This window comes from Lentzea xinjiangensis, from assembly GCF_900110955.1.
GTDB lineage: Bacteria > Actinomycetota > Actinomycetes > Mycobacteriales > Pseudonocardiaceae > Lentzea > Lentzea xinjiangensis.
Genome location: NZ_FOFR01000011.1, coordinates 56721 through 112169 on the forward strand (window position 1 = coordinate 56721; position 55449 = coordinate 112169).

Sequence of the window (55449 nt, forward strand, 5' to 3'; positions counted from 1 at the left end):
CACCGGCGACGTCGGCGAGTGGGTCGACGGCACGCACGTGAAGATCACCGACCGGATGAAGGACATCATCATCACCGCGGGCGGCAAGAACATCGCGCCCTCGGAGATCGAGAACGCGCTGAAGACCTCGCCGTACGTCAAGGAAGCCGTGGTGATCGGCGACCAGCGCCCCTACCTCGTGGCGCTGATCGGCATCGAGTACGAGACGGTCGGGCACTGGGCGCAGCAGCGCAGGATCCCCTACACCACCTACCGGGACCTGTCGGAGAAGCCGGAGGTCCGCGAGCTGGTGCAGACGATCGTGACGGAGGTGAACGAGAGGTTCGCCACCGTCGAGCAGATCAAGAAGTTCCGGATGTTCCCCAAGGAGCTCGACCACACCGACGGCGAGCTGACGGCCACGCAGAAGGTGAAGAGATCCGCGCTGGGCAAGATGTTCGACGATCTCGTGGAGAGCATGTATGGATGAGTTTCTCCAGTCGTTGGTCCGAGGCCTCGGCACCGGGTCGATCTACTCGCTGCTCGCGCTCGGCTTCGTGATCATCTACAAGTCGACGCAGGTGATCAGCTTCGCGCAGCCGGCGTTCATGCTGGCGGGCGCGGTGCTGGTCTCGTACCTCTCGCCCGCGGTGTCGTTCTTCGGGGCGGTGCTGGTCGCCGCCGCGCTGATCGCGGTGCTGGCGCTGGGCGTGGAACGCACCGTGCTGCGGCCGATGGTCGGCAAACCGGTGTTCGTGGTCGCGATCATCACCATCGGCGTGGACGTCGTGGTGCGGGTGGTGACCAACGCGTTCATCGGCCTGGACGTGCGCCAGGTCGGCGATCCGTGGGGCCTCACGACGATGTCGTTCCTGGGCGTCGAGGTGCAGCAGCGGTACCTGGTGATGATCGGGACCACCGCTGTCGTCACGGTCGCGTTGTTCGCGTTCTTCCGCTACTCGCGGATCGGGCTCGCCATGCGGGCCGTCGCCCACGACCAGGAGGTCGCGCTGGCGCAGGGGATCTCGGTCGGTTCGGTGTTCGCGCTGTCGTGGGCGCTGGCGGGCGGGCTCGCCGCGCTGGCCGGTGTGTTCGTGGCGACCGGCGCGGGCGTCGACCAGCAGCTGTGGATCGTGGCGCTGAAGGCGTTGCCCGCGATCATCCTCGGCGGGCTGGAGTCGCTGGGCGGCGCGGTGGCAGGCGGGCTCGCGGTCGGCGTCGTCGAGTCGCTCTTCGGCACGTACCAGGGTGATTTCGCGCCGTGGCTCGGACCGAACTTCGGGCTGGTCGCGCCCTACGCGTTGATGCTGCTCGTGTTGCTGGTCAGACCGTACGGGTTGTTCGGCAAACGAGAGGTGGAACGGCTGTGAAGGCACTCAAGGGCCGGCCTGAGCTGTACACCTCCTACGCGCAGGACATGGCGTTCCTGAACACGCGTCCCAAACGCGCGTGGACGGGCGGTCTTGTCGTCTTCGCCCTGGTGGTCCCGTTCCTGATCACGGACGACCTGCTGCAACTGCTCGCGACCGGGTTCGTGGCCGCGATCGGCGCCATCGGGCTCAACATCGTCACGGGGTACGCGGGCCAGGTCTCGCTGGGCCACGCGTTCTTCCTCGCGATCGGCGCGTACACGGGCGCCGCCCTGAGCGGTTCCCAGACCGGGCGGGTGATCGGGTTCGGCATCACGTCGCTGCCCGTCTGGCTGCTGGCCTCGGGACTGGTGGCCGCGTTCTTCGGCGTCCTGGTGGCGCCGGTGGCGGTGCGGCTGCGCGGTCTCTACCTCGCGATCGTCACGCTCGGGCTGGTCTTCCTGGGCGAGCACGTGTTCCGGGAGTGGACCTCGCTCACCGGCGGTCCCGGCATCGGGCGGCCCGCTGCGGTCCCCGAGCTCTTCGGCGTGCGGCTGGACAGGGACAACGCGCTGTTCACCGCGGCCCAGCAGCTCTACCTCGTCATGTTCGTGCTGCTGGTCATCTTCGGCGTGCTGGCGCGCAACCTGGTGCGCTCGCGGGTGGGGCGGGCCTTCGCCGCGGTGCGGGACCGCGACCTGGCCGCGTCGGTGATCGGCGTGGACCTGACGAGGTACAAGGTACTGGCGTTCGCGGTGTCCTCGTTCTACGCGGGGGTGGCGGGCGCGTTGCTGTTCGTGGTGAACGGGTTCTTCGACCCCGGCTCGTTCAGCCTGCTGTTGTCGGTCCAGTACATCGCGATGGTGCTCATCGGCGGCGCGGGCACCATCTCCGGAGCGGTCATGGGCGCGCTCTTCATCACGCTGCTGCCACGCATCACCAGGGAACTGCCCGCGGTGCTGCCGTTCGTCAGTGGTGACGCGACCGGTGTGATCACGGTCTTCCAGCTGGAAGCCGTGCTCTACGGCGTGCTCATCATCGTGTTCCTCATCGTCGAGCCACGCGGGTTGTTCGGCATCTGGGTCCGCGTCCGCAACTACTGGCGCACCTGGCCGTTCTCGTACTGAGGAGAGAATCCCCATGTCCGGTAAGAGATTTGCCACTGTGAGAGTCGGCGCCGCCATCTTCGCGGGTGCGCTGGCGCTCGCCTCGTGTCGCGGCGGGGACGGCGCCGCGCCCCAGGAGGGCGCGGGCGGCATCAAGGTCGACGCGGGCGTCACCTCCGAGGCCTGCCCGCAAGCCGTCGACAAGTCCAAGGGCTGCATCTACCTCGGCACCATCTCCGACCTCACCGAGGGCCCGTTCAAGACGCTGGCCGTGCCGATCACCGAGGCGCAGAAGGCGTTCTGGAAGCGCGTGAACGACCGCGGCGGCATCGGCGGCTACGAGGTCGACGTCACCAAGTACGTCAAGGACAACAAGTACAACCCGCAGATCCACAACCAGGTCTACCAGGAGATCAAGGGCAACGTCCTGGCGCTGACGCAGACGCTCGGCTCACCGACCACCGCCGCGATCCTGCCGGACCTCGAGAACACCCAGATGGTGTCGGTGCCCGCGTCGTGGACGTCGTTGTGGGGCTTCGAGGAGGTCGTGCTGGAGTCCGGCGCGAACTACTGCGTCGAGTCGATGAACACCGTCGACTACGCCGTCGACGAGCTCGGCGCGAAGTCCGTGATGGCCGTGCACCTCGCCGGTGACTACGGCGACGACGCCGCCGCCGGAGCGAAGATCGCGGCGGAGAAGCGCGGCCTCGCGTTCGAGAACGTGACGACGCAGACCGGCCAGGACAACCAGGGCGGCGCGATCGACGCCGTGGTGTCCAAGAAGCCCGACCTGGTCGTGCTGACGACGGGCCCGACCGACGCGGCGGTGATCATCGGTCAGGCCGCCGCCCGCGGCTACAAGGGCAGGTTCATCGGCACCTCGCCGACGTGGAACCCCGGTCTGCTGAAGTCGCCGGCCGCTCCCGCGATCAAGGCGCTGTACCTGCAGTCGGCGCCGTGGAAGGCGTGGAACACCGAGTCGGTCGGTCACACCGCGCTGCGCGCCGCGTTGCCCGGTGTGACGCCGAACGACGGCTACACCGCCGGCTGGGTGTGGGCGTACCCGCTGAAGGCCGCCCTGGAGAAGGCCGCCGCCAACAAGGACCTGACCCGCGCCGGCGTGTTGAACGCCGTGCGCCAGCTCACCTCCGTGGACTACGAAGGCATGCTCCCCTCCGGCGCGGGCAACTTCTCCGCCTCGCCACAGGACGCGACGTTCCGCCAGACGCTCATCTACAAGCCCGACGACGCCGCTCCCACCGGGGTGTCACTGGTGGAGGAGTTCTTCACCGGTCCGACGGCGAAGGACTTCAAGTTCGAGAAGCCCTGCTACCAATGAACCGAACGGGTGACACTCGACGCTGACCCCGGCGATCCGTGACTAGTCTCGCTGGTGAGCCGGCCGTGGAAGGTGGTAGCGGTGTTGTCGTGCGTCGAGGTTCGCCGAGCCACCGGAGGTCTCCGGTTGTTCGTCCGTCCCCCGGCCGCGCTGCGGTGGAGCGCGCGGCTGGGGTACGAGCGGGTGACCGAGCTGCTGGTCGCGATTCGTCAGGCCGAGGCCTGCGCGGTGCCGGACGTGGCACTGCGCTACGTGCCGGACCAGCGCACGGGTGAGGCGGTCCTGGCGTGCGGGACGGGGTCCGTGCTCCTCGACGCCGAAGAGGTGTCCGCGTTGCACAACACCCTTCGCGCGCACATGCCCGACCGGATGCGGCCGCTGCCCGTCTAGTCACCGGCCGCGTCCGGTCTGCTCGATCCTGTTCAGCGCTGGTCGACCGGCGCCGGTGAGCTCGCCTCGGGCACGAGGACCGCGGGCGCGCCGGAGCCGTCGGCCGGCACCGACCACACGTCGTTCGAGCCGTCGTCGCGCTGGAGGGAGTACGCGACGGTCCGGTCGTCGATCCAGGCGGGCTGGTCGTCGACGCTGCGGGTCTCGGCGAGCGGGGTGACCGCGCGGGTGGCGAGGTCGAGCACGGAGACCCGCCAGCCCTTCTGCGGATCGCCGTCGACCGCGGCCTTGTAGGCGATGCGGGTGCCGTCGGGGGACAGCGACGGGCACTCGACGTTGTCCGAGTCCGTGAGCGGGCGGACGGTCCTCGCGGCGAAGTCGCCCTCGAGCAGGTAGCGGTGGCCGCCAGTGGACATGGTGGCGTAGAAGCGGTTGTCGTCGGCGGTGAACGTGACACCCCAGTAGTTGACGTCGACCGGCCGTTGCGGCATGCCCTCGACGGTGAACTCCTCCAGCGACTGCACGAGCGCGCCGGTCTTGGTGTCGAGGATGCCCGTGCTCGTGGAGAAACCGTTGGCGGCGTAGGAGTGCCCGTCGACGAACAGGGTCCACGCCACCATCCGGCCGCTCGCGGACACCCGCGTGCGGTTCGGGAAGCCGGTCAGCGGAACGGTCTTCAGCTCCTTCAGGCCGCGGTCCAGCACGGCCAGCTCGCCCGCTTTGAGCGCGCCGACCGGGCGCAGGCACGAGATGGTGCCCGCGGCGGAGTACACGCGGTCGCACCGCTGTTCGGTCACCTCGCGCGGACCGGCGGGATCGGTGCGCGACACGGTGGAGAGCGTGCCGTTGGTCAGCACCATCAGCCGTGGACCGCTACCTGCCGCAACGGAGTGCGCTGCCTCTTCGGGTGGTGCGCCGGACAGCACGGTGTAGCCCACGGCGACGCCACCGAGCAGCACGGCGGCGATGAGCGTGATCAGCAGTCGGTTGTTCATGAGCGGCGACGTCCCAGGAGTGCGGCGGTGGCGATCAGGGCCAGGACGACCGCGCCCGCGGCGGTCCTGGTGGCGGCCTCGGGGCTCGCGAACTGCCAGGCGAGGCCGAACAGCACGGACGAGCCGAGGTAGGCGAGCGCCTGCCCGCTCTGGATCAGCGCGATGCCGGTGGTGCGCAGGCGCTCCGGCAGCACCGGGCCGGCGAGAGCCATCAGCACGCCGTCGGTGGCCGCGTAGAAGACGCCGTAGAGCAGCACGACCGCGACCAGCAGCGGCCAGCCGCCGACCGGGCCGTGGATCAGCAGGTAGACGAGCAGCAGCGCGACGTAGCCGCCCAGCATGACCTTCAGCCTGCCGACCCGGTCGGCCAGCGCGCCCAGCGGTGCGGCGAGCAGCAGGTAGACGAGGCTCGTGCCGACGGCGAGCAGCGGGAACCAGCCGAACGCGAGCCCCTCCCGCTTCTGCAGCAGCAGGTACACGAACCCGTCGCCGATCGTCACCAGGCCGAGCAGTGCCGCGGCGAGCACGAGCCGGCGGACCGCCGGGTCGCCGAGCAGCGCGAGTTTCAGCGGTTCCTTGCGCTGCAGCGGTTCCGGCCGGTCGCGCACGTAGAGCACGAGGACCAGCACGCCGAACGCGGCGATGCAGGAGCTGGTCACGAACACGGCGTCGAACGACTGCGCGGAGGCCGCGAGGACGGCCATCGCGACGAGCGGCCCGGCGAACGCGCCGATGCCGTCCATCGCCCGGTGCACGCCGAACGCGCGCCCCAGGTCCCCGCTGGGGGTGGACAACGTGATCAGCGCGTCCCGGGGCGCGGTGCGCAGACCCTTGCCCGCGCGGTCCGCGGTGATCACGAGGCCCAGCGCGGTCATCGAGTTGCCCGCGGCCAGCAGGCCGAGCTTGGCCACCGCGGAGAGCCCGTAACCGAAGCCCGCCACGGCCTTGCGCCGGTTGGTCCGGTCGGCGAGGTAGCCGCCGGCGAGTCGCAGGAGGGTGGTGGCGCCGGTGTAGACGCCGTCGATCAGCCCGTACGCGGCCGGGCTGAGCTGGAGGCCGATGACCAGGTACAGCGGCAGGACGGCCGCCACCATCTCCGACGACACGTCGGTGATGAGGCTGACCGCGCCGAGCGCGAAGACGTTGCCGCTCAGCCCTTTCCAGTTCGCTGACTTGGGTCGGTCGATCGTGGACAGGTACAACGTCGGCCTCCAGCCCTGGCGGGCGCGTCAGTGACAGGCGGTGGTGCCGCTGTCGGTGTAGGTCTTGCCCGCCTCCGGCACGAACTGCCAGTCGAAGCTGTCGCTGTGCAGCGTCAGCTTCAGCACGCCGCGCGTGCCGGTGTTGCGCGCCTCGCTGTTGGGCTTGATCGTGCCGAAGCCGTAGGCGCCGGCGCCGCCCATGCCCGCGACGAACGTGCGGATGCCGCGGGCGGTGTCGAGCCCGCCGCTGGGGTTCTGCGGGGCGAACCGCTCGTACTGGTGGTTGTGGCCGAAGATCACCACGTCGGCGTTGTTGTCGTACAGCGCCTGGAACAGCGGCCGGGTGGCCGTCGAGGGCGCGTGGTTGGCCCCGCTGGTGAACAGCGGGTGGTGCCAGTACGCCGCGGTGCACGGCTTCGTGTTCGCCGCCAGGTCCTGGCGCAGCCACTGCTCCTGCGCGCTGCCCGCCGACGTGCTGATGTTGGAGTTCAGCGACACCACGTGCCAGTTGCCGATGTCGTAGGAGTAGTAACCCCGTCCCGACGGACCGGCCTGCGCCCCGAAGTAGTTGTAGTACCCGGTGGCGCCGCTGGTGTGGTAGTCGTGGTTGCCCGGCGACGGACGCGTGCGCGCCTTGTGCCTGCCCCAGGTGGGCTCGTAGTAGGAGCTGAACTGCGAGGCGGTGCCGTCCGGGTAGACGTTGTCGCCGGTGGTGAAGACCGTGCCCTGGATGTTGTCCAGCAACGCGGCCGTCGCGGTGTCACCGGAGCCGGAGTCGGCGATGTCGCCGGCGCCGACGAGGACCGGGTCGCCGGGTGGCGGCGTCGTTCCGCTGGTGACCACGAGCTGCGGGGCGGTGGACGAGCCGCTTTCCCGCGAGTCGTAGTCGGCGCCGTCCGTGCTGCTGGACGTGATGGCGATGCCGAACGTGCCGTTGCCCGTGACGAGGCCGGTGACGTCGACCTCGTACCAGGCGTTGCGCACGACGGACCCGAGGGAGCCGAGCGTGGCGCCGTCGATCGCGGGCTGGTTGTTCCAGGTGACCGCGGTCTCGGTCCAGCCGGTGTCGGCCATCGCCCGGAACGTGCCACCGTTCGGGCTTTCCGCACCGGCGACGTCGTCGGTGTGGATGCGCAGCTTGGCGTTGCTGACGGCACCGCTGGTCCCGGACACGGTGAACTTGAGGAACGTCCGCTTGATCGGCGAGTTGTCGGTGCCGAGCTGGCCGGAGGTGCCGTGGTTCGTGCCGGTGGCGGAGCTGTCGACGTAGGTGTCGGCGGTGGGGGTGAACGTGGTGGTGGCCGCGTGGGCGGTGGTGGAGGCGGTGAGTGTGGCCGCCGTGACGATGACGGTGGAGAGCACGGCTATGGGAGCCCTGCGACGTGACATGCCGGCGCGCTTCCTGTTGACGGACATGGGCCGTCGGGAACGTTAGAGCCGGATCGATCGATGCCCGATGATCGGGCGAAGGCGGTTCGGTGAACTGCGGGCAAATGACGTTATTGCCCCGCAACGGTATTTCCGCGGCGGACCGGTGCTCTGTACCGGTATGGCAGTGGAGGTCCACGCCCCCCGCTGGCTCGCGGCGGTGCCGGGAGCCGAGCTCGTGGCCGGGCTGGACGAGGTGGGTGCGCGCGCGGCCGAGGGGCACCGCGTGACGGCGCTGATCGACCTCGTGCCGGCCACCGTGCCGCGGTTGCGGGCCCTCGCCACCGAGGCGGTGGGGGAGGGCGCGCGCAAGGTCCGGGTGCGGCCGCGCGGCGTGGACCGGGTCGGCCTCGTCCACGCGGCGGTGGAGCTCCAGCGGGTCGCCGACGACGACGCCGTCGAGGTCCAGTTCGACGTCACCTCCGCCGCGCTGCTGCGGGCCAACCCCGGGGCGTTCGTGCGGGCCGACCCGCTCGTGGTGAAGGCCGACGGGACGGTCGTGCCGATCTGCGCCGGGCTGGAGCGCTACGCGCTGGGCAGGCTCGGGTCGATGGACGACCTGGTGCGCGCGTGGGACCCCGGACCGGTCCGCGAGCTGTGCGAGGCGGCCCTGACCAGCGCGCTGGCCGACACCGGGCCGCTCGTGCCCTGGTACGAGCACCTCATCCGGACAGCAGCCGGGACGCGGACCGGGTGTTGATCACGCGGTCCGGTGGGACACCGCACTCCTCGGCCCGCGCGCAGCCGTAGTTCAGCCAGTCGAGCTGGCCGGGTGCGTGCGCGTCGCTGTCGATCGAGAACGTGCAGCCCGCGTCGACGGCGAGGGACAGCAGCCGGCGCGGCGGGTCGAGCCGCTCGGGCCGCGAGTTGATCTCGACGGCGGTGTTGCCCGCGGCGCAGGCCTCGAAGACCCGTTCCGCGTCGAACTGCGACTCCGGGCGGCCCTTGCCCACGACCAGGCGCCCGGTGCAGTGGCCGAGGACGTCGACGTGCGGGTTCGCCACCGCGGTGAGCATCCGCTCGGTCATCTCCGCCCCGGGCATCCTCAGTTTCGAGTGGACGCTCGCGACCACGACGTCCAGCCGTTCCAGCAGGTCTTCGTCCTGGTCGAGCGAGCCGTCGTCGAGGATGTCGACCTCGATCCCGGTGAGCACCAGGAACGGCGCCAGTTCGGCGTTCAGCTCGGCGACGACCTCGAGCTGCTTCTCGAGGCGGTCCCTGCTCAGTCCATTCGCGACGGTCAGGCGCGGGGAGTGGTCGGTCAGGACCATGTACTCGTGGCCGAGGTCCCTGGCCGCCTCGGCCATGTCCCTGATCGGGCTGCCGCCGTCGGACCAGTCGGAGTGGACGTGGCAGTCGCCCTTGAGCTTCGCGCGCAGCTCCTCGCCGCCGGTGATCTCGACGTGGCGCAGCTTCGCGAGGTAGGACGGTTCCCGGTTCGCGAGCGCGTCCACGACCACGCCGGCCGTCGACTTCCCGACGCCCTTCAGGTCGGTGAGCGTGCCGAGCCGCGCCCGCTTCTCGACGTCGGCGGGGTCGAGCTCCGCCAGGACGGCGGCCGCGTTGCGGAACGCCTGGACGCGGTAGGTCGGCTCACCCGCCCGCTCCAGGTGGAAGGCCACCTGCTTCAACGCCTTGACCGGATCCATACCTCTTCCTACCCCATCCGCCGCCCGCACGCCTTCCGCTGCTCCTGGCCGGTTGAGACCCAGCGGACACCGCGGTGAATTTCACCCGACCTTCGGAGGTGTCGACGGGGGCGGCGGCTGCGGAAGCGTTCAACCGCTGGCCGACGACGGAGGGGTGCGTGGTGAGGAAGCGTTGGGGCGCGGCGGCTTTGGCCGTTCCGCTGTTCATGTCACCGGTGGGAACGGCCCAGGCGGCGGGGCCGTTGGACGAGTACTACGGCCAGGCGGTCGCCTGGGCCGAGTGCTCGGAGGGGTGGGTCACCCCGTCGACGGGGTCGAGTGCGCCACGGTCATCGTGCCGATGGACTACCGCAACCCCGGCAACGGCAACCTGGAGATCGCCATCTCGCGCAAGAAGGCGACCGATCCCGCGCGCCGCAGAGGCGTGCTGATGACCAACCCCGGCGGCCCCGGCGGTTCCGGTCTGGGCGCGGTGCACTGGTTCAACGCCCAGACCGACGTGCTGCGCGTCTACGACGTCATCGGGATGGACCCGCGCGGTGTCGGCCGCTCCACGCAGCTGCGGTGCGTCGCGACGCGGTCCGACGACGAGTTCCCGTCGCGCCCAACGGACTCGCAGCTCTCGAACTGGTCGGAGTACGCCCGTGCCGTCGAGGAGAACTGCCAGCGCGGCGGCGGCGAGATGCGCCGGTTCGTCTCGACGATGAACACCGCCCGCGACATGGACGTCATCCGCGGTGCCCTGGGGGAGAAGAAGATCTCCTACGTCGGCTACTCCTACGGCACGCAGCTCGGCGCCGTCTACGGCTCGATGTTCCCCGCGCGCCTCGACCGCAGCGTGCTGGACTCCGCCCTGGACCCGCTGAAGACGTGGCACGAGCAGGACGTCGACGTGGTGGATGCGATCACCGACAACCTCCGCAAGTGGACGGAGTGGACCGCCGCCCGCAACGGCACCTACGGCCTCGGCTCCACCGCCGCGGCCGTGCGCGGTGAGCTGGACGCCATCGCGGCGAAGCTGGCCGCGGGCCCGTACGGCGGCTACGCCGACGTCACGTCGTTCGACTACGCGGTCGGTGCCACCCGCTACCGCCGTTCGTGGGCGGCGTTCTCCCGGCACATCGCCTCGATCAAGGCCGGTGCCGCCGACCCCGGTGAGGCGTCCGCGATCGTCGCCGCGCTGAGGAGGGGTGACATCGAACCGACCTCCGCCGGCACCTACCAGGCCGTCGTGTGCGAGTGGGACTGGTTCACCGACGTCAACACCTACTACAACGACATGAAGCGCTGGCGCGACACCAACCCCTACGGCGGCACCGTCGACTACATGGCGCCGACCAACTGCACGTTCCGCGCGTTCACCCGCCCGGAGACGATCCCGGCGATCACCCGCGAGTACCCGGCGGGGATCGTGGTGAACTCCGACGGCGACACCCAGACGCCGCTGGCCAACGGGAGGGTCATGGCTGGGCACCTCAACCAGCCGCTGATCAGCGTGTCGAACGACGGCCAGCACGGGCACTACGCGTTGCGCCGCAACGCCTGCGTCGACGCCCTGGTCAACAAGTACCTGGTGGCGGGGATCCTGCCGGCCTCACGGGTGACGTGCGCGGGAACGGACATCGCGGAGACCGTGCCGCCGGGTGCCGCGGCCGCGTTGTCGGGGTCGTCCTCGCGGCCGCTGAGCGACGTCCTCGCCGAGATCGCGGCGGAGACCAAGCCGTTCTGACGTCCCGGCCGGTGCGGCGGCACGTGCCCGCCGCACCGGGCCAGGCGGGAGGCACGACCCGGCCGAGTCGTTTGCCCACGCCTTCCTCCCGGTAGCGCGCGATGGTCCCGGTGAGCTGCTCGGACGCGCGCTCGACGGCCGCCGGGCCTGGTCGCGCTCGCTGGTGACGGCGCTGAGGACCAGCCCCGTCCGCGCCACCGTGCCGTTGAACGCCTGCAGCACGATCATCGTGGTCAGCAGGCCGCTCGACGCGAAGTGCCCGCCGGCCGTCGACAGCACCGCCGCCACAGAGATGATCACGGCGTACGGCGCGGCGACCGCGTGCCGGAACCGCAGCGCCGCCCAGATCAGCATCGGGAACACGAGGAACGGCAACCGCGACTCGCTGACCGTCACCAGGGACGCGAGCACCGCGGTGGTGGCCGAGGGCGAGGACCAGACCGGCCTGCGCGGTCGCGTAGTACGCGAGCGCGACAACGGCGGCGGTGGCACGGAATGCGGCGTTCAACGGCACATGCTCCCCTCGGACGCACCCAGCCGCCAGGCTTCGCACCCGGCGTACCCACCTCCGATTCGTTCCGCGGGTAGCGCACCGGCGCCGACCGGGCCGGACCGCGGTCCGGCTCGCCGGCGCGGGCCGGCTCCGCCACGCTGACCTCGCGGCTCGCGACCGGCCCGGCGCGACCGCGAGCGGTGAGCTGTCCGGAGTTGAGTTGACCTCGGCTGGCGGTTGCGCCAGGGGGCAGACAACTAGTACCCGTTGGTAACAAGCCGGGACGAGGGGACGCATGAGGACCACATTCACGACCTGCCCGCTGTGCGAGGCGACGTGCGGGCTGGAGCTGACGGTCGAGGGCGACCGCGTCACGAAGGTGCGCGGCGACCGCGAGGACGTCTTCAGCAAGGGCTTCCTGTGCCCCAAGGGCGCCTCGCTCGGCTCGCTCGACGCCGACCGGGACCGGCTCACCACCCCGCTGGTCAACCACGGCGGCGAGTTCCGGGAAGTGACCTGGGACGAGGCCTTCCGGTACGTCGACGAACGCCTGCGGGACTTCCCCGACCGCGACTCGATCGCGCTGTACCTCGGCAACCCCGTGGTCCACTCGCTCGCGGGCGGCCTCTACGCCGGAGCACTGCGCAAGGCGCTGGGCAGCCGCAACGTCTTCACCGCGAGCACCGTCGACCAGATGCCCAAGCAGGTCCAGTGCGGCCACATGTACGGCAGCGTCTTCTCGATCCCGGTGCCCGACATCGACCGCACCGACTTCATGCTGGTGCTGGGCGCGGACCCGTTCTCGTCCAACGGCAGCCTGTGGACGGTTCCGGACGCGCCCGGCCGGTTCAGGGACCTGCGCGGGCGCGGCGGCTCGTTCGTCGTCGTGGACCCGCGCCGCAGCCGCACCGCGCAGGCCGCCGACCAGCACGTCGTGATCCGGCCGGGCACGGACGTGTTCCTGCTGCTCGCGCTGATCCACGAGCTGTTCGCGCAGGACCTCGTCAACCTCCGCGATCTCGCCGGGCACGTCACCGACCACCGGGTGATCCGCGAGCACGTCGTGCCGTTCAGCCCCGAGGCCGTGAGCGAGCGCACCGGCGTCGACGCGCGGACGATCCGCGAGCTGGCCAGGAGACTGGCCGCGGCCGACCGCGCCGCCGTCTACGGCCGCATCGGCACGACCACCGTCGAGTTCGGCACGGTGGCGTCGTGGGCGGTCGACACGCTCAACGTCCTCACCGGCAACCTGGACCGGCCGGGTGGGGTGATGTGGCCGCTGCCCGCGCACGGCCGGCGTGGTCCCGGCCGGGGCGAGGGCTTCGGCGTCGGCCGCTGGCGCAGCCGGGTCAAGGGCCATCCCGAGGTGATGGGGGAGTTCCCCGCGGTCACGCTGGCCGACGAGATCGAGACGCCCGGCGAGGGACAGGTCAGGGCACTGATCACGATCGGCGGCAACCCCGCGCTGTCGCTGCCGAACTCGGCCAGGGTGAGCGCCGCCCTGGCCGGGCTGGACTTCATGGTCAGCGTCGACCCCTACCTGAACGAGACCACGAGGCACGCGGACGTCGTCCTGCCGGCGCCGCCGCCGTCCCGGCGCGCCCACTACGACCTCGCGTTCTTCAACAACTCCGTGCGCAACGTCGTGAAGTACTCGCGCGCGCCGATCCCGCTGGAGCCGGGCAGGCTCGACGAGACGGACATCTTCTTCCGGCTCACCACGATCCTCGGCGGAATGGGCCCTTCCGCCGATCTCGACGCGCTGGCGGCGCAGCAGCTCGCGGACCTGCGGCGCAAGCTCGGCGCCGATTTCGAGCCGGAGGGCGAGACGCGCGAGGAGCGGTTGCTGGACCTGAAACTGCGCACCGGCGCGTACGGGGTGTCGCTGCGGCAGTTGCTCGACCACCCGCACGGTGTCGACCTCGGCCCGCTCACCCCGCGGCTGCCGGAGGTCCTGCGCACGCCGTCGGGGAAGGTCGAGCTGACGCCGCAGCCGATCGTGGACGACCTGCCGCGCGTGCGGGAGGCGCTCGGCGCAGGGGAGACCGGCGCAGGGGAGACCGGCGCAGGGGAGACCGGCCTGCTCCTCGTCGGCCGCCGGCACCTGCGCACCAACAACTCCTGGATGCACAACGTGCCCGCGCTCGTGAAGGGCAAGCCGTTGTGCACGCTGCTCGTCAACCCCGCCGACGCCACCCGGATCGGCCTCGCCGACGGCGCCACCGCCCGGGTCACCTCGCGCGTCGGCGAGGTCGAGGTGCTGGTCGAGGTGACCGGCGACATCGCACCCGGCGTGGTGTCGATGCCGCACGGCTGGGGTCACGACCAGCCGGGCACGCGGCTCACCGTCGCCCGCGAGCACGCCGGCGCGAACGTCAACCTCCTCACCGACGACCTCCGCATCGACCCGCTCTCGGGCACGGCCGTGTTGAACGGCACCCGCGTGCGGGTCGTGCCCGCCTGATCCGCCGACGCGCAGAAGCCGAACGAGGAGCCGCCATGACCGCAGTCGCCAGCCCGAACGCGGTGCGAGCCGTCCGCCGGACAGCAGACCTGCCGTTCCTCGCCGAGCAGGCGTACGGCGACGCGGTGGCGTGGCGGTTCAAACAGGACGGTGAGTGGCGCACGCGGTCCTACGCCGAGGTCGCCGAGCTGGTGCTGGACCTCGCGTCCGGGTTCGTCCACGCCGGACTCCGGGCCGGGGAGCGGGTCTGCGTGCTCGCGAACACCCGTCCGGAGTGGACGGCGGTCGAGCTGGCCGTGCTCGCGGCGGGCGGGATCGTCGTGCCGATCTACCCGTCCAGCACGCCGGAGGAGATCGCGTGGGTGGCAGGCGACTCGGGCGCCGCGATCGTGGTGGCGGAGGACGAGTCGCAGTGCGCCAAGGTCGACGCCGTCCGCGGCGGGCTCCCGGAGCTGCGCGCCGTGTTCACGATCGACCCCGCCGGCGACCGCCAGGCGGTCGCCGGGCTGCGCGACGCCGGCCGCACCTCGCCGCTGGCCGCGGAGCTCGACGCCCGCCGTGCCGCGATCAGGCCCGGCGACCCGAGCCTGATCATCTACACCTCGGGCACCACCGGCCCGCCCAAGGGCTGCGTCCTGACCAACACCAACCTGGTCGCGTTGTGCCGTCTCGCCGAAGAGACCCGCATCGACGCGATGACCGGCACCGTGTACCTGTTCCTGCCGCTGGCCCACGTCTTCGCGCAGATCGTCATGTTCTCCACGATGTACCGCGGCGGCGAGCTGGCTTACTTCGGCGGGGACATGGCGGCGATCGTGCCGGAGCTCGCCGAGGTGCGGCCGACGTTCCTGCCCTCGGTGCCGCGCGTCTTCGAGAAGATCTACACGCTTGTCACCTCGGCCGTGCCGCGGGAGCAGCTCGACCAGGCCGTCGCGCTCGGACTGGAGGTGCGGCGCAGGCGAGCCGCGGGCGAGCCCGTCCCACCGGAGATGGCCGCCGCGTTCGAGGCGGCCGACGTGGTGTTCGCCAAGGTGCGCGCGGTGTTCGGCGGCCGGCTCGCGCAGGCGCTGTCCGGTGCCGCGCCGATCTCCCGCGACGTCCTGCGGTTCTTCCACGCGGCCGGGGTTCCGGTGCTGGAGGGGTACGGCATGACCGAGTCCACCGCCGTCGGCACGCTCAACACGCTGGACAGCTTCAAGCTCGGCTCGGTCGGTGCGACCGGCCTGGCGGGCCTGGAGATGAAGGTGGCGGAGGACGGCGAGCTGCTCATGCGCGGCCCGCACGTCTTCGCGGGCTACTGGCGCAACGACGAGGCGACGGCGGCCGCGATCCGGGACGGCTGGCTGCACACCGGCGACCTGGGCGAGATCGACGCGGATGGTTTCGTGACGATCACCGGGCGCAAGAAGGACATCATCATCACCGCGGGTGGCAAGAACATCGCGCCGGCCAACGTGGAGAACGTCCTGCGGCAGTCCCGCTGGATCTCGCACGCGGTGCTGTTCGGCGACCGCAAGCCGTACTGCGTGGCCCTGATCACACTCGACGCGGACGAGATCGTGCCGTGGGCGACGGCACGTGGTTTGCCCTCCGATGTCGAATCTTTGGTGGGTCACCCGGAAGTGAGAGCGTTGGTGCAGCAAGTTGTCGACGAAGCGAACTCGCACTTCGCCAGTGTTTCCCAGGTGAAGAAGTTCGTGCTGCTCACCCGCGATCTGTCCCAGGAGGAAGGTGAGCTGACGCCGACGTTGAAGGTCAAGCGGGCGGTGGTGCACCGTGTTCACGCTGAGTTGTACGAAGGGCTCTACGAGTAACCCGTACGTACGAGAAATCCAAAAACAGGTACATCCACCCTGGCGATTTCCTTCCGCTCAGGGCAGAGTGGGACACCAAGCGGCACCAGGCCCCCTCCCCCCTCGGGCCCGCCGCTTCGCGGCCCCGGCTCACGGCGTACTCCCCCCCAGACGCCCTCGCCGGGGCCGCCTTGTCTCACCTGCGAGGCGGTGTCGTCGTCCCGCGCACGACGAGCTGCGTCTCCGCCACCACCTGCGGCGCCTCGGTGTGGTCCGAGTCGAGCCAGTCCAGCAGCAGGTTCACGGCCGTGCGCCCCGCCTGCGCCACGGGCATCGCCACCGTGGTCAACGCGGGTGAGCACAGCGAGGCGTACATGAGGTCGTCGAACCCGGTCACGGACACGTCGAGGGGCACCGAGATGCCGCGGTCGCGCAGCCGTGCCAGCACGCCGAGCGCCATGATGTCGTTGTAGGCGACGATCGCCGTCGGGCCGGCCGCCACGGCCAGGTCCGCCGCCTGCAGCCCGCCCTCGTAGCGCGGCGCGAACGGTCCCAGGTCGACCAGGTCCACACCGTTCTCGGCGACCGCCGTCATCAGTCCACGGCGACGCTCCTGGTTGGACCACGACGTGCGAGGCCCGTTCAGGTAAGCGATCCGCCGGTGTCCCAATGCGACGAGGTGGTCGACGATCGCGCGCATGCCACCGGCGGAGTCCATCACCGCGGCGGGCACGCCGGGCAGGCGGCGGTTCAGCAGCACCAGCGACGTCGCCCCGGCCACCTCGTGCAACTGGGAGTCCTCCAGGCCCGGCGCGCACAGCACGACACCGTCCACCTGCTTCGCCATCGCGTGCACGAGCTTCGCCTCGGCCACCGGGTCCTCGTCGCTGTCCGCCACGAACACCGCGTAGTCCGCCTGCGTCGCCCGTGCCTGCACGGCCTTGAGCACGCCGGTGAAGAACGGGTTGTCGAGGTCCGGCACGACGATGCCGATGTTGCCGGTCTTGCCGGTGATCAGCCCCCTGGCCGCCCGGTTGGGCTGGTAGCCGAGCTCCGCGGCGGCGGCCAGCACCCGCGACCGGGTCTCCGGGCGCACCAGCTCAGGCGAGGTCAGCGCCCGGGAGACGGTGGCGACCGACACGTGCGCCCTGCGTGCCACGTCGCGGATGGTGACTGCCACTGGTACCTCACCCTCGTGCCGGTTCGGCCAATCATGACGGGTGAGGCGGGGGAACCGGCGAACAGGTTGATCACGCCGGCGCCGCCGCGCCGGGCGGGTCCGAAGTGGACCGCGGTGCGCGGGGACCGGGTTCACGCGCACCGCGACCTGATGGCGGTGGCGCGGGGTGGGAGGTGGCGGCGGCACCCGCTCCTCCCGAGGTCCCCGGAAGGCCCGCCTACGAGAACGACGTGGAACCCAGGCGAGGCCTAGTGCGCGTCGGGCTCGGGGTCGCGGCCCGGCCGGGACAGGAACTCGAAGTCGCAGCCCTGGTCCGCCTGGGTGATGTGCTCGTAGTAGAGGGCGCCGTAGCCGCGTTCGAACGTCGGCGGGGGCGGGGTCCACGCGGCGCGTCGCCGTCGCATCTCCTCGTCGGAGATCTCCACCCGCAGCACCCGCGCCTCGACGTCGAGCGTCACGAGGTCGCCGTCGCGCACCAGGGCCAGCGGCCCGCCGACGTGCGCCTCCGGTGCCACGTGCAGAACGCAGGCGCCGTAGGAGGTTCCGCTCATCCGCGCGTCCGACACGCGCACCAGGTCGCGGACGCCCTCGCGCAGGAGCTTGTCCGGGATCGGCAGCATCCCGTGCTCCGGCATGCCGGGCCCGCCCTTGGGGCCGCTGCCCGCCAGCACGATCACCGAGTCGCGGGTCACCTCCAGATCGGGGTCGTTGATCCGCGCCTGGAGGTCCCGGTAGCCGTGGAACACCACGGCGGGCCCGGTGTGCCGCCACAGCGAGGGGTCGGCCGCCACGTACTTGATCACCGCACCGCCGGGCGCCAGGTTGCCGCGCAGCACGGCCAGGCCGCCCTCGGCGGAGATCGGGTCGTCCACCGGCCGGATCACCGACGGGTCGTGCACCTCGGCGCCGGCGAGGTCCTCGCCGAACGTCCGGCCCGTCACCGTGATCCGGTCGAGGTGCAACGACCCGCGCAACCGCGACAGCAGGCCGCGCAACCCGCCCGCGTAGTAGAAGTCCTCCATCAGGTGCTCGCCCGCGGGCTGGACGGAGGCGAGCACCGGCACCTCGCGCGACAACCGGTCGAAGTCGTCCAGCGCCAGCGGGATCCGCGACCGCCCGGCCATCGCGATCAGGTGGATGTACGAGTTCGTCGAGCCGCCCAGCGCCAGCACGGTCCTGATCGCGTCCTCGTACGCCTCCGCGGACAGCACGTCGCCGATCGCCAGGCCTTCCCGCACCATCTCGACGATCCTCGTGCCGGCCGCCGCGGCCATCCGGTGGTGCGCCGAGTCCACGGCCGGGATCGACGACGCGCCCGGCAGGGTGAGCCCCAGCGCCTCGGCGGCGGCGGTCATCGTCGAGGCCGTGCCCATGGTCATGCACGTGCCGGGGGAACGGGCCAGCCCGGACTGGATCTCCGCCCAGTCCGCGTCCGAGATCGTCCCGGCCCGCTTCTCGTCCCAGTACCGCCACATGTCCGTGCCGGACGCGAGCTTCCCGCCGCGCCAGTGGCCGCGCAGCATCGGCCCGGCGGGCACGAAGATCGTGGGCAGCCCGGCGGACGCGGCTCCCATCAGCAGCGCGGGGGTGGTCTTGTCGCAGCCGCCCATCAGCACGCAGCCGTCGACCGGGTAGGAGCGCAGGAGCTCCTCGGTCTCCATCGACAGCAGGTTGCGGTACAGCATCGGGGTCGGCTTCTGGAAGGTCTCCGACAGCGTGGCGACCGGGAACTCCAGCGGGTGGCCGCCGGCCGCCCAGACGCCGCGCTCGACCTGCCCGGCGCGCTCGCGCAGGTGCATGTGGCACGGGTTGATGCCGCTCCACGTGTTCAGGATCGCGATGACCGGCTTGCCGAGGTGCTCGGCCGGGTTCAGGCCGAGCTGGCGCATGCGGGCGTTGTGCGAGAACGCCCGCAACCCCTCGCCCTCGAACCACGCGGCGCTGCGCAGGCCCTTCCCGGTCACAGCAGGTTCCACGAGCTCAGCACCACGCCGACGGCGGTGCGGTCCGCCTCCGCCAGCACGGAGGCGGGCGGCCGCACGTCCCGGCGGCACAACCCGAGCTGCGCCAGCGCCTCCTTCACCACCGACACGTTGCCCGCCGACTCGTCCGCGGCGCGCAGCTCCTCGAACGGCCGGACGAACTCCCAGAACTCCATCGCCGCGCCGAACTCCCCGGCCCGCAGCGAGCGGAACATCTGCACCGGCAACTGCGGCGCCACGTTCGCGAGCCCGGACGTGAACCCCGTCGCCCCGACCGCGAAGCAGCCCGGCGCCGACAGCTCGGCGAGCCCGGCGACCCACGTCAGCCGGTCCAGCCCGGCGTCGCGGGCCACCGAGGCGAACCGGACCGGGTCGGCCACCGCGTACTTCACGCCCACGACGTTCGGGCAGGCCTCGGCCAGCGCGGCGATCTGCGCGCCGCCGATGCGCGGGCTCCGCACGTAGGGCACGACGCTCAGCTCGGGCACCGCCGCCGCGATCACCCGGTGGTAGTCGACCCAGCCGTCGAGCGACACGTACGGGTGCGCCGGCTGGTGGACCATGACGCCCCGCGCGCCCGCCCGGTCGGCACTCCGCGCCGCCGCCACCGCGGAGTGCAGGTCGTGCCCGACGCCGGCGATGACCGCCGCGCGGTCCGCGACCGCGTCCACGGTGATCCGCAGCGCGCGCTCGGCCTCGGCAGGCGACAACGTGGCGAACTCGCTGGTGTTGCCGTTCACCGTGACGACCGAGATGCCGCCCTGCACCATCCGGTCCACGACCGCGGCGTAGCTCTTCTCGTCGATCTTCCCGTCGGCGTCGAACGGCGTGACGGTGATCGCCACGACGGACGCGAGCTGTTCGGAGAGGTCATCGAAGGACATCGGAGAGCTCCCGCACCACTCGGTCGGCGAAGGTCTGGACGTGGCGGTGGAGGAGCTCGGCGGCGAGCTCGGCGCTGCCGCGCACGGCGGCGGCGAGGATCGCGCGGTGCTCCGCGGCCTCGTCGTCCCAGCTCGGGTGGATGCCCCAGCCGGCCACGGTGATCAGCGCGGCCTGGTCGCTCAGCCCGTCGAGGACCTCGACCAGCAACGGGTTGTCGCACCCGGCGTAGAGCGCGCGGTGGAAGCGGCGGTTGGCGAGCGAGCGCCGGGCCAGGTCGGGGACGTCCTCGAGCGCGGAGGCGGCCTCGTCGAAGGAGGCCCCGAGCCGGACCGAGCGCCGCAACGCCTCCGGCTCCAGCAGCAGGCGCACGTCGTAGACGGACCGGGCCAGCTCGGCGTCGACCGTGCGGACCGCGGCCCCGCGGTACGGGCTCATCACGACGAGCCCCGACCCGGCGAGCGTCTTGAGCGCCTCGCGCACCGGCGTCTTCGAGACGGCGAGGGCCGCCGCCAGATCTGTTTCCACGAGCGCCTGACCGGGCTTCAGCTTTCCGTTGAGAATCGCTTCTTTGATCGATTCCAGAACGAAGTCCGTCCGCGACGCGGGAGGTGCCGTCACCCGGTCATACATCATATATGACACTTTATGAGCCGCTGGAGCCCCTGGTCAACGGTTTTCTGTGGGATGGGCAACGTCGATGTATCCACGTTGAACCAAGTTCCTCGCAGACTCGTTCCGAGAGTGTTGGTCACTGCTGCCCGCAGGACCGGAGAAGGAGATATTCGAGTGCATCGTTCCGTGTGACCGTGTTCATTGCCGCGTCCGCCAGCGCATGGCACCGAACGTCCTGGGCACCACCCGAGTTGAACGAGAACGACATGCTGATGGAAGAACTGCCACCGGAGGCCATGCTCGACGGTCCTCCACCGGACGCGGACCACCTGCTGCAGCGCACGCTGGGCACAGTTCGCGAAGAGAGACATCAGGCTGTGCTGCGCCGTGGGCGCATCACGGCCATCACATCGACCTTCATGGTCGCCGGAGTGCTCGCTGGGGGCGTCTGGCTGGGACATGGACCGCTCGTCGGCGGGACCGACGACGAGGGCGAGGTCTTGCAGGGGACCTCGTCGGCAGGCGCGAACATGGCCGTGAAGGTCACCGAGACCGAGGGGGGTCTGCGGCTCGTCGCCACCGTTCACGGCGTACCCGACGGGGCAGCCTGCTGGCTGGTCGTGCACACCAAGGACGGCCGGAGCTTCACCGCCGGCTCGTGGCGGGCGCACGCCGGTGAGGTGACGCTCGCCGGATCCGCGATGGTGCGGGCCGGTGACGTGGCCGGCGTCAGCGTGGTGGACCACGACCGCCGGCCGTTGGTGACCGCCGGCTAGCGGGACGCGGAAGACCTGCGAGCCGTCGGTGGACGCCTTCCTCCCGGAGGGCGTCCACCGACGGCTCGTGGAACGCCCCGGCCCGGCGATTTGACCGCCGAACGGGTGAATGCCAACCTTCAGGCATGACCTCGCCGCCCTCGTCCGGTGTGCTCGGGCGGCCCGGGGCCGGTGGGGAGCCGGTGAACCTCCCGGCGGTCCCCCGCGTAGGAGAGGGGAGCAGGCGGTCCCGGCAGGGGAAGACCTGCGCGACCCCGCAGGACACTCGTGGAGCAACGGTGAACACCCGAACTGAGACATGGGCCTGTCGTCCCTCCGGCGCGATTGGCAAGCTGTAGCCGTGGTGCGGACCAGACCGATGACCCTCGTGGTCGCGGCGATCGCTCTCATCGTGCTCGTGGCCTCCGCCGCCGTGTACGGCACGTCCAGCGCCGACCAGTACGTCAGCGAGCTCGACCAGGTGCTGACCGAACCGGAGACGCCGAACGTCGTCATCCGGTGCGGCACGAACGCGGGCCGGCACCTCAACGCGGACAACCCCGTCGTCTCGCCGGGCATCCCGTTCGGCGCGCACCACACGCACGAGTACGTGGGCAACAAGTCGGCCGACGCGATGTCGACGGACACCTCTCTCGCGGCCGCGTCCACCACGTGCGAGAAGGGCGACCTCTCGACCTACTACTGGCCGGTGCTGCGCCTGACCGACGGCGTCGGGCACGACGCGCACGCCGACGGCGGCGGTCTGCACGGCAACGTCGGCGAGGTGCTCGCGCCGAAGAGCGTGGAGATCCGGTACGACGGCAACCCGGTGAGCAGCGTGCTGCCGATGCCGCGGTTCCTGCGCCTGATCACCGGAGATCCGGCGGCGTTCACGAACGGGCACGGCCCGAACACCCGCGCGCGGTGGGGCTGCTCGGACCGGCCGGGCCGCTACACGACGAAGTACCCGCTGTGCGGGGACGCGACCACCCTGCGCAGCTTCGAGTTCGGCAGCTGCTGGGACGGCAGCAACACCGACAGCGCCTCCCACCGCACCCACGTGGTCTTCCCGCTGGCCGGAGGCGCGTGCCCGCCGAAGACGTTCCCGATCCCGCGGCTGCACATCACCGTCGGGTACGACATCCCCGCGGGCCGCCCGTTCGCGATCGACAGCTTCGCCGAGGAGATGCGCGACCCGGCGACCGACCACGGCATGGCCATCAACGTCATGCCGGAGGCCGTGATGGCCGAGCTCGCCGGGCACCTCAACCGGTCCCGCTAGCATCCCCCTCGGTCTTTGCCGAAACCTCGTTGAACCGAAGCCCGCCGCGGCTCGTGTGACGGCTGAGGTTCGAACAGGACGCCCGGAGAGGTGTTCGCGGGCGGGGAGGAGTGGGTGGATGGCGGCATTGTTCTCCCGGAAACGGGAGACTGCGGCCGACGAGGCGCTGATCCGATCGCTCTACGAGGAGCACGGTCGGGCTCTGCTGGCCTACGCGACGCGGTTGACCGGTGATCGGGCGGCTGCCGAGGACGTGGTCCAGGAGACCCTCGTCCGAGCGTGGCGCCACCCCGACGCCCTCGTGAACGGCAAGGGATCGGTGCGCGGCTGGTTGCTCACGGTGGCGCGCAACATCGTCACCGACCGGGTCCGGGCCAAGGCGGCGCGTCCTCAGGAGGTGGCCGAGTCTCCCGCGACGCCGCCGATCGAGCGCGACCACGCCGACCAGGTCGTGGACTCCGTGGTGGTGCTGGAGGCGCTCGACAGGTTGTCCTCCGACCACCGCGACGTGCTGATGGAGATCTACTTCCGCGGTCGCAGCGTGACGGAGGCGGCGGAGGCGCTCGGGGTACCACCGGGCACGGTGAAGTCGAGATCGTATTACGCGTTGCGAGCCTTGAGGGAGACCTTTGGCGGTCAGAAGGTCGCACTGAAGGGGGTGGCCGGATGACCACGCAGCACGACCCGCAACTGCTCGGTGCCTACGTCCTCGGAGCACTGGACGAGCAGGAGGTGCGCGAGATGGACGAGCACCTGGCGTCCTGCGCCGACTGCACGCGTGAGCTCGAGGACCTCCGCGCCATGGAGGCCTTCCTCGGCGAGGTGCCGCCGGAGGCCATGCTGGACGGGCCGCCCGAGGGCGGCGACCTGTTGTTGCAGCGCACCTTGCGCCAGGTGCGCGCCGAACGCGGCGGCGTCGCGAAACGCCGTCAGTTCGCGCTCGGCGCCGCGGCGGCCGTGGTGGCCGCTGTCGTGCTCGGCGCCGGTGTTCTCGTCGGCAAGGCCACGTCGCCCGATGCGACGACGGCCCTTCCCACACCGACGGTCGCACCGGATCCGGCGGGCACCAGGCTCGCCACGTTCACCGACCCGGCGACCAAGGCGTCGATGACCGTGAAGGTCGTCCCCGCCGCGGGCTGGGTCCGCACGAACATGGCGATCAGCGGTATCCCCGAGGGCGAGAAGTGCCGGATCTTCGTCGTGGCGAAGGACGGCAGCCGCCAGGAGGCGGGCTCCTGGGTGGTGTCCAAGAAGGGCGCCGCCGAGGGCACGAACCTGGACGGTTCCGCGTTGGTCGACCCCAAGGACGTCAAGTCGGTGGTGGTCGAGAACTTCGCGGGCCGGAAGTTCGTCGAGGTGCCGGTCCAGGCGTGATCGGGAGGGGCCGGGGGCCGTCCGCGGTGGACGGCTCCCGGCCTTTCACGGCTTGAGCACGACTTTTCCCACCGTGGCACGGGACTCGAGCGCCTCGTGCGCCTTCGAGGCGTCCCGCAGCGCGAACGGCGGGTTGACCAGCGGGGTGAACCGCCCGCTCGCCAGCCCGGCCATCGACTCGTCCTCGAGCGCCCGCAGCCCGCGCCGCAGCAGCCCCGGCCCGAGCGCCACAGTCGCGGTGAGGCTGTTGGCGAACAACGCCTCCGTGCTGATCGGTGTCATGGTTCCCGACGCCCAGCCGTAGATGATGTGCCGGCCACCGGGCCCGAGGGTGCGCAACGCCCGTGCGCCGGCCTCGCCGCCGACGCCGTCGAGCACGACGGTCACGTCCTTGAGGCCGTCAGCCCAGTCCGGCCGGGTGTAGTCGACGGCGTCGTCCGCGCCGTTGTCCCTGACGACGCCGAGTTTGTCACCGCTCGCGAGCCCGATGACCCGAGCGCCGACGTTGCGCGCCTCCTGCACGAAGAGCGTTCCCATGCCGCCTGCCGCCGACGTGACGAGCACGACGTCGTCCGCGGTGAGCCCGGCCGCACCGAGCACGGCGACCACGGTGCGGCCGGTGCCGATCATCGCGACCGCGGCCTCGAACGACACGTCGTCGGGAAGCGCGTGCAGCGCCGTGGCGTCGGCGACGGCCAGCTCGGCGTACCCGCCGTTGGCCTGACCGAGGTGGGTGACGACGCGGCGGCCGAGCCACTCCGGTGCGACGCCGCCGCCCAGCGCGGTGACGACACCGGCCACCTCGCGTCCTGGCGTCATCGGGAAGCTGACGGGGCCGAACCGGCCCTGGCGGATCGTGGTGTCGACGAGGTGGACACCGGCGGCGGCCACGGTGACGCGCACCTGGCCGGGGCCGGGCCGCGGGTCGGGAACCTCCTCGAAGCGCAGGTTCTCCGCGGGGCCGAACTCGTACTGCCGAATCGCGAACATGGCCGCGACGCTAGGTACTCCACCTAACTGGAGGTCAAGGGTCGTGGTGCCGAGCCCGCGGGCGAGGCCGCCCGGGAGGGGGCCTCGCCCGCGGCCGGTGTCAGGGCCGGACCCAGTCGCTGCAGTCGTCCGGCAGGTTGTTCCAGTCCTCGCAGACCCGGAACTCGGTGACGTACGACAGATCACGGGTGCTGCACGGGGACGCGGACCCGTTCGCGTCCCGGTACTCCACGAACCCGTCCAGGGTCCGGAACTGGCCGTAGACGCCGTTGCCGTCCTGTTCGACGTCGCAGACGCCGGTGTGGGTGAAGATCTCCTGGTTGACGTAGGCGTAATCGCTGCCTTCTTTGATCGTGGCGGCCGACGCGACCGACGTGCCACCGAGCACGGCCAGTGCGGAAAGTCCCGCCACGAGTGGAACCGATTTGCGCTTCCTCACGGTTGCTCCCCAGTTGTGAAAACGGATTCGCGGCCGCCGGACGTGCGGCCGCGCCATTCCGGTCCGTCAGGGACCGACCCAGTCGCTGCAGTCGTCCGGCAGGTTGTTCCAGTTCTCGCAGACCCGGAACTCCGTGACGTCGGAACCGAGCGTGCGCGAGCTGCAGGGGGACGCGGAACCGTTGGCGTCGCCGTACTCCACGAACCCGTCCACGGTCCTGAACTGGCCGTAGACGCCGTTGCCGTCCTGTTCGACGTCGCACACGCGGGTGTCCCGCCGGTTCGAGGAATTGACGTAGGCGTAATCGCTGCCTTCTTCGACCGAGGTCGCCGAGGCGGCAGACGTGCCCGTGAGCACGATCAGCGCGGAAAGCCCGACCGCCAGCGGGACAGATCTCTTCATCATCGAATTTGCTCCCCCCATTTTTGGAAGCGACGAACGTGGGCACGATGCCCGTGCGTCTTCTCTCACCATAGCGACACGAGTGGTGCGTGTCACATTTTCTTAAGGTTCGCGAAGATAAAGGACCAACCGTCGGATCATCCTTTTCGCGGAACTGGGCGGTGCCGGTGTCGCGAGCCGGGCGGGTAACTCCTTCGGGTAAGGATTCTCGGCAGCCGGCTCCGCGCGGGTAATGATCATGGTGTGACGCTGGGACCTGAGTCGGTGACGTGGCGGCTCGGCTGGTACACCCGGTTCGAGCTGGTGGTGCTGGGCCGGGCGGTGTTGATGCAGGTCGCGCACCCGGTGATCGCCGCCGCGGTGAGCGACGGCTACCGCGCCGACCCGTTCGCGCGGCTGTCGAGGACGATCACGTCGTCGCAGCTGCGCCTGTTCGGGGGCGAGCAGGCCGCCAGGGAGGCGGGGCGGCTGGTGCGGGCGCACGCCACGATCCCCGGTGTGGACGAGGAGCTGTTCCGCTGGGTGCACGCAACCAGCTTCGAGTCGCTGCTCACGGCGTACCGGTTGCTGCGGCCCAGGCTGCCCGTGATCCACGAGGAGCGGTTGTACCGGGAGTGGCGGGACACCGGGCGGTCGCTCGGCATCCGGACGATGCCCGGCGACCTCGCGGCTCTGCGCGACTACGTCGACGACGTGGTGGCCACCCAGCTGATGCCCACCGACGGTGTGCGGAACCTGTTGGAGGCGTTCGAGCTGCGCGGCGGCAAGGCGCCCGGCGGGGAGCATCTGCCGAGCGTGCTCTGGCCGTTCGTGCGGCCCGTCGCGGCACGGGTGCTGCCGGACTTCGCCGTCGGCACGCTGCCGCCGGCGTTGCGGGTCAAGCTCGGTCTGGAGTGGACGGACCGCGACGAGCGCAGGCTGCGCCGGTGGGTGCGGCTGATCCGGGCGGTGTCGGCGTTCGTGCCTGCCAGCCTGCTGCACTACCCCATGCCGTACCGGGCGATGCTCAGTGCGCGATCATCACGTGTTTGACGCGCGTGTAGTCCTCAAGACTGTGCATCGACAGATCCTTGCCGTAGCCGGATGCGCCGAAACCGCCGTGCGGCATCTCGGCGGCGACGGGGCCGTGCGTGTTGACCCACACGACGCCGAAGTCGAGCCGTGCGGTCAATGACGCGACCCGGCGCGTGTCACGGGTCCAGATCGACGCCGCAAGCCCTTGCGGCACACCGTTGGCCAGGGTGATCGCCTCGTCGTCGGAGTCGAACGGTTGCACGGTGATCACGGGAGCGAACGGTTCCGCCTGGACCAGTTCGTCGGACTGGTCGAGCCCGGAGAGCACGGTGGGTTCCAGGAAGAAACCGGCCGAGCCGTGGCGCTTCCCCCCGCAGTGGACCGTGGCGCGGGACCGGGAGAGCAGGCCGAGCACGCGGTCGAGCTGGGCCTGGCTGTTCAGCGGACCGAAGTCCGTGCCGGGGACGCGGGCGGAGGCGGCCGCGGTCAGCGCGGCGAGGAGCTCGTCGTGCACCGCCGAGTGCGCCAGCACTCGGGTGGCGGCCGTGCAGTCCTGGCCCGCGTTGTAGCAGGCGGCGTCCACGACGCTCGCCGCCGTCGCGGTCACGTCGACGTCGTCGAACACCAGGACCGGCGCGTTGCCGCCGAGTTCGAGGTGGGTGCGTTTCACGGTCGCCGCGGCGGCGCGGGCCACCTCGGCGCCGGCGCGGGTGGAGCCGGTCAGCGAGACCATGGCCGGGACGGGGTGCTCGACCAGCAGGCGGCCGGTGCCGCGGTCGCCCAGCACGACGTTGACCACGCCCGCCGGCAGCACCTCGGCGGCGAGCGCGGCCAGCAGTACGGCGGAGGACGGCGTGGTCTCGGCGGGCTTGAGCACCACCGTGTTGCCCGCGGCCAGGGCCGGCGCGATCTTCCAGACGGCCATCATCAGCGGGTAGTTCCACGGCGTGATCTGCGCGATCACCCCGACCGGCTCGCGCCGCTGGTACGAGGTGTGGCCGGGCAGGTACTCGCCGGCGGCGCCGGTGCCCAGCGCCCTGGCGGCCCCCGCGAAGAACCGGAGCTGGTCCGCGCACTGCGGGAGCTCGTCGCCGAGCACGACCGAGCGGATCTTGCCCGTCTCGCGGACCTCCGCGTCGGCGACCGCCTCTGCGCTCGCCTCCAGGAGCGCGGCGAGGTCCAGCAACGCGAGCTGGCGCTCGCCCGGCGTCGTGCCCGCCCACGCGGGGAAGGCCGCTGCCGCGGCGCGGACGGCGGCGTCGACCTCGGCGGCGCGGGAGACGACGGCCCGGCCGAACTCCTCGCCGGTGGTGGGGTCGACGAGCGGTGAGGTCTCGCCGGCGGTGAGGGACGGGGCGCCGTTGATGAAGTTCGCGACGATCACGGGTGCTCCAGGTGCGTGGGGCGGACGTGCGACACCGCGGGCGGCACCGCCACGTGCCGGGTCCTTCCCCGCGAACGCCTCGTCAAGATCTTCGCGCAGCGGCTCCGGCGTGGGGCGCGCTGCCTTCTCCTGCCACCTGTCCGGCTCGCTCGATTAATTCCTTTGCGAGAGCTCCGGGTGCTCGGTCATCATTGTTCCATGATTACCGCAGAGGAATGGGCTGGAGCGCCCTCGAAGCTCTGACCAGTAAGTTCAATTTTCTCCCAACTCTGCGAGCATTTGTGCGTCAATACTCGTCTTCGGCGTGTTCGTCCAGTGGTCAGGACACCGGAATCTCAATCCGGAAACACGGGTTCGATCCCCGTACGCGCTACGAGGCCCGGTTCCAGTGGGGTGGGCCGGGCCCTCCCGCAACCGGTTCCGTGTCAGACGGACCCAAAGAATCTTCGAAAACTTCGCCCGAATGGTCTAGGCGCCAGTTACGCTCTGCGAATGGCCGCGGTCCCCGCCTCCGCACGCTACGAGGTCGACGTACGTCGGCCGAACGCCGCGCGGATTCACGACTTCTACCTGGGCGGCGCCCACAACTACGCCGCCGACCGGGCGTTCGCCAAGCAGGCCGTCCGGATCGACCCGGAGCTGCCGCTCACGGCCAGGGCGCACCGGACGTTCCTGCGCCACGCCGTCCGCCACTGCTGGGCGGCGGGCGTCCGCCAGTTCCTCGACCTCGGCTCGGGCATCCCGACGTGCGGCTCTGCGCACCAGACGTTGCCGGAGGCCCGCGTCGTGTACGTCGACTCCGATCCGGTGACCGTGGCGTTCGCGCGCGGGCTGCTGCGCGGTGAGCCGAGGGCGTGCGCGGTGGAGGCGGACCTGCGCCGGCCGGAGCAGGTGCTGCGGCATCCGGGCGTGCTGTCCCATCTCGACCTCCGCGAGCCGTACGCGGTGTTGATGGTCGACGTCCTGAGGTACGTCGACGACACCACCGGCCAGGGGCGCGTCGTGCGCCGGTACCGGCACGCCCTTCCCGCGGGCGGGTTCCTGGTGGTGTCGCACCCCGCTCCGGTCGAGCAGCTGATGGAGGGGCTGACGATCGAGGCGCCGTGCGTGGTGCCGGGCGCGTACGCGGGCATCGGGCGCAAGGGCCGTATCTGACAGGTCCCCTGGAACCTGGACCTGCTCGCCGCCGCGCTGCGCAACGCCGCCGTGCGCGGCACGCAGGTCGAGGTCCGCGCCTACACCGACCTCAACGCGGAGATCACCGTGCTGGTCAACCCGTCGCGGGCGCGGGTGGTGCACGTGGCCAAGCGCAACGTCGTCGTGCCGCGCAACGGCATGCCCGACGTGTCCCTGACCGGTTTGACCGAGATGAGGGCGGGGTAGCCGCCGGGCGACAAGAACGGAGCCTGGAGGGCGTCATGACCCACCGCGTCACTGTCAAGGTCGCCGGTCTGCAACCGGTGCAGCTGCTGTCCGCCCTGGCCGGCATCGCGTTCATCGTGTTCGGCGTCGTGGGCTTCACCCGCACGGGGATGGGCGACTGGGCCGCGCAGTCGTACGTGCTCGGGTTCTCGGTGAACCCGCTGCACAACCTGGTGTTCGTCGTGGTCGGCGTGCTGGGCCTGCTCATGGCCCTCGGGTCGGGCACGGCCCGGCTGTACGGCTGGCTGCTGTTCGCCGGCTTCGCCGCGCTCTTCGTGTGGGACCTGATGATCACCGGGATCCTCGCGCGGAACCCGGCGGAGGAGTTCGGCAACCCGTTGGCGGTCAACACGAACGACAACTGGCTGCACCTCGGCATCGCGCTCTTCGGCCTGCTGCTCGCGGTGGTGCCCGCGCGCCGCAAGCTGATCGAGGAGGAGGAGCCCGTGCTGCCGGAGCCCCGCACGGAGGGCTACCGCGACGAGCGGGACGGCGTGCGAGCCGGGGAGGCGGACCGGACCGTGAGCCCGGTCGCGAACACGGAGCCGATCACCAAGCAGCAGGCGGTGGTCGACCCCAAGACCGAGCGCGTGAGCAAGGACAAGATCAAGCACTAGTTCCCACCGGACAGTCCCCCTGTCCTGAGCGGACGCGCCGTGCGAGCCCTTGATGTGGCTCTCACGGCGCGTCTGTTTCGATGGCGCGATGCCTTCCGACCCTTCCGGCCTGGTGCCGGCCGTGCTGACGGACGAAGTGCTGATCACGTGGGGGACCGCGCTGGCCGCCCTCCTGGCGGTCGCGCCGCACGCCGTCTGGCGGGTCGCCCGCAACGTGATCACGATCGCCCACGAGGGCGGGCACGCCCTGGTCGCGGTGCTGACCGGGCGGCGGCTGTCGGGCATCAAGCTGCACTCCGACACCAGCGGGCTCACGGTCTCGCGGGGCAAGCCGCGTGGGCCGGGGATGGTGCTCACCGCGCTGGCCGGGTACGTGGCGCCGTCGCTGCTCGGGTTCGGTGCGGCCGTGCTCATCACCACCGAGCAGGTCCAGCTGATGCTGTGGATCAGCATCGCGTTCCTGGCCGCGATGCTGGTCATGATCCGCAACGTGTTCGGGGTGCTGTCGATCATCGTCACCGGTGGCGTCTTCTTCTTCGTGTCCTTCTACGCCTCCGTCGAGGTCCGCGACGCGGCCGCCTACGTCTTCGCCTGGTTCCTGTTGCTCGGCGGCATCCGGCCGGTGTGGGAGCTGCAGGTCAAGCGGTGGCGGCGGCAGGCGCCCCGGTCCGACGCCGACCAGCTGGCCTGGCTGACCGGCGTGCCGGCGCTGGCGTGGGTCGTGGTGTTCGGGGTGGTCAGCGTCGCCGCCGCGGCCGGGGGCGGGGCGCTGCTGCTGGGTCGGTGGTGAGGCTCGGCTTCGCCTCCGGGTGGCGCTGGTGAAATACTCGGGTGAACAAGCCGTGGTGAGAGGTGGGTTCTGTGCTGCGTGGGGATGTCGGGCTTGAACTGGGCCAGCGGGTCGCGCACGCGTTGCGCGCCGCCCTGGACGTGGACATCACCGCCGAGGAAGCGCTGATCCGACCGTCCAACCGCGACGGTGCCGACTACCAGTGCAACGTGGCGATGAGCCTCGCCAAGAAGGTCGGGAAGAACCCCCGCGAGGTCGCCGCGCTGATCGTCGAGCACCTCGACGCCGCGGACGCCGTCGAGGCACCCGAGATCGCCGGCCCCGGCTTCATCAACCTCAAGCTGCGGCGGGAGTGGATCGAGGCCCAGGCCGCCGCGCTGCTCGGCGACGAGCGGCTCGGGGTGCCGGTCACCGAGAAGCCCCGGCGGATCGCCATCGACTACAGCAGCCCGAACGTGGCCAAGGAGATGCACGTCGGCCACCTGCGGTCGACGATCATCGGGGACGCGTTCTGCCGGCTGCTGGCCTTCGCGGGCCACGAGGTGATCCCGCACAACCACCTGGGGGACTGGGGCACGCCGTTCGGCATGCTCATCGAGCACCTCACCGACCTCGGGCACGGCGCCGACCACGGGATCGGCGACCTCAACGCGTTCTACCAGCAGGCCCGGCAGAAGTTCGACAACGAGCCGGGCTTCGCCGACCGGGCCCGGCGGCGGGTCGTGCTGCTGCAGGGCGGTGACGAGGAGACGCTCGCCCTGTGGCGCGAGCTGGTGGCGGAGTCGCAGCGGCACTTCAACCAGGTGTACGAGCTGCTCGGGATCGGGCTGTCGGCCGAGGACAACTACGGGGAGAGCTTCTACAACCCCTACCTCGCGGACACGATCACCGAGCTGCAGCAGAAGGGCCTCATCGAGGTCAGCGACGGCGCGCTGTGCGTCTTCCCGCCGGGGTTCACCAACCGCGAGGGCGACCGGCTGCCGCTGATCGTCCGCAAGAGCGACGGCGGGTACGGCTACGCCACCACCGACTTCGCGACCGTGCGGTACTGGGTGCGCGACCGCGGGGTCGACGACCTGATCTACGTCGTGGGCACCCCGCAGGCCCAGCACTTCCAGATGATCTTCGCGACGGCCCGGCAGGCCGGGTGGCTCGACGACGCGCACACGGCCGTGCACACCGGGTTCGGCACGATCCTGGGCTCGGACGGCAAGACCATCCGCACCAGGGCCGGCGGCACCATCAAGCTCATCGACCTGCTCACCGAGGCCGTCGAGAACTCGTACAAGGTGATGCCGGAGACGTCCGAAGTGGAGGGTGCGGAGAAGGACGCGCTCGCCCGCACCATCGGGCTCGGGGCGGTGAAGTACGCGGACCTCTCGAACGACCGGGAGAAGGACTACGTCTTCACCTGGGAGAAGATGCTCGCGACCACGGGTGACACGTCGGTCTACATCCAGTACGCCAACGCCCGCATCCTCTCGATCGGGCGCAAGGTCGGGCGGGAGGCCCCCGCCGACGCTCCGCTGGTGTTGCGGGAACAGGCCGAGCGCGACCTCGCGCTGAAGCTGTTGCAGCTGCCCACGGCGGTCCAGGCGGCCATCGACGAGCTCGCGCCGCACAAGCTCACGACCTACCTGTTCGAGACGGCCACGGCGTTCTCCACGTTCTACGGACACTGCCCGGTGGCCGCGGCGGAGAGCCGGGAACTGCAGGACTCCCGGCTGCACCTGCTCACGCTGACCTCACGGGTGCTCACCCTGGGGCTGTCCCTGCTGGGTATTGGGGCACCTGAACGGCTGTAACAGGTTTACCCCTGGTCAGACCACGGGTACGCAGTGATCGCAACTCTTCCGCCCAGTCATAGGGAGTCGCGATGACCTGCACCACCCGTCTGCCCAAACCGGTCACCGAGGTGTGGGACTGGCAGATGGCAGGGCTGTGCCGCGGCCAGAACAGCGCGGTGTTCTTCCACCCCGACAACGAGCGCGGCTACGCCAGGGCGGCTCGGGAGCAGAAGGCCAAGGCCATCTGCTCGCACTGCCCGGTGCTGGCGCAGTGCCGGGCCCACGCGCTGGAAGCCCAGGAGCCGTACGGCGTTTGGGGTGGAATGGGGGAGGACGAACGGCGCCAGATCATCTCCGCGACCCGGCGCCGGGTCCGCGTGGCCTCCTGAGAGAGCTTGAAGTCGTGAGTGGAAACCGGCGAGGTGACGACGGGAACCACTCACGACCGATCACTCCTCCAGCACGTCTCGCAGTTGGCGCAACGTCTTCGCGAGCAGCCGCGAGACGTGCATCTGCGAGATCCCGACCTTCTGGGCGATCTGCGTCTGCGTCATGTTGCCGAAGAACCGCATGATCACGATCTTGCGCTCCCGCTCGGGGAGCTTCTGCAGCAACGGGTGCAGCGCTTCGCGCTGTTCGATCATCGCGATCTCGGGGTCTTCCTCGCCGATGGTGCTGCCCAGCGAGATCGAGGAGTCCTCCGACATGAGCATGTCGTCCAGCGACGCGCTCTGGTAGGCGTTGCCGGCCGCGAGTCCTTCGTGGACCTCCTCCCTGGACAGTCCCAGGTGCTCGGCCAGCTCCGACGGCGTGGGCGCTCTGCCGAGCGACTGCGACAACCGCGAGGTCCCCGCGTTGATCGCCAGGTGCAGCTCCTTGAGCCGCCGGGGCATGCGGACCGACCAGCTCGAGTCGCGGAAGTACTTCCGGACCTCACCCATGATCGTCGGCACCGCGAACGACAGGAAGTCGCTGCCGCGTTCCGGGTCGAACCGGTCGACGGCGTTGATCAGGCCGACCGTCGCGACCTGCACGAGGTCCTCGTGCGGCTCGCCGCGGTGGCCGAACCGGCGGGCGATGTGCTGGGCGACCGGGAGGTGCTCGGTGACGAGCCGGTCCCGCAACGACTCCCGCGCCGGGCCGGGCGGCGTGGCCGCCAGCTCCGCGAACAGCGGCGCCAGGTGGTCGTAGTCACCGCCTGACCGCGTCGGTGCCGCGGTGGTCGTCTCCACCGCGTCAGCGGTTTCCGGCGGCGTCGCGGTCGCCTCTTCCGACCCGGTCACGCATCCACCGCCCCTGCCGTGGACTTCACGAGGCCGATGTGGACCACGGACCCTTCGGTCTCCTCGACCCTGGTCTGCACCGAGTCGACGAGCGCGGTCAGCACGCGCCAGCCGAAGCTGCCCTCGTCCGGTCCCGTCGCGGCCTTCGCGGACACCTTGGCCGAGACGTGCACGGCACCCCGGTCGTCCACCGCGAAGTGGCAGCTCAGCACGGCGTCGTGCGCCGCCAGCGTGATCAACGTCGAGCACGTCTCGTCCACGGCGAGCTTCAGGTCCTCGATCGAGTCGAGGTCGAAGTCCTGCCGCATCGCGATGTCCGCCGCGACCGCACGCACGATCGACAGCTGCGTGGGATCCGCGGCCATCCGCAGTTCGACCCCTGACAATTGCGTCACACCCACCTCGTAGTCCGTTCTGCTGAAGGCCGGCACATCTCTGCCGTACCCGAATTGATCTCATTTCACACGTGTATTAGCACGTCACCCAGGGAAATCATGTGCCGCAGGCAAGAACGGGGACCACTGGGAGGAGCGCTGTGCTGGTGCACGAGGACTTCCTGGACCTCCGCTTCCCGGCTGACGCACACGAGGTGGGACCCTTGCGGGACCGGCTTCGCGAATGGCTGCAGGACAGCGGTTTCGGCGACGACGAGGCGAGTGATCTCGTCCTCGCCGTCAGCGAAGCGGTCAACAACTCCGTCGAGCACGCGTACCCCGGTCCCGCGCGCGGCACCGTCGAGGTGCGCGCCCACGCCGCTCCGGACGGCTCCGTCCAGGTCGACGTCACCGACCACGGGCGGTGGCGCGTGCCGCCTCCCGCGCTGACGATGCGTGGCCGTGGTCTCCTGCTCATGCGGGAGAGCGTGGACGAGGTCGAGATCGACCGCAGCGCGAACGGCACGACCGTGCGCCTGCGCCGGGCGCGTTCTCCCGTGGTGCCCGCCGCCAGGGCGGCGCCCGAGTGCGACGTGCGGGTCCACGAGACCTCCTCCGGCGTAGTAGCGGTCGTGCGCGGGAACGTGCCGGTGGAGGCCGGCCCGTCATTGCGCCGCACGCTCACCACGGCCGCACGGGGCGGCACCGTGCCGTTGACCGTCGACCTCACCCAGGTGGGTGCGGAGCAGGGCGGAGTGGACCAGGCCCTGTTCCAGGTCTCCGCGGCGCTCAGCGCGGCGGGGAACCGCCTCGCCGTCCGGGTGCGGTGACCGCTCCTCAGCCGAGGGCCGCGTCCACCGAGTCGCTCACGCTCAGCACCTCGCCGAGGCCGGTTGCTTCCAACGGGCGGGTCACGGCCCGTGCGGTCGCCACGACCTTGAGCGCCGTGTTCGCCTGCTGCGCCAGTCGTGCGGCCTCCACGAGCACCGCCAGGCCGGCGGATCCGAGGAACGTCACGCCGGTCATGTCCACCACGAAGGTGCCGCCGTCGCCGAGGCCGTTGACCAGGGCGTCGCGCAGCGCGGGCGCGGACACCATGTCGACCTCACCGGACACGGCGAGCACCGTGACACCGGGCGCCGGCTGCCGCACCGACAGCTCGATGGTCTGCTCCGCTCGCGGGTCCTGCACAGTCACCGATGTACTCCCTACTCGCACCACTGGGGAGCCGTCACTGCAACGGCTCCCGGCGCGGCTGCTGGCTCAACCGCTGCGGCCTCACCGTACGGGAGAGACCGCTCGACAGGACAGGTCGTGCAGTCGGTACCCAGACAAAGGTTGGCTCAAACGTGCAAGCTGTCCCAGAGCCCGCGTGCCGCCTCCCCGGCGGCGGCCGGCGGCTCGACGATCTCCTCGGCGCCGTCCTCCAGCGTCTTGCCCACGGTCAGGACCAAGGCCGTCGCGATGTCGCGCAGCTTCACGTTGGTCTGCTGGCTCGCCCGCACGAGCACCTCGAACGCCTCGCCGGGAGCGCACGACCGCGCTGCCATGACCAGGCCCTTCGCCTGTTCGATGTAGCGGCGGTGCTGCACCATGCGGACCATCTGGTCGGCCCGCAGCACCTCGCCCGCGCAGAACTCGACCACCGCGGCGGCCGTCGCGACGAGCGGTTCTACCTCCTCGATGGCCTTCAGGTCCTCGATGCCGGGCGGGTGTGACAGGTACACGGTCAGCACCACCGGCCCGCTGTCCCCCCAGCTCCCGGGCACCGCCACGACGGCCAGGCCACCGATCCGCCCGGAGGTCTGCCGTTCGTCGCGGGAGGCGTCGACGAGCGGTCCCTCGCCGCTGTCGAGCTGTGCCTGGTCGAGGTCGACCGCGACACCGACGGCGCGCAACGGCGTGCCGTCCGGCCACACGCTGAGGCCCACTCCCTCGCAGCCCGGGAGCTGGGAGCGCAAGTGGTCCATCAGCCGGGAGAGGAGCTCGCCGCCGTATTTCACCTGGTGCACGTGTTGAGGTTAAGCCCAGCCGATGGTTCACCGACGCCGTGCGGTCGCCGCCGCGCGACGAACGGTTGCTCAGGCAATCACATCGTCATCCGCCGCGCTTCGGGCCCGAACAGCTCGGCGCTCCATCCGGCCCAGTTAACGCTGAAGACCCGGAGAGGACACGTGTTCTGAACCACAGTCCGCCAGAATTCGTCCGCAGGGATAACGCCGGAGCCCCGGTGCGCGACATCCCTGGTGTCACGGAAGGACAGAGATGACTACCGCCATGGAAGCCCAGCCGCAGCAGGCCGCAAAGCTGCCCACCACGCCCTGCAGCGTGGTGTGGAGCCGGGGTCACGCGTACGTGCTCGAGGGCTTCCGCGCTCGCTGGGTTGGCCGCGACGACCGGGGTCGTCCGCACGCCCTCACCGGCGCCGAGATGCAGCGCCGCGGCTGGACGTTCACCCGCACCGCCTGACCTCCACCGGCACACCCCCGAAACCTCCCCGCAACCCGCCGCCACCAGCCGCGCCGCGCGCCGTGACGCCATCCGGCAGCCCGTGCGCAGCCACTCGTTTAGAGTGCGGGTGTGCGTGATCCGGCTGGTCGCCTGCTGACGATCCCGAACCTGCTCAGCGTGCTGCGGCTGGCCGGGGTTCCGCTCTTCCTCTACCTGTTGCTCGGACCCCGCGCGGACGGCTGGGCGCTGCTCGTCCTCGTCTTCGCGGGGCTCTCCGACTGGCTGGACGGCAAGCTCGCCCGCTGGCTCAACCAGATGAGCCGCCTGGGCGCGCTGCTCGACCCCGCCGCCGACCGCCTCTACGTGTTCTGCACGCTGCTGGCGTTCGTGGTCAGGGACATCGTGCCGCTCTGGGTCGCCCTCGTGCTCGTGGGGCGGGAGGTCGTCGTCGGCCTGTGCCTGCTGGTCCTGCGGCAACGGGGCTGGGGCACGTTCGAGGTCACGTACCTGGGCAAGGCCGCGACCTTCAACCTGCTCTACGCGTTCCCCCTGCTGCTGCTCGCGCAGGGCGACTCGGCGTGGGCCCAGCTCGCCCAGCCGTTCGCCTACGCGTTCACCGTCTGGGGCGCGGCGCTCTACCTGTGGTCGGCGCTGCTGTACGTCTACCAGTTCTTCCTGGCCCTGCGGGTCACGCCAGGCGAGGTCGCGTGAAAAGATCACCCCACACAGGTTCGGCACGAGGAGCGCAGTCAGTTGATTCCCGAGGAGCTTCGCTACACCGAAGAGCACGAGTGGGTCGCCAGCACGGGCGAGAACACCGTGCGCGTCGGCATCACCGACTACGCCCAGGAACAGCTCGGTGACGTCGTCTTCGTCCAGCTGCCCGAGGTCGGCCACACCGTCTCCGCCGGCGACACGTTCGGCGAGGTCGAGTCGACCAAGAGCGTCTCGGACCTCTACTCCCCGCTCGACGGTGAGGTCGTCGCCATCAACGACGCGTTGGTGCAGACCCCGGACTCCGTCAACAGCGACCCATACGGCGAGGGCTGGATGGTCGAGATCCGGCTGACCGACCCCGAAGCGCTGGAGGGCCTGCTGGACGCGGACGGGTACAAGGCGTTGGTGGAGAAGGAGTGACGTCGATCTTTCGCCGGATCTTCGGCCGGAAGGGGAGCCGCGCTGAAGGCGGTGACCCGAACGCGATAGGTTTTACCGGAAGTGACGGATCCAGCAGCAGGAGGAGAGCTCAGGTGAGCACGAACGACGGCCCAGGCGTTCCGCCGGAGCAGTCCCCGGAGCGGACCTCCGTCTTCCGGGCGGACTTCCTCCAGGAGATGGAAGGCGGCGCCGAGGCGCCCGCACAGGAGCCGGCCGTTGCCGGCGTTGACGCCCTTCCCGCCGGTTCCGCGCTGCTCGTGGTGAAGCGCGGCCCGAACGCCGGTTCCCGGTTCCTGCTGGACCGAGACACGACGAGCGCGGGGCGCCACCCCGACAGCGACATCTTCCTGGACGACGTGACGGTCTCGCGCCGGCACGCCGAGTTCCGCCGGGAGAGCGGCGAGTTCGTCGTCATCGACGTCGGCAGCCTCAACGGCACCTACGTCAACCGCGAGCCGGTCGACCAGGCCGTCCTCGCGAACGGCGACGAGGTCCAGATCGGCAAGTTCCGCCTGGTGTTCCTGACGGGCCCCGGCTCCGCGGGAGCCTGACGCGTGACGGCCGGGCGGCCGCGACGCGGGGAAGTCGAGCATCGGGGCGGTGCTCGCACAGCTTCGCCCCGAGCTCCCCGACGTGACCACCTCAGATCCGCTTCTTCCGAAGCGGAGGGGCTGGTCCGCCCGGCACGCACAGCCTCCGGCCACCGCCGGTTCACCGCGGCGGACGTCGAGAGGCCGCGATTCGTGCTGTCCGCGCAATGCGACAGGCACCTGCCGCTGAAGGCACTCCACGACCAGCCCGGCGCCGCGGTGCCGCGGGCCGACGTGCTCGCTGTGTCCAGCCGTCCTGCCAGGACCGCGACGGTCTGCCGCGCCCGGCGGCCGTTCCGCCGCCGATGACGTCACCGCGCTCCGCACGACCCGGATGATGACCGGGCCGGCGTCGAGCGCGAGCCCCTCCCGGTCGGGTCTTTCCCAGTTCTCGGGACGGCCGGGGAATCGGAGGACCTGTTCCACTCGTTGCACACGGTGCCGGTGGGAGCGGGTCCGCGACAATCGTCTTGATCACGTTCTGCCCGCAACGATTGAGCACACGGCCCGCTTGGCGGGTAGCGTCGAACGCATACGCCGGGGGATGCTCGGAGACGTTCCGGGTACTCCCCAACGAGTCAGAGGGAGGCGAGACCCGATGAGCGAGATGCGCGTCGTGGGCGTCCGGGTGGAGCTGCCCCAGAACCAGCCGATCCTCCTGCTGCGCGAAACCGAGGGTGAGCGCTACCTGCCGATCTGGATCGGCTCGGTCGAGGCCACGGCCATCGCACTCGAGCAGCAGGGCGTCCGCCCGGCTCGTCCGCTGACCCACGACCTCCTCAAGGACGTCATCGGGGCACTGGGCCGCAACCTCGAGCAGGTGCGGATCACCGACCTGCAGGAGGGCACGTTCTTCGCGGAGCTCGTGTTCGACGGCGACGTGCGGGTGTCCGCGCGGCCGTCGGACTCGGTGGCGCTCGCGTTGCGCGTGGGCGTGCCGATCCACGCGGAGGAGTCCGTGCTCGCCGAGGCCGGTCTGATCATCCCGGACGAGCAGGAGGACGAGGTCGAGAAGTTCCGCGAGTTCCTCGACTCGGTCTCACCCGAGGACTTCCGCGGAGCGGACACGTAAGCACTGTCGTGGTGCGGGCACCTGAGCACTGACGCGGCGCGGGCACGTGAACACCGGTCAGGTTCGGACACATGCGCACTGAAGCGGAGTGGACACGGGGCGCTCGTGCGGAGCGGATCGCCGAGTTTCGGGGTACGTAGCTCTCCGTCCCGTTTGGGACCGATGTACCCCGCCAGCGCTCCCTCCGATGGGCTATTTTCCGCCGAAATCCTCGCTAAACGATCACTAAACGTCACTTGAACCGCCCGGTTCGAGTGACGGCACGACTCTCCACTTCAGGTTGGGGGTCGACACTCCCCGCGCGTCGCGTTGACCTGCCCTCGGAGCGGTCTTACCGTCGAACTCGAGTGAACGTCGCCGGTTCGCGTGAGCTGAGGTGGCGGCTTGACGGCCATGGGTTTCGTGGCCGTGGGCGAGGGGAGGCAGGCGTGGTCGAGGAAGCGCCCTTGAGGGCCGAATCCGGGCAGCAGGGTGAGCTGTTCCCGGACTCCTCGCTGCCGGACGAGCTCGTCGGCTACCGGGGCCCGGCGGCGTGCCAGGTCGCGGGCATCACCTACCGGCAGCTCGACTACTGGGCCCGGACCGGGCTCGTGGCTCCGACGGTGCGGATGGCCCACGGCTCCGGCAGCCAGCGGCTGTACTCGTTCAAGGACATCCTGGTGCTCAAGGTCGTGAAGCGGCTGCTGGACACCGGCGTCTCGTTGCAGAACATCCGCGTCGCGGTCGACCACCTGCGCCGGCGCGGCGTGCAGGACCTGGCGAAGATCACGCTCTTCTCCGACGGCACCACCGTCTACGAGTGCACCTCGCCGGAGGAGGTCGTCGACCTGCTCCAGGGCGGCCAGGGCGTGTTCGGCATCGCCGTGAGCGGGGCGATGAGGGAGATCAGCGGCACCATCCACGAGTTCCCGGCCGAACGCGCGGACGGCGTCGAGATCGCGCCGCTGACCGAGGACGAGCTGACCCGTCGCCGCCGCGAGCGCGCGACCGGCTGACCGGCCGGGAGTTCGTGGCCGACTGGCCGTCCTGGATGGCCGGTCGGCAGCAGCGCCGGCCCCCGCTCCCTCCCTAGCGTTGCCGCCATGAGCTGCACACCTTCGTCACCGGTCGTCAAAGTCCTCGCCGCGGCCGTGCGCCGGGCCGCCCGCCTGGAGTTCGGCTTCGTCGGCACGGAGAACCTGCTGATCGCCCTCGTCGACACGACCGGCCCCGGCCGCAAGCTCGGCGTGAAGTCGCTGCGGGCCCAGGCGATGGCGCGGGGCACCGAGCACTGGGCGAGCGACGACGGCGGCGTGCTGGACGAACCCGGTCCGGACGTGCTGGCGCTGATGCGTTCCGCCCACCACGTGGCCCGCGCGGACGCGGTCCTGCCGGTCAGCCGCGCGCTGGACGAGTGCCTGCGGGCGGCGATCGCCGAGGCCGGCGACGGCGTGCTCACCACGACCCACGTGTCGCTCGCGCTGCTCGGGCTGGAGTCGGGGCGGGCGGCGGACCTGATGGTGGTGCGGCACGTGGACCTGGTGGCGACCGCTGCCGCCGTGCGGGCGGCCGCCGAGCCCGAGGAAGCGCCCGCGGTGTGGTTGCTGCGCAAGGCCGGGGCGCTGGAGGGCGAGTCCGGCGGCGGGTACGTGCACTGGCTGACGAAGCTGGTCGTCCGCGGCGGCGGGCTGGGCGGTCCGCTGCTCCCCGCCGTGCGCCACGAGGCCGAGCGGCTCGCGGTGGCCGCCGGGCGCGAGGAGGCCACCGCACGGGACCTGGTGGCCGCCGTGCTGACGGTCGACCACCAGCTCACCGCGGCCGGCAAGGAGCTCAAGCCGGAGTTCCGCTCCCGCGCGGCGGCGGCCCTGCGCACGGCCGGGGTGGACCTGGCCGCGCTGCCGGCGGTGTCCGGTGGCGCGGTCGAGCGGGCGGTGGAGGGCGCGAAGCTCGTCGCGGCCCGGCGCGGGGACACCGTCGTGGGGCCCGAGCACCTGCTCCTGGCGTTGCGCGACGACCCGTTCGACCCCCTGGACGGGGCGTTGAGCGGCCTCGCCACTGAGATGTAGGTCGCGTACCCGGCGACTACCCGCACTGCCTGCGGGTATTCTTCACGGGTAGTCGCTGAACTCAGGCGGGAGAGACCGGGTGCGAGCCCGGCGCCGAAGGAGCAAGTCCCTCCCCGGGAACCTCTCAGGCATCCAGGACCGCGTGAGCGAGACGCCTCTGGAAAGTGGATCCGCCGGAGAGTGCTCTCCGGAAGATCCCGCCGACGGTGAAAGCCCAGCCTCAGCGGTGGGTGAACCTCTCAGGCGCCCGAGACCGGGTACGGACAGAGCGGGGAGGGCGCCAGGACACGTGTGCCCTCAGCCCCCCGGAGGCGTTTGATGACGCAGGACCGCATTCCGCTCGCCGCTCTCGAGCACGGCACCCCGTTCGCCGACCGCCACGTCGGCCCGCGCCCCGCCGAACTCGCGCGCATCCTCGACGTCATCGGTGTCGGGTCGCTGGAGGAGCTGGCGCAGCACGCGGTGCCCTCGTCCATCCGCGAGCGCGACCTCGTGCTCGACCTGCCCGCCCCGGCCACCGAGACCGAGGCGCTCGCGGAGCTGCGCGCCCTCGCGTCGCAGAACCGGCCGATGACGCAGATGATCGGGCTGGGCTACTACGACACCGTCACGCCCGGCGTGATCCTGCGCAACGTGCTGGAGTCGCCCGCCTGGTACACCGCGTACACGCCGTACCAGCCGGAGATCTCGCAGGGCCGGCTCGAGGCGCTGCTCAACTTCCAGACCATGGTCGGCGACCTGACCGGCCTGCCGGTCGCCAACGCGTCCATGCTGGACGAGTCGACCGCCGCCGCCGAGGCGATGACCCTGGTGCGCCGCGCCGGTCGCTCGAAGTCCGACAAGTTCGTCGTCGACGCCGACACGCTGCCGCAGACGCTGGCCGTCATCGAGACGCGGGCCGAGCCGCTCGGCATCGAGATCGTCGTCGCCGACCTGTCGCAGGGCATCGAGGGCCTCGGCCTGGGTGGCGACTTCTTCGGCGTGCTGCTGTCGTACCCCGGCGCGTCCGGTGTGGTGCGCGACCAGGCGGCGCTGATCGAGGAGATCCACGCCGCCGGTGCGCAGGCCGTCGTCGCCGCCGACCTGCTCGCGCTCACGCTGCTCCGCGCGCCCGGCGAGATCGGCGCGGACGTCGTCATCGGCACCACGCAGCGCTTCGGCGTGCCGATCGGCTTCGGTGGCCCGCACGCCGGCTACATGGCCGTCCGGTCCGGCCTCGAGCGGCAGCTCCCCGGCCGTCTCGTGGGCGTCTCCGTCGACGCGGACGGCTCGCTGGCCTACCGCCTGGCGTTGCAGACGCGCGAGCAGCACATCCGCCGGGAGAAGGCCACGTCCAACATCTGCACCGCCCAGGTGCTGCTGGCCGTCATCGCGTCCATGTACGCCGTCTACCACGGCCCCGAGGGCCTGCGGGCCATCGCGACCCGCGTGCACCGCATGGCCACCGTGCTCGCCACGGGCCTGTGCGAGGCCGGTCTCGACGTCGTGCACGGGGACTTCTTCGACACCGTCGAGGTGCGCCTCGAGGGCCGGGCCGCGGCCGTGGTCGAGAAGGCGCGCGAGGCCGGCATCAACCTGCGCAAGGTCGACGAGGACGTCGTGGCGGTCGCCTGCGACGAGAAGACCACGCGCGCGCACGTCGTCGCGGTGTGGGAGGCCTTCGGGGTCACAGGCGCCGACGTGGACGCGATCGACGCCGACACCGCCGACGGCATCCCGGCCGACCTGCGCCGCACCTCGGACTACCTGACCCACCCGGTCTTCCACGCGCACCGCTCCGAGACCGCGCTGCTGCGCTACCTGCGCGCGCTGTCGGACAAGGACGTCGCGCTCGACCGCAGCATGATCCCGCTGGGCTCGTGCACGATGAAGCTGAACGCGACCGCGGAGATGGAGCCCGTCACGTGGCCGGAGTTCTCCGGCCTGCACCCGTTCGCGCCCGTCGAGGACGCCAAGGGGCTGCTGAAGATCGTCTCCGACCTGGAGGAGTGGCTCGCGGAGGTCACCGGCTACGACGCGGTGTCGTTGCAGCCCAACGCCGGTTCGCAGGGCGAGTTCGCGGGCCTGCTGGCGATCCGCGCCTACCACCGCGCGAACGGCAACGCCGACCGCGACGTCTGCCTGATCCCGTCGTCCGCCCACGGCACCAACGCCGCGTCCGCCGTCATGGCCGGCATGCGCGTCGTCGTCGTGAAGTGCGACGACAAGGGCAACATCGACATGGGCCACCTGCGCTCCACGATCGCCGACCACGCCGACGACCTGGCCGCGATCATGCTCACCTACCCGTCGACGCACGGCGTGTACGAGGACACCGTCCGCGAGGTCTGCGGCCTGGTCCACGACGCGGGTGGCCAGGTGTACGTCGACGGCGCGAACCTCAACGCCCTGATCGGCCTCGCCCGCTACGGCAAGTTCGGCTCGGACGTCTCGCACCTGAACCTGCACAAGACGTTCTGCATCCCGCACGGCGGCGGTGGCCCCGGCGTCGGTCCGATCGGCGTCCGCTCCCACCTCGCCCCGTTCCTGCCGAACCACCCGTTGCAGCCCACCGCGGGCCCGGCGACCGGTGTCGGCCCGATCTCCGCCGCCCCGTGGGGTTCCGCGTCGATCCTGCCGATCTCGTGGGCGTACGTCCGCATGATGGGCGGTGACGGCCTGCGCCGCGCCACCCTGACCGCCGTGGCCGCGGCCAACTACGTGGCCCGCCGTCTCGACGAGCACTACCCCGTCCTCTACACGGGCGAGGGCGGCTTCGTGGCCCACGAGTGCATCCTCGACCTGCGGCCGATCACGAAGGCCACCGGCGTGACCGTGGACGACGTGGCGAAGAGGCTCGCGGACTACGGCCTGCACGCGCCGACGATGTCGTTCCCGGTCGCCGGCACGCTGATGGTCGAGCCGACCGAGTCCGAGGACCTGGCGGAGATCGACAGGTTCATCGACGCCATGATCGCCATCCGCCGCGAGATCGACCGCGTCGGCGCCGGCGAGTGGCCGGTGGACGACAACCCGCTGCGCAACGCCCCGCACACCGCGGCCTGCGTCACCGCCGGCGAGTGGAACCACCCGTACACCCGCGAGGAGGCCGTCTTCCCGGCCGGCACCGGTGCCGCGAAGATCTGGCCGCCGGTCCGCCGCATCGACGGCGCGAAGGGCGACCGCAACCTGGTCTGCTCCTGCCCGCCGCTCTCCGCGTACGGCAGCTGATCCGGTAGCGAGGACGAAGGGGCGCGCCCGCGGGCGCGCCCCTTCGTCATGCCCCTGCCGGGCAGGCGGGGTCCCCGCAGTCCTCGTCGACGGGCAGCCCCGGCTTGTCCAGGTCGTGCTCGAACGCGAAGTGGAAGCACTCGGGGTGCATCCGCTCGAACAGCTCGTAGTCCTCCCGGCTCAGCTCCACGGCCTCGCCGCACCGCTGGCAGGTCTGCTCTTCCGACACGTGCCAGATGGTCTCACCCGCACCGGGCGAACAGGACGGCCTGGTCCTCGCCGAGCAGCCACCGCGCCTCGACGGTGAACCCGGCCTCCCGCAGCCACCGCGCGACCCGTCCGGGCGGCCGCAGGTGGACGTGCACCCGCATCGGGTGCCCGCCGAAGCCCCGCGTCTTCAGCCGTGTCCCGTCACCGACGTGGAAACCGAGCGACAGCAACCCGCCCGGCCGCAACGCCCGGCGGAAGTGGGCGAGGACGGCCGGCGCCTCGTCGTCCGGCACGTGGATCAACGACCACCAGGCGATGATCCCGCCGACCGGCTCGGTGAGCGGTTCGGTCATCGAGCCCACCTCGAACCGCAGCCCGGGGTGGTTGCGCCGGGCCAGAGCGATCATCGCGGGGGAGAGGTCGATCCCGAACGCGTCCACGCCGAGCCCGTTGAGCAGTGCCGTGATGTTCCCGGACCCGCAGCCGACGTCCGCGACAGGTCCGCTCACCTCCTCGGCGAACAACCGCGGCGCCGCTCGCAGATGGGGCAGGCCGGTCAGCGCGTGTGCTCGGCGTAGCCGATCGCGACCGCGTCGTAGGAGTCGCGAGTGTCGGTGAGCCGGTCACCCACCGGACGGCTCCGGCCGGTGCGGCCCGGACAACGCCAGCGCGGTGATGCGCTGCCTGGCCACGTCGCAGGTGGTGGCGTTGGTCATCGTCGGACCTCGTACTCCAGGGTGTAGGTGGCGGACCCGTCCTCCGCCCAGTCTACCGCGGCCGCACCCCTCGCCCCCGCGTAGGAGCCCGTGCCGTCGACGATCTCGATCGCGGCCTCGACCCCCTCCCGGTAGGCGCCGACGTGCCGCAGCACCAGCGTGCCGCCGTCCGCGGTGATCTCCTCCACCGCCACCGTCCAGCACACCGCGTCCCCGTAGGACATCAGGTAGCGGCAGGACGACACACCCACCACGTCCCCGGTGTAGGAGAACGAGACCCGCGCCTCGGTCAGCTTGCGCCCCTCGACCTCCTCGTGGGGACGACCGTCCCAGGTCTTCTCGTCCCAGCTCTTCACCCGCACGGTTCCGGTTGCCCTCATGCGGTCCACCCTGCTGGCCAAACCTGACAGTTCGTGTCATGTTTCCGCCGTGAAGTCGAGCCGTCTCCTCCAGGTCCTCCTGCTCCTGCAGTCCAGGGGGCGCATGACGGCGGACGAGCTGGCCGAGGAGCTCGAAGTCTCGCCGCGCACGATCTACCGCGACGTCGAGGCGCTCAGCGGCGCGGGCGTCCCGGTGTACGCCGAGCGCGGCCGGGCCGGCGGCTACCGGCTGGTCGACGGCTACCGCACCCGCCTGACCGGTCTCACCGCGGGCGAGGCGCAGTCGCTGTTCCTCGCCGGGCTGCCGGGACCCGCGGCCGATCTGGGTCTCGCCGAGTTCGCCGCCGCGGCCCAGCTCAAGCTCCTCGCCGCCCTGCCGGCCGAGCTGCGCGGGCGGGCCGAGCGGATCCGCCGGCGCTTCCACCTCGACACCCCGACGTGGTTCCGCGGCGACGAACCGGCCGAGCACCTCGCCGCGATCGCCGGCGCAGTCTGGGAGCAGCGCCGGGTCCGCATGACCTACCGCCGCTGGGGCAACGACACCGTCGAGCGCGAGGTCGACCCGTACGGCCTGGTCCTCAAGGCGGGCACCTGGTACTTCGTGGGCAGCGGCCGCACCTACCGCGTCTCCCGCGTCCGGGCGCTCGACGTGCTGGCCGAGACCTTCGACCGCCAGGAGGACTTCGACCTCGCCCGGTACTGGGAGCGGTGGTCCGAGCAGTTCGAGGCCCGCATGTACGGCGAACGGATCACGGTCCGGATGACCCGCGCGGGCCTCGACAAGTCGCAGTACCTGCTGAGCGGCTACCAGGCGCGGGTGATCAGGCAGCTCGGCCCGCGGCCGGGCGAGGAGTTCGGCTTCCCCACCGAGTCCGTCCGCCACGCCGTGGCTGACCTGCTCAAATTCGGCCCGGACGTGGAGGTGCTCGCTCCGGCCGAGGTGAGACGCGACATCATCGATGCGGTCAAGTCGGTGCAAGAGGTCTACAACGGTGCGAAGCTACCCGCATGGTTCCGCTGATCTCGTTGAACAACGGAGTACGGATCCCCCAAGTGGGCTTCGGCGTCTTCCAGGTGCCGGAGGACCAGGTGGCCGGCGCGGTGACGACCGCGATCGAAGCCGGCTACCGCAGCATCGACACGGCAGCCGCCTACCGCAACGAGTCCGGCGTCGGCGACGCGACCGCCGGCATCCCCGACCTGTTCATCACGACCAAGCTGTGGAACTCCGACCAGGGCTACGACTCGACGCTGCGCGCGTTCGACGAGAGCATGCGGCGCCTGCGCCGCGACGTGCTCGACCTGTACCTCATCCACTGGCCGGCCCCCGAGCGCGACCTGTACCCCGAGTCGTGGCGCGCGCTGGAACAGCTCTACGCCGACGGCCGGGTGCGCGCGATCGGCGTCTCGAACTTCCACACCTCCCACCTGCAACGCCTCTTCGACGAGTTCCCGACCACCCCGGCCGTGAACCAGATCGAGCTGCACCCGTTGTTGCAGCAGGAGGAGATGCGCAAGGTGCACGTCACCCACCGCATCGTCACCGAGGCGTGGTCCCCGCTCGCCCAGGGCGCGCTGCTGGGCCGAGAGGAGCTCGTGGGGCTGGCCGACAAGTACGGCAAGACCCCGGCGCAGATCGTGCTGCGCTGGCACGTCCAGCTCGGCATCGTGGTGATCCCGAAGTCCGTCACGCCGTACCGGATCAAGGAGAACATCGACATCTTCGACTTCGAGCTGGCCCAGGACGACATGACGGTGATCGCCGAGCTCGACAACGGCACCCGCACCGGCCCGGACCCCGACCGGTTCAACGTCGCCTGACCGGCTCCCCGGCTACGTCCGCCGCCCTGGCCGCGCCACCGCGACCTCCCGCCCGATCTCGCGGGTGCGGTCGCGGTGGCGCGGCTCGGGCAGCACCTGTCTGCCAGGCGGTTCTGCCGGGCGGTTCGGTCAGGCGGTTCGGTCAGGCGTTGGTCGACAGCACCTGGCCGAGCGCGGCTTCCAGCCCGTCCACGCTCTCCACGACGGAGACGCTGCCGCCGGTGGTCTGCGCGATGTCGGTCAGCGCGCCCTTGTCCACCTCGCCGCCGATGGCGATGAAGCTGACCGCCAGGTCGGTTCCGTGCAGCCGGGACTTGAGCGCCGCGAGGTCGATCCCGCCGTCCGAGGCGCCGTCGGTGATCACCACGACCCGGTTGACGCGCCCGGCCACGAACCCGTCGTGCGCGGCCTCGTAGCACGCCGCGAGCGCGCTGTAGAGCTGGGAGCCGTCCGAGGTCTTGAGCCCGTCGACGGACCTGCGCAGCGCGTCGCGCTTCTCGGTGACCGGCCCGGTGGCGACGAGCTGCCGGTAGGGCTTGGAGCCGTCGAGGTCGCGGGCGAACGCCCACAGCCCGAACGAGCCCGACACCGACCGGTCGATCTGGCCCCGCAGGGCGGACTTCACCTTGTCCAGCCGGGGTTTCATCGACGTGGAGACGTCCGCCAGCACCGTGACGACCTGTCCGCCGCGGTCGGCCGACGCCCACGCCGAGGAGATCTGCTGCGTGGTCGTCGCGTCGGCGGGCACCAGGTTCTCCGTGACGGCGGACCAGGAGACGCCGGGGGAGGGCGACGGGCGGTCCTGAGTGGACTCGACGCGCAGCCCGCCGCGCGCCAGGATCGCCTGCTGCGCCGGCTCGGTCATGAACTCGCGGAACGCCTGCGCCGCCCGCACCTCCGCCTCACCGACCTCGGTGCCGCCCAGTGCCACGTACGGGAAGTCCGCGACCGGGGCCGGGCCCGCCGGCAGCACGCCCACGAGCGGCTTCGACGGCGCCTCCTTGCCCGTGTTGTGCTTGAACAGGTCCACTTCGGACACCGGGGTGACGGAGAAGCCCGCCGCGTTGACCGTCGCGCTGTCCCCGAGACGGCGCAACGCCTCGCGCGTCGTCGCCGGCACCTCCGGCGGCACCGCGGCCGCGAGCTTCGTGAGCTTCGCCTTCGCCGCGTCCGACCCGAGCGACTCCGCCGTCACCGGGCCCGCGCCACCGGCGAGCGCCGACTGGATCGCGAGCGCGGAGGCGGTGTTCGTGGCGGGGTCGGGCATCGCGACGCTGAAGCGGCCCCAGGACTGGCCGAACTTGCTCCAGTCCGTGACCTCCGGCATGTCCGACCAGCGGAACTCCTTCAGCACCGGCGCGGCGGCCTCCGGGGCCGCGAGCAGCACCGGTGACGTGCCGACGGACTTCGGCGCCGAGCCGACGAGCTTGGCGTTGAGCGCGGTCAGCCGGTTCGCCCAGAGCGTCGAGTCGGGCAGCCACGCGTGCGGCCGCTTGCCGAGCTTCTGCTCGTCCCAGGCCGTGGTGAGGCCGTCCAGCACCGCCGAGGAGTCGAGCGACGTCACCTCGATCGCGATGCAGTGGTCGTAGACGACTGGCCGGGTGGCGCTGTAGGCGCGCGCGACGTCGGCGACGGCGCCCGCGATGCTGGGCGTCGCCGCGAGGCGCAGCACCGCGTCGCCCTCGCTGCAGTTCTGGGCGAGCGCCTGGGAACGCTTGTCGAGCACTCCGCCGGTCCACGACAGGATGAGCCAGCCGAGACCGATCAGCACGACGAACACGACGATGAGCACGGGCCACTTGGCGATCCCGCGCCGCACCTTCGCACGCAGCGTGCGGTGTCGAGACATCGATTCCTCACAACTACTCCGCGGCCCCCGACGACCGCCACCCACGCTAACAGGGGGACTCTGTCACCGAAGTGAAGTCACCGTGAGTATCGACTCGCACACGTCGATGAGACGTTCCCGCAACGGCCGTGCGCGTTCGGCGAAAGCGGCCTGCCCGCGGACGTACTCCGCACGCCCGTCCTGGGTCTCGACCGGCACCGGCTCGTAGCCGAGTTCCGCCAGGTCGTACGGGGAGGCCCGCATGTCGAGCTCGCGCACGTCCACGGCCAGCTCGAAGCAGTCGGCGACCAGGTCCGACGGTGTCGCGGGTTCCAGCTTGTACGCCCACTTGAACAGGTCCATGTTCGCGTGCAGGCATCCCGGCTGTTCGTTGAGCAACTGGTCTTCGCGGGTGGGCTGGAGGGCGTTGCGCGGCCGTGCGGGCTGGGTGAAGAACCGGAAGGCGTCGAAGTGCCCGCACTGGATCCGGCTCGACTCGACGACCTGGTCGGTCCCGTCGCTGCCGAGCCGCAGCGGCCACGCGTTGTGCCGGACCTCCTCCGGCTGCTGCCGGTAGACCATCGCCCACTCGTGCAGCCCGAAGCAGCCCAGCCGCGCCGGCCTGCCGAGCGTGGCCGTGAGCAGCGCCCGGACGAACTCCAGGGTCTTCGCGCGCTGCGCGAGGAAGCCGGCGACGTCGAGCGCGACGCCCTCGGCGGTGGCCCGGTAGTGCGGGAACTCCAGGTATTCCGGCGCGTCCTCCAGCACGACGCCCGGCCCAGGATGCCACCGTTCGAGCCGCACGGGCCGATGGCTGTAGTACGTGAAGAGGAAGTCCATGACCGGATGCTTTTCCTTGCGAAGCTTCCGCTCTTGGTGCGGACCGGTGAACCGCCGCATGCGGGCCACGTGCTCGTCGCGCAGTCGGTGCCATTCGGCTCGGGTCAGGACCTCCACGAGCGGTTACCGTACGCGCACGGCCTGGGCCCCGGCCTCCGCGGTCGCCGAGTCCTCCGCCGGCGTCCACCGGGGGAGGTCTGCGGCTAGAGGGGCGGTACCAGCCCGTTGAACGTCCGCGCGCCGTTGCAGTGCGGGCACTCCCGCCCGTTGTCGACGGTCCGCGACGCGCCGCCGATGATGGCGTGCGTCGGCGCCGCGATGTAGCTCGCGCCCCCGCACAGGTGGCAGACCGTGCGCGGCTCGGGCGTGACGGCGAAGAGGTCGTCGGCGTCTTCTTCGTCCTCGAAGTCGTCGTCCTCGGCGAACTCGTCCTCGTCGTCCTCGTTCATGGGGGACAACCTAGTGGGTCGGTGCCGTGACGGGGGTCAGCGAGCCCCGGCTCGCCTCCTCGCCGCAGGCAGCGCACATCACGCGCGGCTCCAGCACGGCGCCGCACGAGTGTTTCCACACGAGGGGGAGAGGGCCCTCCGTCACGTAAGCGTCGCCCCACTCCTTGAGCATGAGCATCACGTTGTGCAGCGCGCGCCCCGCGTCCGTCAGCAGGTACTCGTGCCGTGGTGGGTGGTCGGAGTACAGGCGCTTTTCCAGCACGCCGGCGGCGACCAGCTTCTTCAGCCGCACGGTGAGGACGTCCCGCGACGCGCCGGTGTTCGCGGCGATCTGGTCGAAGCGCGTGTTGCCGAAGAAGACCTCGCGCAGCGCCAGCAACGACCAGCGTTCGCCCACGACCTCCAGCGCGTTCGCCATGGAGCAGGTTCGAGGGGCCACCTGACCACCGTAGCGGTCAGTTGGCAAATCCAACTTGCTGCCGCTACGGCGAGTTGGAAAATCCAACTCAGGAGGTAGTGGTGGACTTCTCAGGTGTTTCGGTGCTGGTGACAGGAGCCAACCGCGGTCTGGGGCGCGCGTTCGCCCAGGAGTTCGCCGCGCGCGGGGCGAAGGTCTACGCCGGGGCGCGCAACCCGGCGTCCGTGGTGGACGAGGGCGTCGTCCCGGTCCGGCTGGACGTGACCGACGACGCGGCGGTCGAGGCCGCGGCCGCGGAGCTCGGCGACGTCTCGATCGTCGTCAACAACGCCGGGGTGCTCGTCGGTGGCCAGGACGCTGACAGCATCAGGGCGGAGTTCGAGGTCAACTTCTACGGGCTCGTCCGGATGACCGACGCGTTCGCGCCCATTCTGGAAGCCAATGGCGGCGGCGCTCTCGTCAACGTGCTGAGCGTTCTGTCGTTCGTCGGCAGGCCGGCCTGGCGCGGCTACGCGGCGACCAAGGCGGCGGCGTGGTCGCTGACCGCTTCAACGCGAGAGGCGTTGCGGGAACAGGGAACCCGTGTGATCGCCGTGCACTCCGGCTTCATCGACACCGACATGGCCGCGGGGCAGGACGGTCCCAAGATCAGCCCCGAGGACCTCGTCGCCCAGGTGCTGCGAGCCATCGAGAACGGTGATGACGAAGTGCTCGCCGACGACCTCACCCGCGCGGTGAAGGCCGCACTGGCCTCTTGAGACGGTCGTCCCGCACACCCGGCCCCGCCGCGGAACTAGGCGTTCCCCCGGAGCTCCCGGCGTAGGTTTTCGCCGCATCCAACCGCTGCGGGAGCGTTCTCGCGACGCCTCCGCCCGGGGCGCTCAGGGGAACAGATGCTCAACAGACGAAACGTGCTGGCCGCGGGAGGACTCGCGGCGGGCGTGTTAGGCGTGCCGAAGCTGCTCGCACCGGCGGAGGGTCACGAGGACCCGGCGCACGGCGGGCACACGCCCACGACGTTCCAGGAGTCGAAGACCTTCTCGGGCACCAAGCCCGAGATCGTCCCGTGGACACGCCCGATGCCCGTACCACCCGTGCTCAGGCCGGTGGTGTCCACGGCGAAGCAGGAGGTCTACCGGCTCTCGATCGAACGCACGACCGCCGAGATCCTGCCCGGCCTGCAGTCGCCGGTCATGGGTTACGGCGGTCAGTTCGTCGGCCCGACGATCAAGGCGAAGACGGGCCGCAAAACCCTGCTCCTGGTCCACAACAAGATGGACGAGGCCGCCAACGTCCACCTGCACGGCGGGCACGTGTCACCCGAGCACGACGGCCACCCGAGGGACCTCGTCGAACCCGGCCGCACCCGCCTCTACCTCTACCCGAACTCCCAGCAGGGCGCGACCCTCTGGTACCACGACCACAGCCACGGCACCGAGGCCGCGCACGTCTACTTGGGACTCCACGGCGCCTACGTGGTCGAGGATGACTCCGAACGGCACCTGAACCTGCCGTCCGGCGCCTACGACGTCCCGATCATGTTGCGGGACATCCAGTTCGACGACAGCGGCAACATCGTGGTGTTCGACGACCCGGCCAAGCGCACGGTGGTGCTCGCGAACGGCGTGCCCCAGCCCTACTTCGAGGTGGCCGCCCGCAAGTACCGGTTCCGGATCATCAACACCGCCACCCAGCGCGTCTTCCAGCTCCGGCTGACCGGTGGCCAGGTGACCCGCATCGGCTCCGACGGCGGCCTGTACGCCGCCCCCGTGGAGGCGGAGGAGGTGGTCCTCTCCTCGGGCGAGCGCGCCGACGTCGTCATCGACTTCTCGAAGTACCCGGTGGGGTCGCGGGTGACGCTCACCGACTCCGTCGCGGGCGAGGTCCTCCGCTTCGACGTGGTCCGCCGCGCCTCGGACCCGAGCCGCGTGCCGGCCGTCCTGCGCCCGCTGCCAGCCCTGCCGCCGTCCACAGTGGACCGCGAGGTGGATCTGTTCTACGTCTTCAAGCCCAACGAGCGCCCGGACGGGGTGATCAACGGCAAGGTCTTCGAGATGGACCGCGTCGACTTCACGATCAAGCGCGGCACCACCGAGACGTGGCTCGTCAAGAGCTCCGACCCGGCCGGCGTCAAGCACAACTTCCACCTGCACCTGGTCCAGTTCCGGGTGCTGGAGCGCAACGGCGGCCCGCCGCTGCCGAACGACGCCGGGCTCAAGGACACCATCTCGGTCGCGGCGGGGGAGACGGTGAAGGTGCAGGCGACGTTCACCGGCTACACCGGCCGCTACGTCTACCACTGCCACTTCCTCGAGCACTCGTGGATCGGCATGATGGCGCAGCTCGAGATCGTGCCCTAACGCCGCAGCTCCCACACCACGTCCACCCCGGCGCGGCGGCCGATCGCCGGTTCGCGCGGCGGGGTGCGGCGGCCGATCTCGGTGAACCCGAGGCGTCGCGGCACCCCGCTGCTCGCGACGTTGGCCTCGTCGTGCCAGATCTGGACCCTGTGCACGCCGTCCAGCGCGAACGCGAACTCCACCAGCTCCGCGGCCGCCGCGGTGGCGTGGCCGCGGCCGGTGTGCGCGGGGTGCAGCCAGTAGCCGATCTCCACGAGGTCGGCGTGGCCGGGACGGTCCGCCGCGGCCACGCCGATGATCGCGTCGTCGACGGTGATGGCGTGGGTGAACGACGTCCCGCGCTCCCAGCCGTCCTCCGACGCCGCGAGGAACTCGGTGACGGTGGAAGCGTCGTAGTCGCCGGCCGCCCACGGCGCCCACGGCCGGAGGTGGGCGAGCGATTCCGTGACGACGCGCAGCAACTCCGCCGCGTCGGTGTCAGTCAGCTTCCGGATCCCCATGCGTCACTTTGTAGCGCAGGTGGGTCACCGACGTGCTCTCAATTACCGCCAACGGCCCTTCCAGCCCGTACCCCTTGCCGGGCGCGAAGAACGGCGTGCCGCCGCCGAGGAGCACCGGCACCAGGTCGAGGAAGATCTCGTCCAGCAGTCCCGCGTCGAGGGCCTGCCGGGCGACCTCGCCGGAGTTCAGGCCGACGTCCTTGCCACCCGCTTTCCGCCGAGCGATCTCGATCGCCTTCTCGATGCCGTCGCTGCAGAACGTGAAGTGCTCGGTGTCCTCCAACGGCCGATGGGTGAGCACGACGGTGTGCACGCCCATCGAGTGTTGGCCTCCCCAAGCGTTGGTGAAGTCGAACAGCCTGCGACCTACCACCAGTCGAAGCCGGAGAAGCCGGGCCCCGAGACGTAGCCGTCGATCGAGGTGCTGGCGCCCGTGTAGACCTTGCCCATTTGCGGTGCCTCCCTGTGTGTGTCCGTCACCTCTGAGTCGAACGGGCGGCACGGAGGTCGACAGGTCACCGGAAGTCGCACACCGGTTTCCGGGCCGGCCGGGGGAGCCGGTCAGCCGATGGGCTCGGGCAGCCTGGTCACCTCGTAGGCGCAGTCGATGACGTCGCCGGTGGCCGGGTCCCGCAGCTCGACGCGCCACTTCGACGCGAACTGCTCCACGCCGTGGTGCATCGGGATCGTGCCCGACAGCAGCACGGTGCCGGGCCTGAGCAGGCCGAGGTCGCGCAGCCGGTCCACCCAGTACTGCGGGGTGAGCAGCTCGGCGCACGTGCCCCGCTGGATCTCCACGCCGTCCGCCCAGGCGATCAGCTCGACCTCGTCGATCCGGCCGGCCACGTCCGCGAGCCGCCACGCCTTGCGGCCGAGCACGTCCGGGCTCGCGTTCTTGCTCCACGCGACGCCG

Annotated in this window: 59 protein-coding genes, 1 tRNA gene, 1 pseudogene and 2 riboswitches (2 of these 63 running past the window's edge); of the genes and pseudogenes, 34 read left to right on the forward strand and 27 right to left on the reverse strand. The window is 70.9% G+C overall.

What is annotated here, in order from left to right:
- From BMW88_RS23025 to BMW88_RS23045, 5 genes are all read left to right on the forward strand, one after another.
- Positions 1 to 469, forward strand: partial view of an AMP-dependent synthetase/ligase gene (locus BMW88_RS23025; protein WP_089953756.1) — the end only. Its footprint begins 1352 nt before the window's first position; the window shows 469 of its 1821 coding nt (coding positions 1353–1821); its start codon lies beyond the left edge, outside the window; its stop codon occupies positions 467 to 469.
- Positions 462 to 1349, forward strand: coding sequence for a branched-chain amino acid ABC transporter permease (locus BMW88_RS23030; protein WP_089953758.1), 888 nt, complete (start codon positions 462 to 464; stop codon positions 1347 to 1349). The genes BMW88_RS23025 and BMW88_RS23030 overlap by 8 nt, the downstream gene beginning before the upstream one ends.
- Entirely contained in the window at positions 1346 to 2455 is a 1110-nt protein-coding gene (locus tag BMW88_RS23035; RefSeq protein WP_218148176.1) for a branched-chain amino acid ABC transporter permease, read from the forward strand. Before BMW88_RS23030 ends, BMW88_RS23035 begins: the two co-directional genes overlap by 4 nt.
- A 37-nt stretch (positions 2456 to 2492) precedes the next feature.
- Positions 2493 to 3773: an ABC transporter substrate-binding protein gene (locus tag BMW88_RS23040; RefSeq protein WP_218148177.1), complete on the forward strand. Its 1281-nt coding sequence runs from the start codon at positions 2493 to 2495 to the stop codon at positions 3771 to 3773.
- Positions 3774 to 3899: 126 nt separating this feature from the next.
- A complete protein-coding gene (locus tag BMW88_RS23045) occupies positions 3900 to 4163 on the forward strand; it encodes a hypothetical protein (RefSeq protein WP_143116202.1) in 264 nt (87 codons plus the stop codon).
- A 32-nt stretch (positions 4164 to 4195) separates the two neighbouring features.
- On the opposite strand, the gene BMW88_RS23050 is transcribed toward BMW88_RS23045, so the two are convergent.
- The 3 genes from BMW88_RS23050 to BMW88_RS23060 are packed head-to-tail and all read right to left on the reverse strand — an operon-like array spanning position 4196 to position 7776.
- Positions 4196 to 5158 (reverse strand): TolB-like translocation protein, encoded by a 963-nt coding sequence (locus BMW88_RS23050; protein ID WP_089953762.1) that lies wholly within the window; start codon positions 5156 to 5158, stop codon positions 4196 to 4198.
- Positions 5155 to 6360, reverse strand: coding sequence for an MFS transporter (locus BMW88_RS23055; RefSeq protein WP_089953764.1), 1206 nt, complete (start codon positions 6358 to 6360; stop codon positions 5155 to 5157). The genes BMW88_RS23050 and BMW88_RS23055 overlap by 4 nt, the downstream gene beginning before the upstream one ends.
- Before the next feature lie 27 nt (positions 6361 to 6387).
- Positions 6388 to 7776: a CBM96 family carbohydrate-binding protein gene (locus BMW88_RS23060; RefSeq protein WP_245777993.1), complete on the reverse strand. Its 1389-nt coding sequence runs from the start codon at positions 7774 to 7776 to the stop codon at positions 6388 to 6390.
- Positions 7777 to 7909: 133 nt separating this feature from the next.
- Between BMW88_RS23060 and BMW88_RS23065 the strand changes: the two genes are divergently transcribed.
- Positions 7910 to 8488, forward strand: coding sequence for a hypothetical protein (locus BMW88_RS23065; protein ID WP_177221254.1), 579 nt, complete (start codon positions 7910 to 7912; stop codon positions 8486 to 8488).
- On the opposite strand, the gene BMW88_RS23070 is transcribed toward BMW88_RS23065, so the two are convergent.
- Positions 8451 to 9437, reverse strand: a complete 987-nt coding sequence (locus tag BMW88_RS23070; protein WP_089953767.1) for a PHP domain-containing protein — start codon at positions 9435 to 9437, stop codon at positions 8451 to 8453. The two genes, BMW88_RS23065 and BMW88_RS23070, sit on opposite strands and share 38 nt — an antisense overlap.
- Positions 9438 to 9717: 280 nt before the next feature.
- Between BMW88_RS23070 and BMW88_RS23075 the strand changes: the two genes are divergently transcribed.
- Complete coding sequence (locus BMW88_RS23075; protein WP_089953769.1) at positions 9718 to 11166, forward strand: alpha/beta fold hydrolase; 1449 nt, start codon at positions 9718 to 9720, stop codon at positions 11164 to 11166.
- A gap of 213 nt (positions 11167 to 11379) precedes the next feature.
- Here the strand turns inward: BMW88_RS23075 and BMW88_RS44495 are convergent.
- A pseudogene (locus BMW88_RS44495) lies at positions 11380 to 11658 on the reverse strand (hypothetical protein); the annotation flags it as partial.
- A 296-nt stretch (positions 11659 to 11954) separates the two neighbouring features.
- Between BMW88_RS44495 and BMW88_RS23085 the strand changes: the two are divergent.
- Together BMW88_RS23085 and BMW88_RS23090 are read left to right on the forward strand one after the other, a co-directional pair.
- Positions 11955 to 14123: a molybdopterin-dependent oxidoreductase gene (locus BMW88_RS23085; RefSeq protein ID WP_089953772.1), complete on the forward strand. Its 2169-nt coding sequence runs from the start codon at positions 11955 to 11957 to the stop codon at positions 14121 to 14123.
- A gap of 35 nt (positions 14124 to 14158) precedes the next feature.
- Positions 14159 to 15937: an AMP-dependent synthetase/ligase gene (locus BMW88_RS23090; protein ID WP_089953774.1), complete on the forward strand. Its 1779-nt coding sequence runs from the start codon at positions 14159 to 14161 to the stop codon at positions 15935 to 15937.
- 175 nt (positions 15938 to 16112) lie between these two features.
- Here BMW88_RS23090 and BMW88_RS23095 read toward each other — a convergent pair whose 3' ends face one another.
- The 4 genes from BMW88_RS23095 to BMW88_RS23110 form a co-directional block, all read right to left on the reverse strand.
- Positions 16113 to 17096, reverse strand: a complete 984-nt coding sequence (locus BMW88_RS23095; protein ID WP_089953776.1) for a LacI family DNA-binding transcriptional regulator — start codon at positions 17094 to 17096, stop codon at positions 16113 to 16115.
- 248 nt (positions 17097 to 17344) lie between these two features.
- Positions 17345 to 19072: an L-arabinonate dehydratase gene (gene araD / locus BMW88_RS23100; RefSeq protein WP_245777994.1), complete on the reverse strand. Its 1728-nt coding sequence runs from the start codon at positions 19070 to 19072 to the stop codon at positions 17345 to 17347.
- The gene (locus tag BMW88_RS23105) at positions 19057 to 19962 is read right to left on the reverse strand and encodes a dihydrodipicolinate synthase family protein (protein WP_089953779.1); all 906 of its coding nucleotides are present in this window, start codon (positions 19960 to 19962) and stop codon (positions 19057 to 19059) included. Before BMW88_RS23105 ends, araD begins: the two co-directional genes overlap by 16 nt.
- Positions 19949 to 20596, reverse strand: a complete 648-nt coding sequence (locus BMW88_RS23110) for a GntR family transcriptional regulator (RefSeq protein ID WP_245777995.1) — start codon at positions 20594 to 20596, stop codon at positions 19949 to 19951. The genes BMW88_RS23105 and BMW88_RS23110 overlap by 14 nt, the downstream gene beginning before the upstream one ends.
- A gap of 245 nt (positions 20597 to 20841) precedes the next feature.
- Between BMW88_RS23110 and BMW88_RS23115 the strand changes: the two genes are divergently transcribed.
- The 4 genes from BMW88_RS23115 to BMW88_RS23130 all read left to right on the forward strand — a co-directional run bounded on the left by BMW88_RS23115 (position 20842) and on the right by BMW88_RS23130 (position 23986).
- Positions 20842 to 21351, forward strand: coding sequence for an anti-sigma factor (locus BMW88_RS23115; protein WP_143116203.1), 510 nt, complete (start codon positions 20842 to 20844; stop codon positions 21349 to 21351).
- A 358-nt stretch (positions 21352 to 21709) separates the two neighbouring features.
- A complete protein-coding gene (locus BMW88_RS23120) occupies positions 21710 to 22612 on the forward strand; it encodes a DUF1996 domain-containing protein (protein ID WP_089953782.1) in 903 nt (300 codons plus the stop codon).
- Positions 22613 to 22730: 118 nt separating this feature from the next.
- Positions 22731 to 23282, forward strand: coding sequence for a sigma-70 family RNA polymerase sigma factor (locus tag BMW88_RS23125; protein ID WP_089953784.1), 552 nt, complete (start codon positions 22731 to 22733; stop codon positions 23280 to 23282).
- Positions 23279 to 23986 (forward strand): anti-sigma factor family protein, encoded by a 708-nt coding sequence (locus BMW88_RS23130; protein ID WP_089953785.1) that lies wholly within the window; start codon positions 23279 to 23281, stop codon positions 23984 to 23986. Before BMW88_RS23125 ends, BMW88_RS23130 begins: the two co-directional genes overlap by 4 nt.
- A gap of 45 nt (positions 23987 to 24031) precedes the next feature.
- Here BMW88_RS23130 and BMW88_RS23135 read toward each other — a convergent pair whose 3' ends face one another.
- From BMW88_RS23135 to BMW88_RS23145, 3 genes are all read right to left on the reverse strand, one after another.
- On the reverse strand, positions 24032 to 24976 hold the full coding sequence (locus tag BMW88_RS23135) for a zinc-binding dehydrogenase (RefSeq protein ID WP_089953787.1): 945 nt from the start codon (positions 24974 to 24976) through the stop codon (positions 24032 to 24034).
- Positions 24977 to 25076: 100 nt separating this feature from the next.
- Positions 25077 to 25415 carry a hypothetical protein gene (locus tag BMW88_RS23140; RefSeq protein WP_143116204.1) on the reverse strand — a complete coding sequence of 113 codons (339 nt, stop codon included), beginning with the start codon at positions 25413 to 25415 and terminating at the stop codon, positions 25077 to 25079.
- A 66-nt stretch (positions 25416 to 25481) separates the two neighbouring features.
- The gene (locus tag BMW88_RS23145; RefSeq protein ID WP_089953790.1) at positions 25482 to 25820 is read right to left on the reverse strand and encodes a hypothetical protein; all 339 of its coding nucleotides are present in this window, start codon (positions 25818 to 25820) and stop codon (positions 25482 to 25484) included.
- A gap of 240 nt (positions 25821 to 26060) precedes the next feature.
- Here BMW88_RS23145 and BMW88_RS23150 point away from each other — a divergent pair, with 240 nt between their 5' ends.
- Complete coding sequence (locus tag BMW88_RS23150) at positions 26061 to 26849, forward strand: oxygenase MpaB family protein (protein WP_177221255.1); 789 nt, start codon at positions 26061 to 26063, stop codon at positions 26847 to 26849.
- Here the strand turns inward: BMW88_RS23150 and BMW88_RS23155 are convergent.
- Entirely contained in the window at positions 26824 to 28215 is a 1392-nt protein-coding gene (locus tag BMW88_RS23155) for an aminobutyraldehyde dehydrogenase (protein WP_089953792.1), read from the reverse strand. The two genes, BMW88_RS23150 and BMW88_RS23155, sit on opposite strands and share 26 nt — an antisense overlap.
- Positions 28216 to 28516: 301 nt before the next feature.
- Between BMW88_RS23155 and BMW88_RS23160 the strand changes: the two genes are divergently transcribed.
- The 7 genes from BMW88_RS23160 to BMW88_RS23185 all read left to right on the forward strand — a co-directional run bounded on the left by BMW88_RS23160 (position 28517) and on the right by BMW88_RS23185 (position 33220).
- Positions 28517 to 28588: transfer RNA gene (locus tag BMW88_RS23160), tRNA-Glu, on the forward strand.
- Positions 28589 to 28707: 119 nt separating this feature from the next.
- Positions 28708 to 29370, forward strand: a complete 663-nt coding sequence (locus BMW88_RS23165; protein WP_089953793.1) for an SAM-dependent methyltransferase — start codon at positions 28708 to 28710, stop codon at positions 29368 to 29370.
- Between the two features lie 51 nt (positions 29371 to 29421).
- Positions 29422 to 29598 carry a hypothetical protein gene (locus BMW88_RS42040; RefSeq protein ID WP_177221256.1) on the forward strand — a complete coding sequence of 59 codons (177 nt, stop codon included), beginning with the start codon at positions 29422 to 29424 and terminating at the stop codon, positions 29596 to 29598.
- Between the two features lie 35 nt (positions 29599 to 29633).
- Positions 29634 to 30254: a DUF4383 domain-containing protein gene (locus BMW88_RS23170; protein WP_089953794.1), complete on the forward strand. Its 621-nt coding sequence runs from the start codon at positions 29634 to 29636 to the stop codon at positions 30252 to 30254.
- Between the two features lie 88 nt (positions 30255 to 30342).
- On the forward strand, positions 30343 to 31044 hold the full coding sequence (locus BMW88_RS23175) for a M50 family metallopeptidase (RefSeq protein ID WP_089953796.1): 702 nt from the start codon (positions 30343 to 30345) through the stop codon (positions 31042 to 31044).
- A gap of 71 nt (positions 31045 to 31115) precedes the next feature.
- A complete protein-coding gene (gene argS, locus BMW88_RS23180) occupies positions 31116 to 32849 on the forward strand; it encodes an arginine--tRNA ligase (protein WP_089953797.1) in 1734 nt (577 codons plus the stop codon).
- Between the two features lie 71 nt (positions 32850 to 32920).
- A complete protein-coding gene (locus tag BMW88_RS23185) occupies positions 32921 to 33220 on the forward strand; it encodes a WhiB family transcriptional regulator (RefSeq protein ID WP_089953799.1) in 300 nt (99 codons plus the stop codon).
- Between the two features lie 60 nt (positions 33221 to 33280).
- Here BMW88_RS23185 and BMW88_RS23190 read toward each other — a convergent pair whose 3' ends face one another.
- Entirely contained in the window at positions 33281 to 34063 is a 783-nt protein-coding gene (locus BMW88_RS23190) for a SigB/SigF/SigG family RNA polymerase sigma factor (RefSeq protein ID WP_089954121.1), read from the reverse strand.
- Between the two features lie 47 nt (positions 34064 to 34110).
- The gene (locus tag BMW88_RS23195) at positions 34111 to 34509 is read right to left on the reverse strand and encodes an ATP-binding protein (RefSeq protein WP_245777996.1); all 399 of its coding nucleotides are present in this window, start codon (positions 34507 to 34509) and stop codon (positions 34111 to 34113) included.
- 140 nt (positions 34510 to 34649) lie between these two features.
- Here BMW88_RS23195 and BMW88_RS23200 point away from each other — a divergent pair, with 140 nt between their 5' ends.
- Positions 34650 to 35318, forward strand: coding sequence for an ATP-binding protein (locus BMW88_RS23200; protein WP_177221257.1), 669 nt, complete (start codon positions 34650 to 34652; stop codon positions 35316 to 35318).
- Between the two features lie 7 nt (positions 35319 to 35325).
- Here BMW88_RS23200 and BMW88_RS23205 read toward each other — a convergent pair whose 3' ends face one another.
- Together BMW88_RS23205 and BMW88_RS43435 are read right to left on the reverse strand one after the other, a co-directional pair.
- A complete protein-coding gene (locus tag BMW88_RS23205; RefSeq protein ID WP_245777997.1) occupies positions 35326 to 35685 on the reverse strand; it encodes an STAS domain-containing protein in 360 nt (119 codons plus the stop codon).
- Between the two features lie 146 nt (positions 35686 to 35831).
- Positions 35832 to 36500: an ANTAR domain-containing protein gene (locus BMW88_RS43435; RefSeq protein WP_089953804.1), complete on the reverse strand. Its 669-nt coding sequence runs from the start codon at positions 36498 to 36500 to the stop codon at positions 35832 to 35834.
- A 253-nt stretch (positions 36501 to 36753) separates the two neighbouring features.
- On the opposite strand from BMW88_RS43435, the gene BMW88_RS23215 reads away from it, so the two are divergent.
- The 8 genes from BMW88_RS23215 (at position 36754) to gcvP (ending at position 45014) form a co-directional block, all read left to right on the forward strand.
- On the forward strand, positions 36754 to 36957 hold the full coding sequence (locus BMW88_RS23215; protein WP_089953806.1) for a hypothetical protein: 204 nt from the start codon (positions 36754 to 36756) through the stop codon (positions 36955 to 36957).
- 111 nt (positions 36958 to 37068) lie between these two features.
- Positions 37069 to 37650: a cardiolipin synthase ClsA gene (clsA, locus tag BMW88_RS23220; protein WP_089953808.1), complete on the forward strand. Its 582-nt coding sequence runs from the start codon at positions 37069 to 37071 to the stop codon at positions 37648 to 37650.
- A gap of 42 nt (positions 37651 to 37692) precedes the next feature.
- Positions 37693 to 38076 carry a glycine cleavage system protein GcvH gene (gene gcvH / locus BMW88_RS23225; protein ID WP_089953809.1) on the forward strand — a complete coding sequence of 128 codons (384 nt, stop codon included), beginning with the start codon at positions 37693 to 37695 and terminating at the stop codon, positions 38074 to 38076.
- 113 nt (positions 38077 to 38189) lie between these two features.
- Positions 38190 to 38648, forward strand: coding sequence for a glycogen accumulation regulator GarA (gene garA / locus BMW88_RS23230; RefSeq protein ID WP_030476302.1), 459 nt, complete (start codon positions 38190 to 38192; stop codon positions 38646 to 38648).
- A 637-nt stretch (positions 38649 to 39285) separates the two neighbouring features.
- Entirely contained in the window at positions 39286 to 39759 is a 474-nt protein-coding gene (locus tag BMW88_RS23240) for a bifunctional nuclease family protein (RefSeq protein WP_030468959.1), read from the forward strand.
- Between the two features lie 428 nt (positions 39760 to 40187).
- Positions 40188 to 40754 carry a MerR family transcriptional regulator gene (locus BMW88_RS23245; protein WP_089953811.1) on the forward strand — a complete coding sequence of 189 codons (567 nt, stop codon included), beginning with the start codon at positions 40188 to 40190 and terminating at the stop codon, positions 40752 to 40754.
- Positions 40755 to 40841: 87 nt separating this feature from the next.
- Positions 40842 to 41804, forward strand: coding sequence for a Clp protease N-terminal domain-containing protein (locus BMW88_RS23250; RefSeq protein WP_089953813.1), 963 nt, complete (start codon positions 40842 to 40844; stop codon positions 41802 to 41804).
- Between the two features lie 56 nt (positions 41805 to 41860).
- Positions 41861 to 41955: riboswitch (glycine riboswitch) on the forward strand.
- A gap of 10 nt (positions 41956 to 41965) precedes the next feature.
- Positions 41966 to 42070: riboswitch (glycine riboswitch) on the forward strand.
- Between the two features lie 52 nt (positions 42071 to 42122).
- Entirely contained in the window at positions 42123 to 45014 is a 2892-nt protein-coding gene (gene gcvP / locus BMW88_RS23255; protein ID WP_089953814.1) for an aminomethyl-transferring glycine dehydrogenase, read from the forward strand.
- 46 nt (positions 45015 to 45060) lie between these two features.
- Here gcvP and BMW88_RS23260 read toward each other — a convergent pair whose 3' ends face one another.
- From BMW88_RS23260 to BMW88_RS23270, 3 genes are all read right to left on the reverse strand, one after another.
- A complete protein-coding gene (locus BMW88_RS23260) occupies positions 45061 to 45243 on the reverse strand; it encodes a hypothetical protein (RefSeq protein WP_089953816.1) in 183 nt (60 codons plus the stop codon).
- Between the two features lie 13 nt (positions 45244 to 45256).
- Entirely contained in the window at positions 45257 to 45733 is a 477-nt protein-coding gene (locus BMW88_RS23265) for a class I SAM-dependent methyltransferase (RefSeq protein ID WP_425434679.1), read from the reverse strand.
- Positions 45734 to 45936: 203 nt separating this feature from the next.
- Entirely contained in the window at positions 45937 to 46320 is a 384-nt protein-coding gene (locus tag BMW88_RS23270) for a DUF3224 domain-containing protein (protein WP_143116205.1), read from the reverse strand.
- A 49-nt stretch (positions 46321 to 46369) separates the two neighbouring features.
- Between BMW88_RS23270 and BMW88_RS23275 the strand changes: the two genes are divergently transcribed.
- Both BMW88_RS23275 and BMW88_RS23280 read left to right on the forward strand, forming a co-directional pair.
- Positions 46370 to 47341, forward strand: coding sequence for a helix-turn-helix transcriptional regulator (locus tag BMW88_RS23275; protein WP_089953819.1), 972 nt, complete (start codon positions 46370 to 46372; stop codon positions 47339 to 47341).
- Positions 47329 to 48141, forward strand: coding sequence for an aldo/keto reductase (locus BMW88_RS23280; RefSeq protein WP_089953821.1), 813 nt, complete (start codon positions 47329 to 47331; stop codon positions 48139 to 48141). The genes BMW88_RS23275 and BMW88_RS23280 overlap by 13 nt, the downstream gene beginning before the upstream one ends.
- 142 nt (positions 48142 to 48283) lie before the next feature.
- Here BMW88_RS23280 and BMW88_RS23285 read toward each other — a convergent pair whose 3' ends face one another.
- The 4 genes from BMW88_RS23285 to BMW88_RS23300 form a co-directional block, all read right to left on the reverse strand.
- On the reverse strand, positions 48284 to 49990 hold the full coding sequence (locus tag BMW88_RS23285; protein WP_089953822.1) for a vWA domain-containing protein: 1707 nt from the start codon (positions 49988 to 49990) through the stop codon (positions 48284 to 48286).
- Between the two features lie 63 nt (positions 49991 to 50053).
- The gene (locus tag BMW88_RS23290; RefSeq protein ID WP_245778016.1) at positions 50054 to 50869 is read right to left on the reverse strand and encodes a 3-methyladenine DNA glycosylase; all 816 of its coding nucleotides are present in this window, start codon (positions 50867 to 50869) and stop codon (positions 50054 to 50056) included.
- A gap of 143 nt (positions 50870 to 51012) precedes the next feature.
- A complete protein-coding gene (locus BMW88_RS23295) occupies positions 51013 to 51258 on the reverse strand; it encodes a hypothetical protein (protein WP_089953826.1) in 246 nt (81 codons plus the stop codon).
- 10 nt (positions 51259 to 51268) lie between these two features.
- Positions 51269 to 51676 carry a winged helix-turn-helix transcriptional regulator gene (locus tag BMW88_RS23300; protein WP_089953828.1) on the reverse strand — a complete coding sequence of 136 codons (408 nt, stop codon included), beginning with the start codon at positions 51674 to 51676 and terminating at the stop codon, positions 51269 to 51271.
- A 101-nt stretch (positions 51677 to 51777) separates the two neighbouring features.
- Here BMW88_RS23300 and BMW88_RS23305 point away from each other — a divergent pair, with 101 nt between their 5' ends.
- Together BMW88_RS23305 and BMW88_RS23310 are read left to right on the forward strand one after the other, a co-directional pair.
- Entirely contained in the window at positions 51778 to 52434 is a 657-nt protein-coding gene (locus tag BMW88_RS23305; protein WP_089954128.1) for an SDR family oxidoreductase, read from the forward strand.
- A gap of 135 nt (positions 52435 to 52569) precedes the next feature.
- Positions 52570 to 54036 (forward strand): multicopper oxidase family protein, encoded by a 1467-nt coding sequence (locus BMW88_RS23310; RefSeq protein WP_089953829.1) that lies wholly within the window; start codon positions 52570 to 52572, stop codon positions 54034 to 54036.
- On the opposite strand, the gene BMW88_RS23315 is transcribed toward BMW88_RS23310, so the two are convergent.
- The 3 genes from BMW88_RS23315 to BMW88_RS23325 all read right to left on the reverse strand — a co-directional run.
- Positions 54033 to 54536 carry a GNAT family N-acetyltransferase gene (locus BMW88_RS23315; RefSeq protein ID WP_089953831.1) on the reverse strand — a complete coding sequence of 168 codons (504 nt, stop codon included), beginning with the start codon at positions 54534 to 54536 and terminating at the stop codon, positions 54033 to 54035. The two genes, BMW88_RS23310 and BMW88_RS23315, sit on opposite strands and share 4 nt — an antisense overlap.
- Complete coding sequence (locus tag BMW88_RS23320) at positions 54514 to 54855, reverse strand: dihydrofolate reductase family protein (RefSeq protein ID WP_218148178.1); 342 nt, start codon at positions 54853 to 54855, stop codon at positions 54514 to 54516. The genes BMW88_RS23315 and BMW88_RS23320 overlap by 23 nt, the downstream gene beginning before the upstream one ends.
- 242 nt (positions 54856 to 55097) lie before the next feature.
- Positions 55098 to 55449 carry the 3' portion of a DUF2848 domain-containing protein gene (locus BMW88_RS23325; RefSeq protein ID WP_089954131.1) on the reverse strand. Its footprint extends 344 nt past the window's final position, so 352 of the gene's 696 nt are visible here — the last part of the coding sequence; the start codon falls outside the window, past its right edge — the gene reads right to left on this strand; its stop codon occupies positions 55098 to 55100.

Bases quoted from the DNA above. Each gene is read 5' to 3' on its own strand.
- BMW88_RS23030 (WP_089953758.1), top strand. From the start codon at position 462: ATGGATGAGTTTCTCCAGTCGTTGGTCCGAGGCCTCGGCACCGGGTCG.
- BMW88_RS23050 (WP_089953762.1), bottom strand. From the start codon at position 5,158: ATGAACAACCGACTGCTGATCACGCTCATCGCCGCCGTGCTGCTCGGT.
- BMW88_RS23060 (WP_245777993.1), bottom strand. From the start codon at position 7,776: ATGTCCGTCAACAGGAAGCGCGCCGGCATGTCACGTCGCAGGGCTCCC.
- BMW88_RS23065 (WP_177221254.1), top strand. From the start codon at position 7,910: ATGGCAGTGGAGGTCCACGCCCCCCGCTGGCTCGCGGCGGTGCCGGGA.
- BMW88_RS23070 (WP_089953767.1), bottom strand. From the start codon at position 9,437: ATGGATCCGGTCAAGGCGTTGAAGCAGGTGGCCTTCCACCTGGAGCGG.
- BMW88_RS23085 (WP_089953772.1), top strand. From the start codon at position 11,955: ATGAGGACCACATTCACGACCTGCCCGCTGTGCGAGGCGACGTGCGGG.
- BMW88_RS23090 (WP_089953774.1), top strand. From the start codon at position 14,159: ATGACCGCAGTCGCCAGCCCGAACGCGGTGCGAGCCGTCCGCCGGACA.
- BMW88_RS23105 (WP_089953779.1), bottom strand. From the start codon at position 19,962: ATGTCCTTCGATGACCTCTCCGAACAGCTCGCGTCCGTCGTGGCGATC.
- BMW88_RS23110 (WP_245777995.1), bottom strand. From the start codon at position 20,596: ATGATGTATGACCGGGTGACGGCACCTCCCGCGTCGCGGACGGACTTC.
- BMW88_RS23115 (WP_143116203.1), top strand. From the start codon at position 20,842: ATGCTGATGGAAGAACTGCCACCGGAGGCCATGCTCGACGGTCCTCCA.
- BMW88_RS23120 (WP_089953782.1), top strand. From the start codon at position 21,710: ATGACCCTCGTGGTCGCGGCGATCGCTCTCATCGTGCTCGTGGCCTCC.
- BMW88_RS23125 (WP_089953784.1), top strand. From the start codon at position 22,731: ATGGCGGCATTGTTCTCCCGGAAACGGGAGACTGCGGCCGACGAGGCG.
- BMW88_RS23130 (WP_089953785.1), top strand. From the start codon at position 23,279: ATGACCACGCAGCACGACCCGCAACTGCTCGGTGCCTACGTCCTCGGA.
- BMW88_RS23135 (WP_089953787.1), bottom strand. From the start codon at position 24,976: ATGTTCGCGATTCGGCAGTACGAGTTCGGCCCCGCGGAGAACCTGCGC.
- BMW88_RS23145 (WP_089953790.1), bottom strand. From the start codon at position 25,820: ATGATGAAGAGATCTGTCCCGCTGGCGGTCGGGCTTTCCGCGCTGATC.
- BMW88_RS23165 (WP_089953793.1), top strand. From the start codon at position 28,708: ATGGCCGCGGTCCCCGCCTCCGCACGCTACGAGGTCGACGTACGTCGG.
- BMW88_RS23170 (WP_089953794.1), top strand. From the start codon at position 29,634: ATGACCCACCGCGTCACTGTCAAGGTCGCCGGTCTGCAACCGGTGCAG.
- BMW88_RS23175 (WP_089953796.1), top strand. From the start codon at position 30,343: ATGCCTTCCGACCCTTCCGGCCTGGTGCCGGCCGTGCTGACGGACGAA.
- BMW88_RS23185 (WP_089953799.1), top strand. From the start codon at position 32,921: ATGACCTGCACCACCCGTCTGCCCAAACCGGTCACCGAGGTGTGGGAC.
- BMW88_RS23215 (WP_089953806.1), top strand. From the start codon at position 36,754: ATGACTACCGCCATGGAAGCCCAGCCGCAGCAGGCCGCAAAGCTGCCC.
- BMW88_RS23240 (WP_030468959.1), top strand. From the start codon at position 39,286: ATGAGCGAGATGCGCGTCGTGGGCGTCCGGGTGGAGCTGCCCCAGAAC.
- BMW88_RS23250 (WP_089953813.1), top strand. From the start codon at position 40,842: ATGAGCTGCACACCTTCGTCACCGGTCGTCAAAGTCCTCGCCGCGGCC.
- gcvP (WP_089953814.1), top strand. From the start codon at position 42,123: ATGACGCAGGACCGCATTCCGCTCGCCGCTCTCGAGCACGGCACCCCG.
- BMW88_RS23270 (WP_143116205.1), bottom strand. From the start codon at position 46,320: ATGAGGGCAACCGGAACCGTGCGGGTGAAGAGCTGGGACGAGAAGACC.
- BMW88_RS23280 (WP_089953821.1), top strand. From the start codon at position 47,329: ATGGTTCCGCTGATCTCGTTGAACAACGGAGTACGGATCCCCCAAGTG.
- BMW88_RS23285 (WP_089953822.1), bottom strand. From the start codon at position 49,990: ATGTCTCGACACCGCACGCTGCGTGCGAAGGTGCGGCGCGGGATCGCC.
- BMW88_RS23290 (WP_245778016.1), bottom strand. From the start codon at position 50,869: ATGCGGCGGTTCACCGGTCCGCACCAAGAGCGGAAGCTTCGCAAGGAA.
- BMW88_RS23295 (WP_089953826.1), bottom strand. From the start codon at position 51,258: ATGAACGAGGACGACGAGGACGAGTTCGCCGAGGACGACGACTTCGAG.
- BMW88_RS23300 (WP_089953828.1), bottom strand. From the start codon at position 51,676: ATGGCGAACGCGCTGGAGGTCGTGGGCGAACGCTGGTCGTTGCTGGCG.
- BMW88_RS23310 (WP_089953829.1), top strand. From the start codon at position 52,570: ATGCTCAACAGACGAAACGTGCTGGCCGCGGGAGGACTCGCGGCGGGC.
- BMW88_RS23315 (WP_089953831.1), bottom strand. From the start codon at position 54,536: ATGGGGATCCGGAAGCTGACTGACACCGACGCGGCGGAGTTGCTGCGC.
- BMW88_RS23320 (WP_218148178.1), bottom strand. From the start codon at position 54,855: ATGGGCGTGCACACCGTCGTGCTCACCCATCGGCCGTTGGAGGACACC.